Raw genomic sequence first — 56,806 nt, 5'->3', positions numbered from 1 at the left:
TGAAACTCCACCGGCCATTCCCGCCCAGCAGAGCGGAGCGATCGAGCCCGTTCCGGTCCGGCGTTCGGGGGCCGCTGCTGCCTTGGGGTCCGTGATACGCCGGCTCCGCCAGCCCCTCCCCGGCGCCCAGCCGCGGCTCCGTTTTGAAATGCCGCCCGAGTACTCCCAGCAGGACGAGGCCGGCGACGACGATTCCACGCTGACGCCGCCCCAGTTTGGCCAGCCCGGGCCGCGGATCTCGCCGCAGCACCCCCTCTACCTGGGGTTCATGGGCACCGTCGGCGTAGGACTGGCCCTGCTGGTCTACTGGATCGGCTCCAACACCACGCAGCTTCTGCTCTGGATCGTTGCGGCGCTTTTTATCGCCCTTGGCCTGGACCCCGTGGTGGGCTGGCTGGAGGGCAGGAAAATTCCCCGCCCGGCGGGCATCCTCGTTTCGGTGACAGTACTGGTCACCGCGGTGGTGGGCTTCTTCGCCACACTGATCCCCACGATCGTCGAGCAGGTGACGCAGCTCGTTGAACAGGCACCGGTGTGGGTGCGGGACTTTATCGACTCGGACTTCTTCCGCAGCGTGGATGGCCAGTTCGGCGTCCGCGACCGCATTGAGGATGAACTGAATAAGTTCGTCAACAACCCCGAGGCCATGGGCGGCATCTTCGGCGGAGTGGTGGGCTTCGGCTCCACCGTGGCCAACGGGCTGTTCGGCACACTGATCGTCCTGGTACTCAGCCTGTACTTCCTCGCGGCCCTGCCGGCGATGAAGAAATGGGGCTACCGGCTGGCACCCCGGTCGCGCCGTCCCAGGGTGGAGGCGCTGTCCGAGGAAATCACCCGGTCGGTGGGCAACTACGTGATCGGCCAGGCCTGCGTCGCGCTGCTGAATGCGACGTTCGCGTTTGTGGTGATGTCCATCCTTGGCATCCCGTTCGCCGTCCTGCTCGCCTTCGTGGTTGCGCTGCTCGCCTTTATTCCGCTGGTGGGCGGGATGATCGCGGCCATCGTCGTGCTCCTCGTGTCGCTGACGGAGGGATGGCAGACGGCCGCCATCTTTGCGATCTGCTACTTCGCGTACCTGCAGTTCGAGGCGTACTTCATCTCGCCGCGCATCATGCAGAAGGCCGTGGCTGTTCCCGGGGCGGTGGCCGTTATTTCCGTGATTGCCGGCGGCAGCCTGCTCGGCATCCTGGGCGCACTGATTGCCATTCCCACGGCCGCCGCCATCCTGCTGCTGCTCAAGGAAATCTATATCGTCCGCCAGGACAAGCACTAGGCAACAGCCTCAGGCGGCCGCAGTGGCCAGCGGGCCGTCCCATTCCTGCGGCAGTCCCTCCGGACCGGCTCCTGCCTCCGTTACCTCGTCCACGATTTCGTTGAGCACCCGGGCGGCGTACTTCTCGCCCACCCAAAGGTGCTTGGCGCCGTCGACCCCTACGACGCGTGCCTGCGGAACAATCCGGAACCGGTCCGCGGCGGCCTCCGGCCGCAGGTAATCGTCGTGTTCGGGAACCAGCACTGCGAGCGGCTTGCCGCTCTCGGCCCACACGCCGAGGTGGGCGTCCGTGGCCCGGTGCAGCGGCGGGGACAGCAGCACGGCGCCTTCCACGCTCGAGGCCACCGGCTCCACGGCGCCGTACATCAGCGCAAGCTCGGTGCCGAAGGACCAGCCCACCAGCCAGCGGTTGGGCAGCTGGCGGTCGACGGCGAAGCGGACTGCGGCCTCCACGTCGTACCGCTCGCCGATTCCCTCCTCGAAGGCCCCGTCGCTGGTCCCCCGGGGAGAAGTGGTTCCGCGCGTATTGAACCGCAGCACGGCCACGCCCGCCAGCGCCGGAAGCCGGTAGGACGCCTTCCGGTACACGTGCGAATCCATGAATCCGCCGTGCGTGGGCAGCGGGTGCAGGGTGATCAGGGTCGCGGTGATCTCTCCGGATTCGGGGAGCGCCAGCTCGCCCACCAGGGTATGGCCGTCCTCCGTGCGCAGTTCCACGTTCTCCCGCTTCGCGGGGAGGACGGTGGAGGCCCGGATGGCTGCGGGTCCGTCAGGCTGGGTGAATTCGTACGACGCCGGATCAAAAGTCATGCCTGCCAGCTTAGCGACTTTGCGCGGCCGGGATTTGTCCGCTGCCGGACTGCCGCCGCACGGCGCCTCAGCGGTAACGGTAGCTGCGCGACATCCAGCAGTTCGTGTGCCAGTGCCGGCGTTCGGCCAGGCCCGCGGCCGCCCCGAACAGGTGGTCGTCCTTCCACACCACAAGGTGCGCAATCCCGGGCAGGACGGCCGTGGAGCAGCCGGGGCATATGTACGTCTTTTCCGCGTTCTTGGCCGTCATGGTCCGGACCATCCATTCGCCGTCAGGCGCGGTTTCGCGGCGGGCTATGCCCGCCCGGGCCCGCTCCAGGTCGAGCTCAGGGACGTCGCCGTTTCCTTTCCTGCCTGCGGCTGTGCCCGGTTTTCCGGAAGCAGGGCGGCGGGGGCGGTTGGAACGCGGCATGCCTCCATTCTGCCCCAGCCCCGGTAGTGTGTACGGCGTGCGACTTGTGATAGCCCGATGCTCCGTTGATTATGTTGGCCGGCTCAAAGCCCATCTCCCCCTTGCCACCAGGCTCCTGCTGGTCAAGGCTGACGGGTCGGTGCTGGTCCACTCCGACGGCGGCTCCTACAAGCCGCTGAACTGGATGAGCCCGCCGGCCACCCTCCGCGTGTCCTCCCCGGACGATGTCGACCTCGAACTCGGGGTCACGGAACAGTGGACTGTCCAGTCCTCCAAGACCGATGACCGGCTCATCATCAACATCCACGAGCATCTCCACGAGTCCTCCCACGACCTTGGCGTGGACCCTGGCCTGATCAAGGACGGCGTCGAGGCGGATCTCCAGCGCCTGCTCGCGGACCAGATCGAAACACTGGGGTCCGGCTTCTCGCTGATCCGGCGGGAGTATTTCACCGCCATCGGCCCGGTCGACATCCTGGCCCGCGACGCCAGCGGGGCCACGGTGGCCATCGAGCTGAAGCGCCGCGGCGACATCGACGGCGTGGAACAGCTCACACGGTACCTCGAACTCCTGAACCGGGACCCCCTGCTGGCCCCGGTCCGGGGGATCTTCGCAGCACAGCAGATCAAGCCGCAGGCAAAGGTCCTGGCCAACGACCGCGGCATCGACTGCGTCACCCTGGATTACGACGCGATGCGCGGCGTGGACGACAGCGAATCCCGGCTTTTCTAGGCTGCCGGGCAGCACGATTGCGGCGGCACGGCCCTGACAAGGGCGTTAACGCTTCTTTTACCCAAAATTTATCGGATTGGCTGTCTGGACCGTTGACCTGAGGGTAGTGGCATGAAATTCTTATATGAGTCTTTGTGTAGGTGTTATTCATGCTCGCAAGACATGTTGCGAGCGCGAAGCTCCTGCAGGGCCGGTTCCCAGGAACTGGCAGTCCAGGATTCTTCTCGCGGAGTGACCAAGGCCAGCACGAGGTGTGCTGGACTTAAAAGTTCCATTATGAGGAGAAATAAATGGCACAGGGAACCGTCAAGTGGTTCAACGCTGAAAAGGGCTTCGGCTTCATCACCCCGGATGACTCCGATGGCGATGTCTTCGTTCACTACTCCGAGATCCAGACCGGTGGCTTCAAGACCCTCGACGAGAACCAGCGCGTTCAGTTCGAAATCGGTCAGGGCGCCAAGGGTCCCCAGGCTACCGGCGTCACGCTGGTCTAGTCCCTCGCCAGCCGGCCGCACCTGTGCGGCCCCTGCGAATTAATGATCCCCGGCATTATTGCCGGGGATCATTTTTTTGTGCCGGATATGCGAATTAGCCGGTATGGGCCCTTGGCGCATTCCTTCAGGAATTAACTGTCACTAATGATTTCGCTGCCGGAATGGCGACGTGTCAATTCACGAGTTCCCGCAAAAGCCGGGCACCCTGCCGCAGGGACAGCCCCGGGAGGTAGGCCCGGGTGAGCGCCCGGCCGATGGCGGGCAGTTGCAGGGGGTCCTGGTAGTAGAGGTACAGCGTGCGGTACTCCGGCTTGAACCGTGATTTGAAGGCGGCCAGTGAGCGGAAGCCGTAAACGGGTTCCAGTGCGTGGCCCACAACGTCCAGGATGCGCACCAGGTTTTCCGCCGGCACCGGTCCTTCCTGTCCGTCTTCAACGCCGTCCTCCTGTTCGTCCTCCGGGTGCCGTGCCAGCGGCGATCCGGACAGCGAGATAACCTCCACCGACTTCCTCAGTTCCAGCACCGCGGAGGCGATCAGGAATTCCATGACCCCGGGGAAACCCCCGGCACCCCGGCGCATGACGTCCAGTGTGCGGCTGACCAGCTTCCCGCCGTCGTACACGGGAAGCCAACTGGTCACACCGTGCACCGTGCCCTCCCCGTCGACGGCAAGGCAGCACAGCACCCCGTCATCCATCAGCTCATCCAGCCCGCCGAGGGTGAAGCCCATTTCGGGAACGGATTTTCCGGCCGCCCACTCCTCCGACACTTCACTGAGCTGGCCACGCAGTGCCTGCGGCAGGCCGTGATACGTTCCCCAGACGGCAGTGACTCCCATTTTGGCTGCACGGTTGAGCGCGGTCCGCACGTTCTGCCATTCCTTGCCGCGGAATTCCAGTTCCCGCACTGCCAGCCTCGTTTCCTGGGCGACCGCCACGCGATGGAAGCCCCGGTCCTGCAGGAGCGGCCACAGGCTGGAATCGCAGGAATAAAATGCCGGAATCAGGGCGTGCCGGCTGCAGTGCGCCAGAAATCCCTCGGCCACCCCGGCACGCGACACCGACTCCCCGAAAGGGCCTGCCAGCGTAAGCGCCACGCTTCCGTGCTGCTGGTAGGCCACGGCTCCGCGGAGGTCCGGACTGAACCAGTACATGTTCGGTTCCCACAGCGCCATCCAGGACAGGGAATCTCCGCCCTCATGCAGGAGGCGTCGCACAGCCGTCCGGTCAGACGCGCCCGCGTCGCTGCGGTGGTGGCGTCCGAGGAGGACAAACCAGACGCCCGCCAGGGCGATGACCCAAAATACAGGGCCGGAGAAGGCGAAGATGAAGGATTCGGCGCCGTTGCGGTCGGCGAAAACCCTGCGGTAGAGGTTTGGGATCGGGATGGGCAGGTACTGCCGTGACAGTTCCGCCAGCAGTCCCAACGGACCGCCGTCGCGCGTCAGGCCTCCCGCGACAAGCCAGGCCACGCTGTACGCGCCGGCCAGCAGCAGCCAGGCACCGCCCAGGACGAGGAGCAGTGTCCGGCGCGCGGCGGGCACCGTCTCCACCCTGAACTGCCTCCGGTTGAACCACAGCAAGGCCGTCAGCAGCAGCGGAACCGCCACAAGGGGCAGGATGTGCGCGAACCCGGACCCCATCGCCGCGGTGTGCGGCCGCGACGGATAGTGCGGGATCAGCGCGAACAGCGCCAAGTAGACCGCGGCCAGGGCCGTGACAGCCAGCTGGATTGCCAGCGTGATGCGGAGGGCGGCCTGCCGGCCGCGGCGCATGCCGTCGGCACAGATGAGCAGCAGGATCACCGGCACAACCGCCACTGCCAGTCCCAGCGGTCCGGCGAAACCCTGCCGGCCGGCCTCAAGGCAGGACGCCTCCACCGTGGCACCACAGTTGAATTCCAGCTGGCCCAGCGTGGGCAACGGATTCAGTACCACGTCGCGCAGCAACGCAAGCGGACCCGTCGGCGTCCTGGCGACGGCCGTGACGATGGGTCCGACCGCGAAAATGGCCACCATGAGGGCCAGCAGGTTTCGCGTTTCGCGGCCCGTGGACCGGTGCCGGTGGAGATTGCCGTGCTCGCCCTGGATCCACCAGCCGGCCAGGAGGCCAAGCAGTGCCCCCAGCAGGCCGATGACCGTCTCCGCATGGCCAACGTACAGGACAAGCATCAGTGACACCGAAAGGAGGGCGGTGCGCAGCCTCCGCTGCCACAGGACCGGCAGCCGGCCGCTGCCCGCGAGCCCGACAGCCAGCACGGCGGCATACGGGCCGATCAGGCCGTAGTCCACCATCAGGCCCAGCCAGCCGTCGCCTGCGTATGCGGCCACCTGCGTGATCAGGAGGAACAGTGTGACGGCACCGAACTGGCCGGCGGCAAAGAAGGCAGCGGCCTGCAGCGCCCCGAGTTTCCGCTCGGCCAGTCCCAGCAGCACGAGGATCATCAGTGACGCGGTCAGGTAGGCCAGCGGGTTGGTGGCGAAAAACATCGACGTAAACAGCGACCACCACATACCTGATTTCAGCCCCGGCCCGCTGACACTGGCGATGTCCAGCATGCTTTCCGGCGGCCCGGCGAGGTAACTTCCCGTGACGGCGCCGGTCAGGAGGAAGACCCCAAGGACCGCCAGCGTGAAGGGTATGGAGACGAGCCGCGCCTTGGTGCGCCGCCACGCCGGCCTGACTACGGTGGCCCAGGCGAGCGTGGCTGTGCGCACATCCTGTCCGGTCCTCACTGCTGGATTCCCCAGCGGGCAGCAAGGAATGCCAGCCCCTCCTCCATCCCGCGGGACGGTGTGTCCCACGAGTGGCCGGCATGCTGGACCTGCTTGGCTTCAACAGTGAAGCCCGCTTTCCTGGCTGCGTCGGCGAGGGTCGCCATGTATCCAACAAATTCGGGGTCCCGCTCCCCTGCCGCAAAGTACACGGCGTTGGAATCGAACCGCTGCTGGTTCATCCTGGACAGCGGGGTTTCACGTTCAAAGGCAGCGGTGTCGCCCGCGTACGCCGCGTCGATGGTTTTCTGCCGCTCCTTGGCAAGGGCCGGTTCAAGTTCGCTGGAGAAGGCCAGCACCGAACTGTAGATGTCCGGGTGCCGGGTTCCCATTTGCAGGGCGCACGTCGCACCGAAGGAAAATCCGCCGGCCGCCCATTGCGTGTGGCTGGGGTCCACATCGAGGGTCGCGCTGATCCACGCCGGCACGTCCACGGCCAGATAGGTGTCCGCCCGGGCTATCCGGCTGTCCAGGCACAGGGTGTTCGCTGACTGGGTTCCGTTGGGATCCGCCACCACAACAACGGGTGCAACGCCACCATGGCTGGACGCGAACTCATCCATGCGTGTCCGCAGGGCGCCGCCCGTGAGCCAATCAGAGGGACCGCCGGGCTGTCCCGAGAAAAGGACCAGGACCGGCAGTGCAGGACGGTTTGCGGCGAAATAGGCCGGCGGCAGGTAGATGTATGCCTCACGCGTTGACAGTTCGGAGGCCGGACCAGGGATGGTCGCCTTCCGCAGGGCCCCTTCGCCGGGCAACTGCCCCTGCGGGGTCCAGCCCTGGAGGGAAACCGGAGCGGGGCCGCCGGGCTGGCGCGTCAGTCCGGGCTCCAGCGCCTGGATTCTGGCCAGCGCAGTGCCCATGAGGTCGCTGACGGTCCGGTTGAGGCCAAAGTAGGCGTTGATCTGGACAGCCGAGAGCAGGAGCACCAGCAGGAAGGCGGTGATACCGGCGCTCCGCTGGCCCACAGTAGACCGCGGCAGGCGGATCAGTACGAGGATGAGGGCGGCGACGGCAGGGACTGACCACAGCAGCACGTCGTCCGGAAGGTCCTCCGGGAACGTCGAGAAGACGTCGATCAAGGCCCAGTGCACCATGCCGATGAGTGCAATGCTGCCCGCAACGGAGACCAGCACTGACAGCCACCACGGGCGTGGTCCGGGTGAGGCAGGGCGCCAGAGCAGGTACACGGCGGAGGCCGCCCCGAGTGCGCAGGCGGTCCAGAATACCGGTCCGTCCGTTAACCGGACATCAGCGAGGAAGTCCACGCCGGCTAGCGCCAGGTCCCCACACCGATGACCGGTCCGGCTTCAAGCCACGAGGACAGTCCGGTGTAGGCGTCGAACTTCATGGCCAGCCTGAGGTCCTGGCCCTCATAGCGCAGTTCCACGATGACGACGTCGGGCCGGACCTTAACGGCTTCTGCTTCCGTCGGCTTGCGGCGGCCCAGCAGTTCCAGGGAACTCCGTTTGAACTTGTGCTTGGGACGGACGCTCAGGGAGAGCAGCCGGAACCACTCAAGGTCGTTGTCCTGGTAACGACAAACCCCCATCTGCCAGCTGTTTCCAGCTACGCAAATGGAGGCGTCCACCGTGCCCAGGGCGCGCCGCAGATTGAAGCGGCGCACCCCGGAAAGGCACAGTGCAAATATCAGCAATCCAAAAGCGATTGCCATGGCGATGAACGGAAGACTCGGTGCGTCCATCAAGGTCGTGCTAGCGGATCCCAGCAGTAGCCGCGTCACCCAGCTGGGCGTTGTCAGCAACAATAACCACGCGGTTGTTGTCGACGGAGAAGAATCCGCCGTCAACTACTACGGCAATGCGGTCACCGGAAACCGGCTGGATCGCCAGTTCACCTTCGGCCAGGATCGCCAGCAGGGGCGAGTGGCCGGGCAGGATTCCGATCTCACCATCGCTGGTGCGGGCCTTGACCATCGTGGCCGCTCCGGACCAGATGAAGCGGTCCGCTGCGACAATCTCAACCTCAAGCTCAGCCATATTACTTGGTCTGTTCCTGGATCTTGGCCCACTGGCGCTCAACGTCATCGAGGCCGCCGACGTTGAAGAACGCCTGCTCTGCGATGTGGTCGAGGTCGCCGTCGCAGATGGCGGTGAAGCCTTCAACGGTGTCCTTGATGGAAACCGTGGAGCCCTCGACGCCGGTGAACTGCTTGGCGGTGTAGGTGTTCTGGGACAGGAACTGCTGGATACGGCGTGCACGCGACACGACGATCTTGTCCTCTTCCGAGAGTTCGTCAACGCCGAGGATGGCGATGATGTCCTGGAGTTCCTTGTTCTTCTGCAGGATCTGCTTCACGCGGACAGCCGTGTTGTAGTGATCCTTGCCGATGTACTGGGGGTCCAGGATTCGGGAGGTCGACGTCAGCGGGTCAACGGCCGGGTACAGACCACGGGAGGCGATTTCACGGGAAAGTTCCGTGGTCGCGTCGAGGTGTGCGAAGGTCGTGGCCGGAGCCGGGTCGGTGTAGTCATCTGCGGGAACGTAGATGGCCTGCATCGAGGTGATCGAGTGGCCCTTGGTGGACGTAATGCGCTCCTGGAGGAGGCCCATTTCATCTGCAAGGTTGGGCTGGTAGCCCACAGCCGAAGGCATGCGGCCGAGGAGGGTGGAGACCTCGGAACCTGCCTGCGTGAAGCGGAAGATGTTGTCGATGAAGAGCAGCACGTCCTGGTTCTGGACATCGCGGAAGTACTCCGCCATGGTCAGTGCGGACAGTGCCACGCGCAGACGCGTTCCAGGCGGCTCGTCCATCTGGCCGAATACAAGGGCGGTGTCCTTGAGGACGCCTGCCTCTTCCATTTCAACCCAGAGGTCGTTGCCTTCACGGGTACGCTCGCCGACACCGGCGAATACCGAAGTACCACCGAAGTTGCGGGCAACACGGGTGATCATTTCCTGGATCAGAACGGTCTTGCCCACGCCGGCGCCGCCGAAGAGGCCGATCTTTCCACCCTTGATGTACGGGGTGAGAAGGTCGATCACCTTGATGCCGGTCTCCAGCATCTCGGTGGAGCCTTCCAGCGTTGCGAAGGCCGGGGCCTTGCGGTGGATCGGCCAGCGTTCGCTGATGTTCAGTTCCGACTCAGCAACGTCCAGCGGCTGGCCGAGGACGTTGAAGATGTGGCCCTTGACGCCGTCGCCAACGGGCACGGAGATGGGGGCGCCGCTGTCCACCACTGACGTGCCGCGGACGAGTCCGTCGGTAGCCTGCAGGGAGATGGCGCGGACGAGGTTGTCACCCAGGTGCTGGGAAGTCTCGAACGTGATGGTCTTGGTGACACCGTTGAGGGTGATCTCCGTAGACAGGGCGTTGTAAATCGACGGGATTGCGTCAGCCGGGAATTCGACGTCGACAACCGGGCCAATAACACGTGCAATACGGCCGGTGGCACCGGACGTTGCGGCTACGTGTTCGGTAGCAGTGGCAGTCATCTCTCTCACTTCACTCAGTAGATGGCGTGGGGTTAAGTTTATCTGTTGTGGTGCAGGTCCCGCGGGAACCGAAAATGCCGAAGGCTAGGACGCGAGGGCGTCGGCGCCGGCAACGATTTCGGAAAGCTCCTGCGTGATCTCGGCCTGGCGGGCCGTGTTGCGCAGACGCGTGTACTTCTTGATCAGGTCCGTCGCGTTGTCGCCGGCGGACTTCATCGCCCGCTGGCGTGCAGCAAGCTCGGAAGCTGCTGCCTGCAACATGGCTGCGAAGATACGGGATTCGATGTAACGCGGCAGCAGGGCATCGAGGACCTGCTCCGTTTCCGGTTCGAACTCGTACAGCGGCAGGAGCTCCGATTCCGAAGCGGCCTGCTCTTCCACGACCTCGAGCGGGAGCAGGCGGATGACCGTCGGCTCCTGGGTGACCATGGACTTGAAGCGGGTGTAAACAACGTGGATTTCGTCCACGCCGCCCTCTTCGTAGGCCGTTGCGAAGTCAGTCAGCAGCGCTTCTCCGACTTCGCGCGCGGTGGCGAATTCAGGGGCGTCCGTGCCGCCGGTCCAGACCCGCGCGTACTCGCGGTTCCGGAAGTCGTAGTACGCCTGGCCCTTACGGCCGACGAGGTAGGTCTTGACTTCCTTGCCTTCAGCGTGGAGCAGCTCGTTGAGACCTTCCGCCTGCTTGAGCACACTCGCCGAGTAGGACCCTGCCAGGCCACGGTCCGAGGTAATTACCAGGACTGCGGCACGGCGGATCTGCTCCGGCTCAGTGGTCAGCGGGTGGTCGATTTCGCTTTGGCTGGCGACAGCAGAAACGGCGCGCGTGATGGCGTTCGCGTAAGGCAGTGAAGCTGCTACGCGCGCACGGGCCTTGCCGATGCGCGAGGTAGCGATCAGTTCCATCGCCTTGAAGATCTTGCGCATCGACGTGGTCGAGCTGATCTTCTGGCGGTAGACCCGGATCTGGGCTCCCATACTTATCCTTTCCTAAGATTCCGTAGACCGGGTGCGCCGGACCCATGGGGTCCGGCGCACCCGTCCAGCGGAACTAGCGCTTCTGCTTGACGATTTTTTCCTGGTCGACTTCGGCACCGGAGATAGCATCGTGCTCCTCGTGGCCGGCACCTACCAGGTGGTTGTCACCCTCGCCGAAGAAGCCCTTTTTGAAGTCCACGATCGCGGTCTTCAGTGCTTCTGCGGTGTCGTCGTCCAGCACGTTGGTCTGAGCCAGCGTGGTGAGGATCGAGGACTTGTGCTTGAGGTGCTCCAGGAACTCGGACTCGAAGCGGCTGATGTCTTCAACCGGAACGTCGTCGAGGTAGCCCTTGGTACCTGCCCAGATGGAGACAACCTGGTCCTCGACCGGGAACGGCGAGTACTGGCCCTGCTTGAGCAGTTCCATCAGGCGGGCACCACGGGTCAGCTGCTGGCGTGAAGCCGCATCCAGGTCCGAGGCGAACATGGCGAATGCCTGCATGTCGCGGTACTGGGCCAGGTCCAGCTTCAACGTACCGGAGACCTTCTTCATGGACTTGACCTGTGCGGCGCCACCAACGCGGGACACCGACACACCAACGTCAACAGCGGGACGCTGGTTGGCGTTGAAGAGGTCCGACTGGAGGAAGATCTGACCGTCGGTGATCGAGATCACGTTGGTCGGGATGTACGCGGAAACGTCGTTTGCCTTGGTCTCAACGATCGGCAGACCGGTCATCGAGCCGGCACCGAGTTCGTCGGAGAGCTTTGCACAACGCTCCAGCAGGCGGGAGTGCAAGTAGAAGACGTCGCCCGGGTAGGCTTCGCGTCCCGGCGGGCGGCGCAGCAGAAGCGACACTGCACGGTAGGCTTCGGCCTGCTTGGACAGGTCATCGAAGATCACCAGAACGTGCTTGCCGCCGTACATCCAGTGCTGGCCGATGGCCGAACCGGCGTAGGGAGCCAAGTACTTGAAGCCGGCGGGGTCGGACGCGGGAGAGGCCACGATGGTGGTGTACTCCAGTGCGCCGTGGTCCTCGAGGGTCTGCCGGACGGCTGCGATGGTGGAAGCCTTCTGGCCAACACCGACGTAGACGCAGCGGACCTGCTTGGTGACATCCCCGGAAGCCCAGTTGGCCTTCTGGTTGATGATGGTGTCAACGGCGATGGCCGTCTTGCCGGTCTGGCGGTCACCAATGATGAGCTGACGCTGGCCGCGGCCGATCGGGATCATGGCGTCGATGGCCTTGAGTCCGGTCTGCATCGGTTCGTGGACCGACTTGCGCTGGGTCACGCCGGGTGCCTGAAGTTCAAGCGCACGGGTGGTCTCAGCCTTGATCTCGCCGAGGTCATCGATCGGCTGGCCCAGCGGGTCAACAACGCGTCCGAGGAACGCGTCGCCCACCGGCACGGACAGGATCTCACCGGTACGGTGAACTTCCTGGCCTTCTTCGATGCCAGTGAAGTCACCGAGGATGATGACACCGATTTCGCGGACGTCAAGGTTCTGGGCGAGGCCCAGGGTGCCGTCCTCGAAGCGAAGCAGCTCGTTCGCCATGACCGAGGGAAGGCCCTCAACACGGGCGATGCCGTCACTTGCGGCGGTTACGCGGCCAACCTCTACGCGTTCTGCGTTTCCGGGTTCGTAGGACGCCGCGAACTCGTTCAACGCATTACGGACGTCGTCGGCGTTGATGGTCAATTCGGCCATCTGCAGTCCCTGCTCTCCTGTTTTCGTGATCATCGTTGCTCACGATGACCGGGGTTTCTATCAGTTAAGTTGTGCTTGTCCGGCTAGCCGGCCAGTTGGCGGTGAAGCTGGCCCAGACGGGAGACCACGGAAGCGTCAAGCACTTCGTCGCCCACCTGGACACGGATTCCACCGATCAGTGCAGGATCAACGCTGAGGTTGACCTTGAGCTCGCGACCATACAGGGCGTTGAGCCCTGCCTGGAGGCGGCTGAACTGCGTCTCCGTCAAAGGACGGGTGACGCTGACCGTTGCAATCCAGCGCTGCTGCCGCTTGGCCGCCAACTCGGCGAACCGGGCCACAAGCCTGGTCGGCTTGAGGCCGCGGGGCTGGGAGACTGCCTGGCCGATGAGGACTTTGGCTGCCTCGCTTGCGCCAGGAACCAGCCTCTCCGTGAGGGTGGTCTTTGCAGCACCGCTTGCCTGTGGTTCGGACAGAGCACGTTGTACCTCGTGGCTGGAGGCAACGGCCTGGTTGAAGGAGAACAGATCGTTCTCCAGCTCTTCCAGCCCAGAGATTCCGGAGGCAGAAACGGCCGACTTGTTTTCAGCGACGGCGATGACCACCGTAGCGGCAAGAGTCTCGAGTGCATCGCCGATATCTCGTGCCGATGCCCAGCGCAAACTGGCCAGTCCGCCCGCGATATCCGCAGCATCAGCGGAGACTTTCCCGCCAACCAGCTGCTTGACCAGCGCCGACTTTTCGTCACCGCTGCGGGACGGGTCAGTCAGGGCGCGGCGCAAGCCAGCCGAGCTGTCCACCGTTCCCAGGATTCCGAAGAGTTCCTTAGCCAGCTGCAGCGAGGCGGTGGGAAGCTTGGCTTCCAACGCTGTCAGTGCCGTGGCCAGCGATTCGCTCGATATACCTGCCATTACTGAGCTGCACCTGCGTTCTGGTTCTCCAGATCTGCCAGGAAGCGGTCAACAACGCGGGCCGAACGCTCGTCATCGGTGAGTGCTTCACCAACAATGCGTCCTGCCAGGGTGGTGGCCAGCGTGCCCACCTCGGAGCGCAGGGACACAACAGCGGCCTGGCGCTCCGATTCGATCTGCACGTGCGCCTGCGCGGTGATGCGGGCGGACTCTGCAGCCGCCTTTTCCTTCAGATCAGCGAGGATCTGAGCGCCTTCGGCACGGGCTTCCTCGCGGATGCGGTTGGCTTCGGCGCGGGCGTCGTTCAGCTGCTGCTTGTATTCCTCGAGTGCAGCGGAGGCCTCAGCCTGGGCCTTTTCAGCTTTGGCGATGCCACCTTCGATGGCCTCGGCACGCTCTGCGAAAGTCTTCTCGAACATCGGGACAATGAACTTGACCACGATGTACATGAGGACAGCAAAGCCGACGAGGACGACGCCCATTTCCCAGACATTGGGCATCAGAGGGCTGGTTGCGCCCTCTGTGGCGGCTGAGATGATCAGCTGATTCATAATTCACCCGTCCTTATCTACTCGGTTCTGGATGTTCGCTTGGTTCGTCAGACTTAGAGAACGAAAGCGAAGACCAGGCCGAGGATGGCGAGGGCTTCAGTCAGCGCGAGGCCGAGGAATGCGATCGGCTGCAGGACGCGCTGTGCTTCCGGCTGGCGTGCGACGCCGTTGATGTAGGCAGCGAACACGAGACCAACACCGATACCACCGCCGATTGCGGACAGACCGTAACCTACGAGGTTGAGATTGCCTTCCATTTTATTCCTTTCAAGATGCCATCTGTGTGGCAGGTTGTTTGGTTTGCTTCATCCCCGCAAGGGGAAGATTTTGGGAGCCTAGTGGCTGTCCGCGTGCAGAGCGCCTTCGATGTAGATGGCGGTCAGCAGGGTAAAGACGTACGCCTGGAGCGCCATGATCAGAGCTTCCAGCATGTACATGGCGATGGCGCCAGCCAGGACCAGGACCGAGGTGCCCTTCAGCAGCAGGTTTTCCTGCATAACGAGGTACTCGATGCCGGAGCCGGCAAGCATCACGATGAGGTGGCCGGCCAGCATGGTGGCGAACAGACGGAGGCTGTGCGTGACCGGGCGGACCAGGAAGTTGGAGATGATCTCGATCGGGACGACGATGGGCAGGATGTAGAACGGGACTCCGGACGGCACGGTGGCCAGCTTGAAGTACTTGATGCCGTTCTTCTTGATGCCGATGCCAATCCAGGTGAAGTAGACGATGCCCGCAAGGACATAGGCTCCACCGACGTGCGAGAAGCTCGGAAGCTGGATCACGGGGATTGCGCCGTAAATGTTGTTCACGAGGATAAAGAAGAAGAGGCTGAACAACAGCGGGACGTACTTCATAAAGTCTTTGCCGCCGATAATGTCCTTGGCGATGCTGTTACGCACAAAGCCGTAGGCCATTTCACCAGCGAACTGGAGCTTGCCGGGGACAAGCTGCTGCTTCCGTGCAGCTAGCAGAAAGAATGTGGCGATAATGACGACCGACAGGATTACCAGCAGCATCTGCTTGGAGAATCCGTCTGCCGCCCCCCACGGCAGGATTGCCGGCAGGTGCATTTCTTCAATTCCAGGAGGAGTGAACTCTCCTGAATCTTGGGCCGGGAGCGCAAGCGCGATCAACGCGTTTCCTCTCTGCAGTGTCCATCATTGGGCGTTGGTCGGGGATCCGCGGATTTGCGCTCCGCTGTTCCCCGTGTGAAATTATTTGGCATTAGTGTTTCCGTCCGCGGACGGACCGCTGTCTGCGCCGCTCTTACCGGCTGTGTTTCTGTGACTGGTAAGGCCATGCATGTGGGAAAGATAAAATCCTCCGACAGCTCCAAGCAGAGCGCCTGCGAGCACGATCCAGCGGGTTCCCCACAGATTATCCAGACCCCACCCTATCAAACTCCAGACGATGATTCCGCCAATTATGTAGCTGAAGACGGCCATTCCGGCGTTGTATCCGCCGTCGTTGTTTTCAGTGGACACGCCTGGTGCGGAACCGGTTACCCGGGGTTTGGAAGAGCCGCGGTTTCCTGCTCGCTTCCGATCAGACATCGCGCGGTTCCTTGGTCTCGGGGTCGTTGTAGATTTGCAGCCTGGCCTTGCTGAAGCCGTAGATCTCCGCCGCCTGCCAAAGCACGACGGCGGCGACGGCGCCGATCAGGAACCAACGGCCGTCCAGCCATTCCGGAGCCCCGATGAGGAACAGGACGATTGCGAACCCGACGACTTTGATGAAGTACGTCGCGACGAACATCCCGATGGCGCCCGAGGGATTGCTGCGTCCGACGAAGTGGCCCACCAGCAGGCTGATTCCGAAGAACAGCATCACCAGCAGTCCGCCAGAGGCGGCCGACAATGCGCCGTTCACGCCAACCATCAGAGCGGCGATGACGGAGCACAGGACCAGGCCGGCCCCGGCAGCCGCCGAACTAAGTGCCAGGAGGCGAAGCCACAGGGAATGGGTGGGACCGGAAACACCAACGGGTCCGTTGCCGGACGCGGGTCCGGAGTCGGCGTTGGAGGTCATATGATCCCAATCGTCGGTACCCGGCAAGCAGCCAGGAGGAGGGGTAGAGAGGCAGCTACAGCTGCCCCTAAATTCTACACGAGATAGAAATATTTCCGAACGGCGTTACGCGGCCGGTTCCGAGCTTCGTCGGCTCAGGTACGGCCACGCCGTCACCAGTCCCATCACCAGGGTTGCGAAGATGTCCGCGGACAGCACGATCTGCCAGGGGAACACAGCAAAAGCAAGGCCACCGAAGGACAGCACGCAGGTCCACAGGTACATGAGGACCACCACGGTCCGGTGGGAGTAGCCGATGTCCAGCAGTTTGTGGTGGAGATGCCCGCGGTCCGCGGACCAGGGCGAGCGCCCGCGTGCGGTGCGCCGGATGACGGCAAGGCCAAGGTCTAGCAGTGGCAGGAAGAGCACGGCGAAGGGAAGCAGGATCGGTATAACGGTGGAAATACCGTTTGCCCGGTCGTAGAGGCCGGAGGAGATCTGGCCGGTGGAGACGATACCGGCCGATGCCATCAGCAGTCCGATCAGCATGGCACCGGAGTCGCCCATGAAAATTTTGGAGGGGAACCAGTTGTGCGGCAGGAAGCCGATGCAGCTGCCCACGAGGACCGCCGTCAGCAGCGTGGCCAGGTCCGAGTAATCCAGGAGGACGGCGTTCCGGTGCACCCAGTACGCGGTGAAGAAGAACGCGGTGCCGCCGATGATGGCCACGCCCGCCGCCAACCCATCGAGGCCGTCGATGAAATTGAAGGCATTCATGGTGGTCACGATGAGTCCGGCCGTCAGGACCACCCGGAGCATTTCGTTCTCGAGGTAGATCGGCTCCGGAACCCACGGAACGATCGTCATCCGGACCCCCCAGATAGCCACTACGAAGGCAGCAGCGCTTTGTCCGATGAGCTTCACCCACCAGCGGATGTCCAGCAGGTCGTCCGCCACGCCTACCAGCACGATCACCACCGCACCCGCCAGGACGCCCCAGGGCGAGAAGTTGTTGCGGTAGATGTCCTTGACGAAGAAGGACTGGCTGGCGACGATCAGCGCCACCAGGACCCCAAGGAAGATGGCCACACCGCCCAGCCGGGATACCGGCGTCGAATGCATGTCGCGGCTGCGGATTGGCATGTGGAGCTCAAGCCGGTTGCCGACCACCCGGGCACCCCAGGTGGCCGCGTAGGACACGACGGCAGCCGTCAGGCCCATGAGCAGGTACATGATCATGCGTTGGCAGCCGTTTCGTCGGTGCCCGGCGCTGCCCGGGGTGTCGTCACAGTGCAGGGTAGCCGCCGGGGCTGCCGGGCCTTGATTGTTGGTGTCACTTGCCGGGGATCTGACTTTCGATAAATGAAACTTCTCCGTCGCCGGGCGCGCAGCAGGCAGTGCTTAGTGCCTTACAGGGCTGTATTACAGTGGACTCTAGTCAAGATACTAGCGCCAACGGCTCCATGGCTTCGCGCCACACTGGCGCATCGCGAGCGGGGAATCCCCTGAAGGCCATGCTGAAAGGAATTCCATGCCCCTCCGGGTTGCAGTCGCCGCCGTGACATTTGACCGTCACAAAGAGCTCTCCGTCCTGCTGGACTCCATCAACGCCCAGTCGGCCTCCGTGGACACCATCTGCCTGATCGACAGCGGCACCGTTCCGGCCCGTGAGGTCGCCGCGAAGCATTCCAACGTGGACTACGTGCGTTCGGAAGCGAACCTCGGCGGCGCCGGAGGCTTCGCCCTCGCAGCGCTCAAGGCCGTCGCCAGCGGTGCGGAGTGGATCTGGATGATGGACGACGACGCCGAGCCGGCGGACCCGGAATGCCTGGCCACACTGCTGCGCGAGGCTGAGGCCCGCGACCTCGAGGCCGTAGTCCCCCTCGTAGTGGCGCCGGGCCAGCCGGACCGGCTTTCCTTCTTCTTCCGGCTTGACGGAAAAGTCACGCATGACCGTGCGGAACTGGAAAAGGTCGGGTTCCTGCCCGACGACGGACACTTCTTTAACGGTGCGTTGATCCGGTCTGATGTCTTTTTCAAGGTGGGCCTGCCGGACATGCGCCTGTTCATCCGCGGCGACGAAGTGGACTTCACCATCCGGCTCCGCAAGGCGGGCATCAGGTTCGGCACTGTCACCACCACCGCCATCACGCACCCGCACGCCTTCTCCGAAACCAAGCACGTCTATGGCGCCGGCTGGCATGTCATTGTGCCGGAGTCGGCCTTCAAGCGGTACTACTACTATCGCAACCGCGGCTACCTGATCCGCCGGTACTTCCGGGTCAAGTCCTTCGTGGCCGACGTCGGCGGTTACGTCGGCTATTTCGCGCAGCGCCGTGACCTCAAGGGCTTCCTGGACTGGGCCAGGTCGTTCAGCACGGGGCTGCGGGCCAAGGGCTTCGCTCCCCTGGAGGACCAGAAGTTCTAGGCTGTCCGCTTGAGGCGGCGCCGGGCGAGGAGCCACAGCAGGACCCACGGCTCGCCGAAGACGCGGTAGGCCACCCGGCGCGGATGCAGGAGCAGGCGCCAGGCCCATTCCAGGCCCAACCGGCCCAGCCAGCGCGGCGCCAGCTTCTGGATTCCGGCCAGCTGCTCGATCGCTCCACCCACTGCGCAATAGATCGCCGGCGGAAGCGAATCGAGCCTGCGCTGCAGAACCGATTCCTGCAGGGGCATGCCCAGTCCAAGCAGTACCAGCTGGGGACGCTGCTCCGCGAGCCACTGCGCAGCGGCCGCTTCGACGTCGTCGTTCCAGCCTTCGCCGGGAAAGCCCGTGACGGTGGCGCCCGGGACAATTCCTTCCAGCCTCGCCACAGCCTTGGCGTTTGCTTCGGAACCGGCCCCCACCACGGCGATCCGTTCCAGCCCGGCCAGTTGCCCCAGGGCAGGAATCCAGTCCGTTGAGCCGAGCCGGTACTCCATGACGGGCCCGGCCGCCTGGCCGGTCCGGCTCCAGAGCCACAGCACAGGCGCCCCGTCCAGGAGCACCACGTCGCTGTCCTCATAGAGCCGGCGGAAGCCGGGATCGGAATGCGTCAGGGTGACGCTGTGAAGGTTATGGCCGACGACGGTCCGTGTGCTGCCGTCGTCGACGAACCCTTCAAGGACTCCGATCAGTTCGTCGACTTTCAGGGGCGTGGCGTCGACCCCCAGGACGGGGATGCGCTGGCGGAGCAGGGTCATCAAGGGCGCGGCTCCTGCCGGGACGGTTCATCCGTCGAAGCGTCAGTCACGGGTGTTTGAACCGGCGCAGCTTCAGCAACAGGCGCTTCGGTCACGGGAGTTTCATCCGTCGAAGCTTCGGTCACGTCCGCGTCGTCCGCAGGCTCTTCCGCAGGTTCCTCGGCCATCGGGATTTCCCCGAGCCCCAGCACTGCCGGTACGTGCTCCCGCAACTGCTGGAGCGAGACGGCGCCGTTCCGGACGACGCGGAGCAGTGGCCCGGTGGCATCAACAATCGTTGAGGGGACCCCTTCGGTGCCCTCCAGTGGCCGGAATCCGCCTTCAAGGTAGACCTCGACCGACTCGGCAAGCTGCTCGCGTGCCTCGGCTGCGGTCTGTGCGGCGGCGTGGCCGGTGCGGTTGGCCGACGAAACTGCCAGCGGGCCAGTCAGCGTGAGCAGTTCCTGGGCCACTTCGTCCGCGGGCATCCGCAGGGCAACGGTTCCCTTGGTGTCACCCAGGTCCCAGTCCAGGGACGGCTGGGCGTGCAGGATCAAGGTCAGTCCGCCGGGCCAGAATGCCTCGGCGAGTTTGCGGGCGTCCGCCGAAACATCGGTGGCGAGCCCGTCGAGGGCGTTGATCCGCGGGATGAGCACCGGCGGCGGCATGCTGCGGCCGCGCCCCTTGGAGACGAGCAGCATGGTGACGGCCTGCGGCGAAAAGGCGTCCGCGGCGATCCCGTAGACAGTGTCCGTGGGGAACACCACGCATTTCTGTTCGCTGATGGCGCGCTGGGCGTGTTCCAGCCCCAGGGCGCGCTGGTCCTCTGACGTGCAGTTGTAGGTTGTGGTCACTGGCTTATTCTTTCATCACTCGCGGTCAGGGCCGGAAAGCAGTGCACTGGTGGCGCGTTCCTTGCCGTTGAGGTCCAGGTGGGTGGTGATTCCGGTCCACACTCCGGTCCGGGACAGCATGGCTTTGATCCAGCCGGCCTGCACCTCGGCGTGTTCCATCACGAAGTAGCCGCCGGGAACCAGCAGCCGGGCTGCCGAGGCTGCCGCCGCCGTCGGGAGTTCCATGCCGTCTGCTCCCCCGCCGTACAACGCTTCCGGCGGATCGTGGAGCGCAACCTCGGGCTCGTTGGGGATGGCTTCGGCCGGGATGTACGGCGGGTTGGAAATCACGACGTCGAAGGTTCCGTTGAGCTCGGGCAGTGCGTCCCGGAGGTCCCCCAGGACGAGATTGACGCCGAGGGGCGCCAGGTTCTTTTCGGCCCAGGCGTGCGCGAAGGGGCTGTACTCCACGGCGTGCACCTCCGCGGCGGGAACCTCGTGTGCAATGGAGCCGGCAATTGCCCCGGAACCGGTGCCCAAATCCACAATCCGGGGGTATGCCATGCCTTTGACGTGGTCGATGACCAGTTGGACGACGGACTCTGTTTCGGGCCGCGGGATAAAGACACCGGGTCCGACGGCGAGCTCCAGGTAGCGGAAGTACGCCACTCCGGTGATGTGCTGCAGCGGGGTCCGCTGGGCCCGTTCGGCCACGAGGTCGGCGTAGCCTTCCGGCGCCGGGGAATTCCCCAGCATCAGCGCACGGAGCCGGCCCAGGCCGACGCCGAGCAGATGGTCGGCCAGCAGTTCCGCGTCAACGCGCGGGCTGGGCACACCGGCTTGCGCCAGGATGGCGGTCGCCTCCGTGACGGCTGCCGCGAGAGTCTGCTCCGAACCGGTCATCTGCTCAGGCGGCTATTCGCCGATGGCGTCCAGGCGGGCCTGTTCGTCCATCTCGATGGCGGACTGGATCACGGGCTCCAGGTCGCCGTTCATGACCTGGTCCAGGTTGTACGCCTTGTACCCGGTGCGGTGGTCCGCGATCCGGTTTTCCGGGTAGTTGTAGGTGCGGATGCGCTCCGAGCGGTCCATTGTGCGGATCTGGGACTTGCGCTGGGCCGAGTTCTCGGCGTCGATCTGCTCCTGCATGTGCGCGAGGATGCGGGCCCGCAGGACGCGCATGCCGGCTTCGCGGTTCTGCAGCTGTGACTTTTCGTTCTGCATGGCAACCACGATTCCCGTGGGGAGGTGGGTGATGCGGACGGCGGAGTCGGTGGTGTTCACGGACTGCCCGCCGGGACCGGAGGACCGGTAGACGTCGATCTTGAGGTCGTTCTGGTTGATTTCGAGCTCTTCGGGCTCGTCAACTTCCGGGAGGACAAGGACGCCGGCGGCAGAGGTGTGGATCCGGCCCTGCGATTCGGTGACGGGCACGCGCTGGACGCGGTGCACGCCGCCCTCGAACTTGAGCCGGGCGTAGACGCCCTCGGCGGGATCGTTCGAGTTGCCCTTGACGGCCATCTGGACGTCCTTGTAGCCGCCCAGGTCGGACTCCGTTGCGGAGATAAGTTCGGTCTTCCAGCCGCGGGACTCCGCGTACCGGGTGTACATCCGCAGGAGGTCGCCGGCGAACAGGGCAGCTTCGTCGCCGCCTTCGCCGCCCTTCACCTCAAGGATCACGTTGCGGGCATCGTCAGGGTCCCGGGGAATGAGCAGGCGCCGCAGTTTCGCAGAGGCCGTCTCCAAGGCAGCCTCAAGTTCAGGCACCTCGGCAGCAAATTCAGGGTCCTCCCCCGCCATCTCCTTGGCGGCAGCCAGGTCATCCTGGATGGCCTCCCACTTGTGATACGCCTCAACGATGCCGTTCAGCTGGGCAGACCGCCGCCCCAGCTTCCGGGCCAGCCGCTGGTCAGCATAAACAGCAGGATCACCAAGCTGCGCCTGGATAGCATCATGCTCATCAAGCAGGCCCTGTACGGACTCAAACATTTTCAAAACCTTTCGTTCTGCGCCCTATTTTAGTGGAGCGCAGTAATCCATTCCCAAAGCAGGCCGGGCGAGGGTGAGCCGGACACTTGCAGCGCGGATTTTCCGCCCCGGGAGTGGCATCGGGCCTGTCGAAGCGTGGCGGCTCAGGTCCGTCAGGACTGAGCCGCCACGCGAAGGGGCGGGGGCGGAAAATCCGCGCGGCACCAACCGCGCGAACTTCCCGACACCCCGCCCCGAAAACAGCTACTTGTCGTTATCCGACTTCGCACCAAGCGTCGTCTTCTGGACCTGCATGAGGAACTCGACGTTGCTCTGGGTCTCCCGGATCTTGTTGGTCAGCAGCTCAAGGCTCTGCTGCGTTTCGAGTCCGGAGAGGACGCGGCGCAGCTTCCACATGATCTTGACTTCCTCGGGGGAAAGCAGGTTCTCTTCACGCCGGGTACCGGACGCGTTGACGTCCACGGCCGGGAAGATGCGCTTGTCCGCCAGCTGGCGGGACAGGCGGAGCTCCATGTTGCCGGTGCCCTTGAACTCTTCGAAGATGACCTCGTCCATCTTGGAACCGGTCTCGACGAGCGCGGTTGCCAGGATGGTCAGCGAGCCGCCGTTTTCGATATTGCGGGCTGCACCGAAGAAGCGCTTCGGCGGGTACAGCGCCGCGGAGTCGACACCGCCGGACAGGATACGGCCGGAGGCCGGTGCTGCCAGGTTGTAGGCTCGGCCCAGGCGGGTCATGGAGTCCAGGAGGACCACCACGTCCATGCCCATTTCCACGAGGCGCTTGGCGCGTTCGATGGAGAGTTCGGCCACGGTGGTGTGGTCGTCAGCGGGACGGTCGAAGGTGGAGGCAATAACCTCGCCCTTGACGGTGCGCTGCATGTCCGTGACTTCTTCGGGGCGTTCGTCAACGAGCACCATCATGAGGTGGACCTCAGGATTGTTGGTGGTGATGGCGTTCGCGATGGACTGCAGGATGAGCGTCTTGCCGGCCTTCGGCGGGGAGACGATCAGGCCACGCTGGCCCTTGCCGATCGGGGCAACCAGGTCGATGACGCGGGGGCCGATCTTCTTGGGGTCGGTCTCGAGGCGCAGGCGCTCGGACGGGTACAGCGGAACCAGCTTGGCGAATTCGACGCGGTCCTTGAGCTCTTCGGGCGTCTTTCCGTTGACGGAGGTGACGCGGACGAGGGCGTTGAACTTCTGGCGGGCAGTCTGCTGGCTGCGGTCTTCGCCTTCACGCGGTGCACGGATGGCGCCCACCACGGCGTCACCCTTGCGCAGGTTGTACTTCTTGACCTGGGCGAGGGAGACGTAGACGTCGTTCGGGCCCGGCAGGTAGCCGGAGGTGCGGATGAACGCGTAGTTCTCCAGCACGTCCAGGATGCCGGCAACAGGCAGCAGGACGTCGTCCTCGGTGACCTCGACGTCGTCGACGTCCGGTCCCTGTGCACGGCCCCGACGGCGGTCGTTGCGGTCGCGGAAGCGGTCGTTGCGGGAGTTGTCCCGGCTGTCCCGGCTGTCCTGGCCGCCGGAGCGGTCGTTGCGGTCGTTCCGGTCCCGGCGGTTGCGGCGGTTCCGGCGGCTTCCGCCGTCGGCATCGTCGCCGTCGCGGGTGTTGTCCCGGGAGTCGTCACGGCGGGCGCCTTCACGCTGGCCGGCGTCGCGGCTTCCCGCGTTGTCCCGGCCGCCGTCTGTGGTTTCGCGGGGCGCGGTTTCGCGGACGGCGGTGTCGCGGGACACGGTTTCGCGGGCGCCGCGGGTGCGGCCGGCGTCACGGCGGTCGGCACGCTGGCCTTCACCGGAGTCCGTACCCTGCGCGTCGGAGCGCTGGGTTTCGGTGCGCTGGGTTTCGGTGCGGTCTGCCTGGCGCTGTTCGGCGACGGGCTGCTCGGCCGGTGCCTCAGCGGTTTCGGCGGCCTGGGGCGCCGAAGCTGCCGCTTCACCGCGACGGCGGTTGCGGGTACGCGGCTGGCGGCGTTCGCCGGCGCCTTCGGCTGCCTCGCCGGACTCGGCAGGCGCGGCGGCCGGAGCATCGGCGGGGGCTGCAACGGGGGCTTCGCCGGCTGCTTCCGCTGCGGGGGCGGCGGCTACAACGCCGTCGCTGACGGCCCGGCGGCTGCGGCCACGGCCACGTGCCCGGGTACCCTCGGCGGCCGGAGCTTCCGCGGTTTCGCTAGCGGCAGCCACCGGAGCGGCAGCAGCGGGAGCGGTGTGGTTTTCGGTCGCCTTCTCAGCAGCCTTGGCCGGGGCCTTGGTGGCTGGAGTGCCTGCGCGATGGGCGGAGATGGCCGTGACCAGGTCCCCCTTGCGCATCCGGGATCCGCCGGAAATACCCAGCTGGCTGGCAAGCGCCTGCAACTGGGCGAGCTTCAGGCCGGCGAGGCCGCTGCTCTTGGCGGGTGCGGCCGTTGACGATCCGGCAGCAGAAGATGATAGTTCCACAGCTGGAGACAGCTCAGTGGTTTCGGTCACGAAGGATCCTTCCCCCTCGACGGCGTCCAGACTGGGAGCTGGACGCGATGATTTGATCTGGGCTGCAGTTCAGATCTGCAGCCGTAAATTCGGCCTTGCCGGTTGGATTTCGGCCAGCAGGGCCGGATACTGATTCACCCACGCTCCGATTAATGGCGGAACGCTGGACTGACGGTTCAGGGGCAGACACTTCATGCTGCAGATTCCTGCGACAGACCAAGCAGGCGGCACCGGGAGATGTTGCGCAGTAGGAGATCAAAGAGCAACTGAGAGCAGCTGCAGATCAGATAGGCGGAATCACCGCCGGTGCAAGTCCACCTTAGCACCTTCAACGTCCACTGCCAGCTTCAGCACGCGCCAGCTGATGTCCGGCGTGTTCGACACTGTAAACGCGTCGATGAAGTCCAGGACCACGGCAGCGTCAGCCTCACCGTGGGCCAGCACCAGGACGGTGGGTCCTGCGCCTGAAACGACGGCCGCGTGCCCGGCTTTTCGCAGCGCACTGATCAGGGCCGCGCTGGGCCGCATGGCCTCCGCGCGGTAACTCTGGTGGAGGAAATCCTCGGTGCCGGCGAGCAGGAATTCAGGCTTCTGCGTCAGCGCGTGGATCAGCAGCGCAGCACGGCCGGAATTCATGGCTGCGGCGTGGTGGCCCACCGAGGCCGGGAGCAGGGCGCGGGCGGCTTCCGTGGAGAGCTCGTAGTCGGGCACCGCGACAATCGGGATCACGGACCCGTCCACGGTGGCACACGTGCTGCTGTACTGGTCACTGTCCTGCCAGGACAGCGCCAGTCCGCCGAAAATGGCGGGTGCGACGTTGTCCGGGTGGCCTTCAAGTTCACTCGTGAGCTGCAGGATCCAATCCCGCCCGCGCTGCCCGGCCTCCGGAACCATGGCATTGGCGGCGGAGACTGCAGCCACCACAGCCGAGGCCGACGACCCCAGGCCCCGGCCGTGCGGGTTGACATTCTCCGCGGTGACCTTCAGGCCGCCGTGGCGGTAGCCCAGGCGTTCGAAAGCCGCTTCCATGGCCCGGATGACCAGATGGCTGGCATCGCGCGGCAGTGTTTCGGCACCCTCGCCGCTGAGCTCGAACTGCAGTTCGTCGGTTTCGAGGCTCTCCACTGTCAGGGTGTCGTGCAGCGCCAGGGCCAGGCCAAGGCTGTCATATCCCGGACCAAGGTTGGCGCTGGTGGCCGGGACCCGGACGGTGACGCGTTGTCCGGCCTCGATAAGCGGCAGTCCAACAGTGGTGGGCGAGGTGGTTTCCACGGTTACTTTTCTTCCAGTCCCAATTCGGCCGCGACGGTCACAACGTCGTTGGAGACCTTGACCGGCTGCACTTCGCTGCCGTCTTCCGTGCGCAGGGCCCACTGGGGATCCTTGAGGCCGTGACCCGTGACGGTGATGACGATCGTCTTTCCGGCAGGGACCTCACCGGCAGCGTGCTTCTTGAGCAGGCCTGCGACGCCGGCTGCGGAGCCGGGCTCCACAAACACGCCTTCGCGGGCGGACAGCCAGCGGTGGGCATCCAGGATCTGTTCGTCGGTCACGGCGTCGATGAGCCCGCCGGATTCGTCGCGGGCGGCGATGGCACCGTCCCAGGAGGCGGGGTTGCCGATCCGGATGGCGGTGGCGATGGTGTCCGGTTCGGTGATGGGGTGGCCTGCCACGAACGGTGCAGCTCCGGCTGCCTGGAAGCCCCACATCACGGGCGTTTTGGTGGACACGGCAGGAAGGGTGCCGGCGGTCGCGGACTCGAACGGCGCGGAGTATTCCTTGTAGCCCTTCCAGTACGCGGTGATGTTGCCGGCGTTGCCGACGGGCAGGACGTGGATGTCCGGGGCGTCGCCCAGGGAGTCCACGACTTCGAAGGCGCCGGTCTTCTGGCCCTGGATGCGGGCAGGGTTGACGGAGTTGACCAGGAAGACCGGGTAGGACTCCCCCAGCTTCCGTGCGATGTCCAGGCAGTTGTCGAAGTTGCCGTCAACCTGCAGCAGCGTGGCGCCGTGCGCGATGGCCTGGCTGAGCTTGCCCATGGAGATCTTGCCCTCGGGGACCAGCACCGCGCACTTCAGGCCGGCAGCCGTGGCGTACGCTGCGGCGGAGGCGGAGGTGTTGCCGGTGGAAGCGCAGACGACGGCCTTGGCGCCGGACTCGACGGCGGCGGTCATGGCCATGGTCATGCCGCGGTCCTTGAAGGAACCGGTGGGGTTCATCCCCTCCACCTTCAGGTACACGGTGGAGCCGGTGAGTTCGGACAGCTTCTGCGCGTGGACCAGCGGGGTCCCGCCCTCGCCCAGGGTAATGACCCGGGTGGATTCCGTCACGGGCAGACGGTCAGCGTATTCGCGGATAACGCCGCGCCATTGGTGAGCCACTTAGACTCCTTCTACCCGCAGAACGGATGTAACTGAATTGATGACGTCCAGGCCCTTCACGGCCTCGACGGTGGCTGCAAGGGCAGCCTCTGATGCGCGGTGGGTGACGATCCGCAGTTCGGCCGATTCCACGTTGGACTCCGCGTCCCGGTGGATCGTCTGCCGCATGATTTCGATGGATACGCCGTGCTCCGCGAAGAGCTGGGCAATCCGGGCAAGGACACCGGGCTGGTCGGCGACGTCGAGCCCGATGTAGTAGCTGGTAGTGGCCGCGTCGATCGGCAGGGCCGGAACGTGTCCCGTGGTGGTCTCCGTACGGCCGGGGCCGCCCAGCACAAGGCGGCGGGCCGCCGAGACGAGGTCACCCAGCACGGCCGAAGCCGTCGGGGTGCCGCCGGCGCCCTGGCCGTAGAACATCAGTTCTCCGGCGTTTTCCGCTTCGATAAACACGGCGTTGAACGCGCCGCGGACGGCAGCCAGCGGGTGCTCGCGGGGAAGCAGCGTGGGGTGCACGCGCACGGAGACGCCTTCGCCGCCGTCGGAATCGGCGAGCTTTTCAGCGATGGCGAGCAGCTTGATGACGAAGCCCGCGTCCTTGGCCGCCGCGATGTCGGCCGCGCTGACGGACGTGATGCCCTCACAGTGGACGTTCTCCAGCGCAAACCGGGTGTGGAACGACAGCGAGGCGAGGATGGCTGCCTTGGCGGCGGCGTCATGGCCTTCGACGTCGGCGGTGGGGTCGGCTTCCGCGTAGCCGAGGCGCTGCGCTTCGGCGAGGGCGTCCGCAAACTGGGCGCCGGTGGAATCCATCTGGTCAAGGATGAAGTTGGTGGTGCCGTTGACGATGCCCAGGACGCGGGTGATCCGGTCGCCGGCGAGGCTGTCGCGGATGGGGCGCAGGATGGGGATGGCGCCGGCCACGGCCGCTTCGTAGGAAAGCTGCACGCCGGCTTTGTCCGCCTCTTCGTACAGGGTGGGGCCGTCCTGCGCGAGCAGTGCCTTGTTGCCGGTGACCACGCAGGCCCCGTTGCGGAGCGCCGAGAGGATCAGCGTGCGTGCAGGCTCGATGCCGCCCATCAGCTCGATCACGAGGTCGGCGTCCTTGACCAGGGTTTCGGCGTCGGTGGTGAACAGTTCCTGCGGAAGCTCAACGTCCCGCTTGGAATTGACGTTGCGTACGGCGATGCCGCTGAGCTGCAGGCGAGCACCGGTACGGGCGGCAAGGGCGTCGGCGTCCTCAATGAGAATCCGCGCAACCTGGGCCCCAACGTTGCCACAGCCCAGCAGGGCTACTTTCAGGGTTCGCAATTCAGTCATTCGGCACTCCCATGTCGCGGTTAAGCAGATCTTCTTCGGTTTCCCCGCGGACAATCAGCCGGGCAGATCCGTCGCGCACCGCGACAACGCCCGGCCGGGCCAGATAGTTGTAGTTGCTTGACAGGGCCCAGCAGTAGGCGCCGGTACCCGGTACAGCAAGCAGATCACCGGCTGCCACGTCCTCGGGCAGATATACATCTCTAACAACTATGTCGCCGCTCTCGCAATGTTTGCCCACTACGCGGGACAGCTGCGGGGACGCCGCCGACGTGCGGGAGGCAAGAATCGCCGAATAATCAGCGTCATAGAGCACCGGGCGGGCGTTATCGCTCATCCCGCCGTCCACTGACACATAGCGGCGCGGATACGTAACGTTCTCCTCACCGTCCTCCTCGGCCGGGGCGTCGACGCGGACGGTTTTCAGCGTGCCCACCTCGTACAGCGTGAAGGTGGTGCTGCCCACGATGGCGCGTCCCGGCTCGATGGAGATCCGGGGTGCCGTGATGCCCAGTTCCGCGCAGGTGGAACGCACGACGGCGGCCATCGCCGTTGCGATGTCGGCTGCGGGGCGGGGGGTGTCCACGGGGGTGTAGGCAATGCCGTAGCCGCCGCCGAGGTCCAGCTCGGGCAGTTCGATGGAGTATTTTTCCTGCACGGCCGCGAGGAACCGCAGGAGCTTCTCGGCGGCCAGCGCAAAACCGTCCGGCTCGAAGATCTGCGAGCCGATGTGGCAGTGCAGGCCCAGCAGGTCGATGCCGGGGTGTGCGGAGGCCGCAGCCACCGCCTCCTCAGCCGCGGAGAGGCCCGCCTTGTCGGTGGAGTCTCCCGCCATCGAGAGGCCGAATTTCTGGTCTTCGTGGGCTGTGGCAATGAACTCATGCGTGTGGGCGTGGACGCCGGGGGTGAGCCGGAGCATGACCTTTGCCTGCTCGCCGCGGCCGTGCGCGATGGCGCCGACGCGGACCAGTTCGTCGAGGCTGTCCACCACGATGCGCCCCAGTCCCATGTCCAGCGCCCGGTTGATTTCGGCGTCGGACTTGTTGTTGCCGTGCAGGGCTACCCGCTCACCGGCAATACCGGCGCGAGCGGCCACTGCCAGCTCGCCCCCGGAGGCGGTGTCCAGGCGCAGGCCTTCTTCCTCCACCCATTTAACGACGGTGGTGCAGAGGAAGGACTTGCCGGCGTAGTAGACGTCCACTCCCCCGCAAATGTCCTGGAAGGCGGCGTCGAAGGAGTCCTTGAACGCGCGCGCCCGGGCACGGAAGTCGGCTTCGTCCATCACAAAAAGCGGTGTTCCGAACTGCTCCTTCAGGGCGGCGACGTCGAGGCCGCCCACCGTGAGGACGCCGCCGTCGTTCCGCTGCACGCTGCCGGCCCACATGGGTTCGTGCAGGGCGTTGAGGTCCGCCGGCACCGTCAGCCAGTCTGGAGCGAGCGGGGACGCTGCATTTCCGGTCTGCACTGGCATGGGAATCACATCCGTTCCGGCGCGGAAACGCCAAGGAGGTCAAGGCCGTTGGCCAGTACCTGGCTGGTGGCGTCGTTGAGCCACAGCCGGGTGCGGTTGACGTCAGTCACCGGCTCGTCGCCCATGGGAGCGATCCGGCAGGCGTCGTACCAGCGGTGGTAGGCGCCGGCAATGACTTCGAGGTGGCGGGCCACACGGTGCGGCTCGCGCAGCTCCGCTGCCTTGGCCACGATGGAGGGGTAGCTGCCCAGGTAGGAAAGCAGTTCGTTTTCCGTGGCGTGGTCCAGCAGGGAAGCGTCGAACGCGGTCCGGTCCACCCCGGCGGCCACGGCGTTGCGGGCCGCGCCGCGGGTACGGGCGTGGGCGTACTGGACGTAGAAGACAGGGTTTTCGTTGCTGTGCTTCTTCAGCAGGTCCGGATCCAGGGTGAGCGGGGAATCCGCCGGGAAGCGGGCCAGGGAATACCGGACGGCATCCTTGCCCAGCCAGGAGATCAGGTCCTTGAGCTCGATGATGTTGCCGGCACGCTTGGACAGCTTGGCGCCGTTCACGGAAACGAGCTGGCCGATCAGGACCTCGATGTTCACCTCGGGGTCGTCGCCCGCGCAGGCCGCGATGGCCTTGAGCCGGTTGATGTAGCCGTGGTGGTCCGCGCCCAGGAGGTAGATCTTTTCGGTGAAGCCGCGGTCCTTCTTGGACAGGTAGTAGGCGGCGTCGGCGGCGAAGTAGGTGGGCTCGCCGTTGGCCCGGATCATCACGCGGTCCTTGTCGTCACCGAAGTCGGTGGTGCGCAGCCAGACGGCGCCGCCGTCGTCGAACACGTGGCCCTGCTCGCGAAGGCGGGCTACGGCACTTTCGATCGCGCCGGCGTCGTGCAGTTCCTGCTCCGAGAAGTAGACATCAAACGCCACGCCGAAGTCCGCGAGCGTGGTCTTGATGTCCTCCATCTGCGCCTTGTACGCGGCCGAGCGGATGACGGGGAGGGCCGCTACTTCGGTCAGCTCGCGGATGTCGGGGTGCTCGGTCAGTACGTCATGGCCGAGGTCCGCGATGTACTGGCCGGGGTAGCCGCCATCGGGCACGGGACGGCCGTGCAGCCGGGAGTAAACGGAGTTGGCGAAGACGTTCATCTGCGAGCCGGCGTCGTTGATGTAATACTCGGCGGTAACCTCGGCGCCGGAGGCGCGCAGGACGCGGGCGATCGCGTCGCCCAGGGCGGCCCAGCGCGTGTGGCCGATGTGCAGCGGTCCGGTGGGGTTGGCAGAGACAAATTCCATGTTGACCACGTGGCCGGCGAGCGCGGTGTTGGTGCCGTATTCCTTGCCGGCTTCAACGATGGCTTTTGCCAAGGCACCGGCCGCGGCGGCGTCCACGGTGATGTTCAGGAACCCGGGACCGGCGATGTCCACGGCCGAAACGCCGTTGATGGACTTCAGCCGGGCGCTGAGGACCGTGGCGAATTCGCGCGGGTTGGTGCCGGCCTGTTTGGACAGCTGGAGGGCGATGTTGGTGGCCCAGTCGCCGTGGTCCCGGTTCTTCGGTCGCTCCACGCGCACCTCATCAGGGACAGCTGATGCGGAAAGCGCGATTTCGCCAGCGGCGACGGCGTCTTTCAGGCAGGCGGATATGGCGAGGGAGAGTTCTTCGGGAGTCACCCCTCTAGCCTACCGGGGGCCGCCACGTGGACGAATTTGAGCGTTGGCTGTGACCGCTTCGCCGACCGGATTTAGGGGTTGATCCTGGCACAGCAGGTGCAAGGCTTAATCACAGGGTGAACCATTACGCTGAATCCGACGTTGAGAACACCGTAAGCACCCAGCCCACGAAACGAGACCCTTCATGAGACCGTCAGTCCGCAAGAGTGTTTTCGCCGGAATCGCCGGCCTTTCCCTCGCAGGAACGGTGGCCGGCTGCGCGCCGTCCGCTACCCAGACCACGCCGGCAGCAACCGGCAGCAGCTCCCCTGAAACATCGGCCGCGACACCGTCCGGCACGTCGTCAACGCTGGCCAGCAGCGGTTCCGTCTACCAGGACGGCACGTACAGCGCCGATGGCACCTACGTATCCCCCAACGGCACCGAAACTGTCGGCGTGGAACTGACCCTTGCCTCAGGCACGGTCACGGCAGTGAACATCACGCAGCATCCCTCCAACCCGAACACCCGGAAATTCCAGGGTGAATTTGCCGGCGGGATAGCAGCGCAGATCGTGGGAAAAAGCATCGACGAACTGAACGTCTCCAAGGTGGCAGGGTCCTCGCTGACCAGCGGCGGCTTCAACCAGGCAGTGGAAAAGATCAAGGCGGAGGCCCAGTAGGCCGTGCCGCAGCCGGACTGGGACGGGTTCAGTTTCGACGGGATCGGTACCCGTTGGGAAATCTCCACGCCCCGGCCGCTTGACGGCGTGCTCCGCGCACGGCTGCTGGCCGTGGTGGAAAGGTACGACGGCGACTGGTCCCGCTTCCGGTCCGATTCGACGGTCAGTGCCATGGCCCGGCAGCCCGGACGGTTCCGGCTTCCGGCGGAAGCCGCGGCCCTCGGTCGGCTGTACCGCAGGCTCTATGACATCACCGCCGGGGCCATGACCCCGCTGATCGGCGGCAGCCTGGAACGGTTGGGGTACGACGCCTCGTACTCCCTTCGGCCTGCAGGCTCGCCGGTTCCGGCGCCCCGCTGGGAGGATGCCCTGGACTGGGACGGCAACAAACTCACGTCTGCCGTCACGCTGGTCCTGGACATCGGCGCGGCCGGAAAGGGCCAGCTCGTGGATCTCCTAGCTGCCGAATTGCGCTCACATGGCGAGGACGACTTCCTGATCGATGCCAGCGGGGACTTGCTGCACTCCGGCCATGAACCCGTGAGCGTGGCTCTGGAACATCCGTACGATCCATCCAAGGCCATCGGCACGGTGTCGCTGGCGGGCGGCGCGTTGTGTGCCTCAGCCTCGAACCGCCGGGCATGGGGCGACGGCCTGCACCATGTGCTGGACGGGACCACCGGGCGCCCCGTCACAACGGCTGTGGCCACCTGGACCATGGCGGACAGCACCATGGTGGCCGACGCGCTGGCCACCGCCCTGTTCTTCGCACCGGGCGCTGTGCTCGAAGAGTCCTTCGACTTTTCCTGGCTGACGGTGTTTTCTGACGGAAGTGCCGCCTATTCGGCCGGATTTGAAGGGACACTGTTCACATGAGCCCCGTTGACGCACCCAGGACAGGCACAGCCGTTTCCCCCGCCGGCCGGCTGGACACCCTTCTCGGCAAGTACACGATGTACCGGCTCATCCTGCTGGTGCTGGCTGCCCTCGCCGCGTACAGCCTCCTGCTCAACGCCCTCGGCTGGCTGACCTTCGGCATCCCGCCGATGCTGGTCCACCTGGGCCTGTGCCTGGGGCTGACGTATGTCTCCAACCGGGGGCTGGCCGCGCTGTTCCACGTGCGTCCGCATTCGGAGTCTTCACTCATCACCGGCCTGCTCCTCTACTTCCTGTTCTGGCCCACTTTTGCGCCTATGGACATGGCAGGGGTGGCGCTGGCGTGCGTGCTGGCTTCGGCGTCCAAGTACGCGCTGGCATGGCGCGGCCGGCACATCTTCAATCCGGCAGCAGCGGGCGCGTTTGTCACCGGGCTGACCGGTTTGAACATTGCGACGTGGTGGGCGGCGACCCCGGCCATGCTGTGGCTGCTGGTGCCCGGCATCCTGCTGGTGCTGTACCGCACCCGCAAGTTTCTGATGGCGGCTGTGTTCCTGGTGGTTGCCACCACGGTCATCAGCACGGAACTGCTGCAGGCGGGGCTTTCCTTCGGCAGCGCGCTTTGGCAGGCCCTGGCGCAGCGCCCCCTCCTGTTTTTTGTGGGCTTTATGCTGACGGAGCCGCTGACGCTGCCGCCGCGCCGCTGGCAGCAGCTCGCGCTGGGCGCTGTGGTGGGCGTGGTGTTCGCGGTGCCATACAACTTCGGTTTTATCGCCAACTCCCCGGAACTGGCCCTGCTGCTCGGCAACCTGCTGGCGTTCCTGGTGGGCCAGCGGGGCGGGGTGAAGCTGCGCTTCACCGGATCCCGGCCCCTGACTCCGAGCACCACAGAGTTTGCTTTCGAGCCGTCACGGCCCGTGCGATTTGTTCCGGGACAGTTCATGGAGCTGGATCTTCCGCACGCCAAGTCGGACGGGAAGGGCCGACGCCGGACGTTCAGCCTGACCAGCACCCCCGGGTCGGCATCGGTGAAGTTCGGAGTCCGGACGGCTGAGCCGCTGTCGGCCGCCAAGAAGGTGCTGCTGGCCCTGAAGCCGGGCGATCAGGTGATGGCCACGTCCGTAGGAGGCGACTTCGTCCTGCCACGGGATCCGGCCAAGCCGTTGTTGCTCATGGCTGCCGGGATCGGCATCACGCCGTACCTGGCGCATCTGGCCTCGGGTGCAGCCCAGGACCGGGACGTGGTTCTCCTGCTGCTGGCCAGGAATGCTGAAGAGATTGCCTACGCCGATGAGCTCCGCATGTCCGGGGCCCGGATCATTGCCCGCCTCGCCGACGGTTCCGTCCCGCCGTCGTTCATCACGGCAGCCGGAACCGGCGTTGGCGGGACGGGTGCAGCGGGCGCTCGACTGGATGGTGCTTCGTTGCAGGCCCTCGTGCCCGACATCGCGGGTCGAACGGTCTATGTCTCCGGATCGCCATCCAGTGTGGCTTCGCTGCGCCGCGCTGCCAGGAAGGCAGGGGCACGCCGCGTGCATGTGGACTCGTTTTCCGGCTACTGAGGCGTGCCGTTTTTCATTGCGGGCCACCTTCCTGCTAAGCTCTAGGACGTCCCGCTGGCAACGGCAGGATCCCTGGATTGCCCTCGTAGCTCAGGGGATAGAGCGTCTGCCTCCGGAGCAGAAGGTCGTAGGTTCGAATCCTATCGAGGGCACATAAGAAACCCCCGCCGCTTGGAAAAGCGGCGGGGGTTTCTGCGTTCCCCTCCCCGGCGCGAACGAACACATGAGGCCCTTCGGCGCGAACGTACACATGAGGCCCCCCGGCGGCGCGAACGTACACATGAGGCCCTTGGGGTTCGGCTCTATCGGATTGACTGCACTCCGGGGCAGCCCTGGCCCTGGGGATTCTGGTTGCAGTCGTCGGCGTAGTTGCGGGTGATGGACCGCCAGACGCTGATGGTCTGCGGCGGAGCGCTGAACTGCCCCTGTCCGGGGATCGGCAGCGGCGGCCCACTGTTCACGGAATACGTCCCTTGAAATGAAGTGGTCAGCACGACCTGGAAATCGCCGGTTTGCGTGTACGCGTGGCTGGTCCGTGTCTTCTCACCCCAGCGTTCCTGCGGAAGCGGTCCACCCATGGACGGCTGCGGGCCGAAGACTGTGCCGTCCCCGTAGTTCCATGTGTACTGGACCGGTGTGGCGACAACGTGAACCTGTTGCCCGAACATCGTGACGTCGAACTGCTGCTCCGTGGCGTCGGCATAGAAGTTCGTTTCAGCTCCGCGCAGCGTGTGCGGGCTCGGCTGGGCCACTACCGCGCCCGCGTTGACCGGCAGACTTTCGAATTGCCGTTGGATTTCAGCCGCGATCCTCGGCAGAAGATCTTCGGGTTTCGCGTCGTATAAGCACGTCGGGCCGGAGTGAATGGACCAGACCGAACCGGGAACACCCTTAGGCATCGACAACCAGATGACTGGGATACCTTCTTCTTTGCCTTCGGGACCGTTCTTGCACTCAATTTGCCTCGCGAGACAGGGTGTGTCGAAGTCGCCGCCGCCCAGGTGGCACTGGAGTTCATATTTGTATACATTCGGGTCGGAAACCACCGCCCCTGGCTCGGGGCGAGAAAAGTCGCCGCTCGCAGGGTCTAAGACCCATGTGTCTATATCCGCGCTGTTTGAACCCCAGTGCCCCTTCACTGGAGGCGCCTTTTCGGCGGAGCTGGGCGGAGCGATGGGTCGGGTATGCGCCACCGCCGCCGAGCCGAACATAAATGTCGCGAAGAATAAGGACACGACGCCAAGACCAATGCGATACAGCGACTGGGCCATGGGATCAGCCAGCGATCGGCTCGATCGTGTTCACGAACCAGACGCCATCCTTAAACACGGCTAGCATGAGGCTACCGCTGTCCGCGGGCTTCGGGTCGGTACTGTCCAATGACCCGTCCGGGTTGTAGTACGACAGAGCCTCTTGGGACACCTGCACAGCGACTTGGTAGTTTCCATCCCCGGCGACTTTGAAATTAGTACTGACGGTGGGCGTTGTGACTTTCCCTCCACCCAACCATCGACCCCCTTCGTGCCATCCTCTTTGGACCTCTTTAGCGCGTTCGCACATCGTGCAACTAGGACTCGTAATTTCAGAAATCTGAGTTACGTCGCCAGTCTCATAGCCGTAGCTCAGGAGTTCAAACCAGTATCGGGCGAACGCCTCCAGCCCTTCCTTAGTCTCCGTTTTAGCGACCTCCGGCAGGACAGGGACTGGGACATTCTGCGCGGGGCCCGCCGCGTCAGCAGGCTTGTAGGCAGCGGTGGGCGTCGGCGTAGGCGAAGCGCTAGGGGACACCGACTCCGTAGCAGTTGATGCTGGCGATGTTGTGCCGCCGGTGTTGGGATCGCTGCCAGAGTTGCAGCCAGAAAGCGCCAGGGCAGCCGCCACGACCACTGCAATTGCGGTCATGCGTAAGGGCCGGGACGCAAACAAATTGTGCGATGTCATGGGCAGCTAATCCCCCGATAGTCTCTAGACGCCTCGCTCCAAACAATTCCTTAAGGGTAGTCCAGGTCACATTTCCGTGCTCAAAGTTATCCACAGCCACCCGCCATCGGTTCTATCACCGACGCAAAGCGATGGAAAGTCACAAAGCCAACCACAGGAGCCATCGATCGCAGTATCAATGGAAATCAGAACCAGCGATCGAGGCGCTATACAGCGTGAGTCGTTGCCCCAGAAAGCCAGGCGCAGGCACACGCGCATCGTGCCCATGGCACTTGATCCAATGCCCGCTCGATCGGCGTTCCTATCAAGTTCCGACGACCGCCAGGCGCTCCACCTCAGCCGTCAGCTACGGGGGTGTGGCGTTCCAGCCCTCGGTTGTTAGCCCGGCCGGAAGCCAGGGCGGTTCCCAATCCTGATGTTCGCTGGCGTACCGGCGGCCGGTGGGTGAGATCCAGCCGGGTGGTTCGACTTTGCTAGCTTCGGTTGGTGTCCACGCCGTGGAGTGTTTCAAACGGTGATGTTTGAGGCACGGCTGGCCAAGATTTGAGATACCGGTGGTACCGCCGTCGGCCCAGGCCAGGATGTGGTCCGCTTCGTTGTCCAGCGACTGGTTGCTGCAGCCCGGGAACGGGCACTTCGCATCCCGCATCCGCAGCCATTGCCTCAGTGCGGCGGAAATCCTGTAGCTAGTGCGTCCGATCTCCAGCGGTGCCCCGTCGCGCGGATCGGTCAGGACCCGGTGGAACGAGCTGGCGCCGGCTGCGACCAGCTGGCGCGCCATGGACGCCGGGATCGGCCCATACCCGTCGAGGTCGGCGGGTTCGTCGGTGAGGCCCATCAGCGCGAACACCGGAACTGTCAGCAGCACCTGCGCCGCCGGGGACGGAATATTCTCTGCGGCGCCGCTCGAGGCGCCACCCAGCAGCCAGGCCGCGACAGTGTCGGCACGGAGCTGCGTGAGCGTCCGGCCCTCGTTGGGGCCCTGTAATGCGCGGGCGGCGGCCGTGGTGCGGTCCCAGATCCCGGCGGCCTGATTCGCGGGCAGGTAGGCAGAGAGCCAGGTCATCCCGTCCCGGTCCGGCGCGTACTCCAGCCTCCGGTCCTTCGCACTCCTGGTATGGCGTTTTTCGATGCTCTCCGGGTGGTGGCGTTCCGCCGGGTCCGTGCCTTGTGCCGGAACCGCGACGGAACCAGCTCACCGGCCGGGCACCTGCTTGCTGCATTCTCCGCGTCCAGGTCCAGGAAATGCGCTTCCAACGCCGCCGTGCCCGACGGATCGAGGCTGTCCGTTTCGTCCACCATAACCCGTGCGTGCTGCCACGAAATGGTCCCGGCCTGCAGGGCTGACAGGGTCAGCGGCAGGTTACTGGTGAGCTCGTGGGAGACTTCCAACAGGGCCCCCGCAGCACGTTCGCTGACCGTCATGACGCACGCCACCTCCGCAACACGTGCCATTTCCTGGGCCTTGCGTTCCTGCGGCGGCGCGTCCGGGGAGGCCATGGCCCGTGTCGTGTCAGTGAACCCGGCGGCGGCGTGGACTACCAGGGCAGCGGCAGCGGCCTGCAGCTTGGAGGCCTCCGCGAGGGTATCCAGCCATGCATCCGCCTGATCCCGCAGCGGATCCGCATTCCCTTCACCGGCGGACGCCGCACCTGGCATCACGACAGCGAGCGCAGCAACCGAAGCCCTGACGGCCTCCAACGCGCCCACCGGTGTTGCCTTTTCCATACCCAAATCATCCCGCGAGGGTCAGACAAAAACGGCGAAGCAGACGGCCTATGTGGATAACCTCGGACCAACCCGGCGGTTCATCCCGGTCATTACCGTCCACCTGTATTTCCAGGCGTTTTGAGGCAAGGACCACAACTGTACGTTCGCGCCAGGGAGGTGTGGCTCCAGTACTTTGTCGGTGCCCCCTCGTAGGCTGTTTCAACCAACTCAAGGGGGTAGGCCATGCATACTTCAGCCACATTCTGTTCCATCATTCCGCCCTACATACTGCGCCGGCTGGCCCGCCAGGACGCACCGCAGTTTTCCGCCGCCGCCCGGGCAGCGAAAGAGGCCCTGAGCCATGTCCGGTCGGTCCAGGCGTCCCGTGCCCAGCCGTCCGCGGTCACTCCCCCGGGACTCCGGCAGGTCCGGCCGGGGCCACCCAACCGGAGCATCTACGACACAGCCGGGAGCGAGAACCTTCCCGGCCAGCTTGTCCGCAAAGAGGGCGAACCAGATTCGGGCGATGCTTCTGTGGATGAGGCCTATGACGGACTGGGCCACACCCACCGGCTCTACGCAGAAGTCTTCGGCCGGAATTCGATCGACGGATTGGGGCTTCCCCTGGACGCCACAGTTCATTTCGGACAGCTCTACGACAACGCGTTCTGGGACGGCAACCAGATGGTATTCGGCGACGGCGACGGCGAAGTCTTCGAGCGCTTCACCCGGTCACTCAGCGTTATCGGCCATGAACTGGCCCACGGCGTCACCCAGTACTCGGCGGGGCTGGCCTACCGCAACCAGGCCGGAGCCATCAACGAATCCATGTCGGACGTCTTTGGCGCGCTGGTGGAACAGTACGTGAAGCAGGAGTCCGCCAAGGAAGCCAGCTGGCTCATCGGCGAAGGACTCTTCACGGAGCAGGTGGAAGGTTCAGCCCTCCGTTCCATGAAAGCTCCCGGCACCGCGTACGACGACGACGTCCTCGGTAAGGACCCGCAGCCGGACTCCATGGACTCGTACGTGCGCTCAAGCGCCGACAACGGCGGTGTCCATATCAACTCCGGCATTCCCAACCGGGCGTTTTATCTCCTCGCGGAGGCCCTCGGAGGCAACGCCTGGGAGTCCCCCGGCCGGATCTGGTACGAGACGCTCACCGGCGGCTCACTGCCGCCCACAGCCACGTTCAGTGTTTTCGCGAGGGCGACGGCGGCATCCGCCGTCGAGCTGTTTGGCACCGGTTCCCCGGAGCATGACGCCGTGCGCCTGGCGTGGGAAACTGTGAAGGTCAAGCTTTAGTTGGATGCCTGGCCGCTGTCCACCCAGCGGCCAGGCTGCAGGAAAGCCCGGGACCCGGCCATGAAGATCAGCGTGGAGCGCAGCGGCGGCGTCGCCGCCTTGACTCGAGTATGGACGGTGCACGCCCAGACCGAGAGCGCCAAGAGCCAGTGGCAGCCCATTGTCGAAGCGTGCCCCTGGGACGCCGTGCCCAAGACCGTCAGGGCAGCAGCCGCGGAGGCGGCGGGGAACCAGGCTGACCGCTTTATCTACGCGATCCGGGCCGGCCAAAGGCGGGCGGCGCTGCCAGAGCAGGCCGTTACCGGCCCCTGGCGTGTTCTGGTGGACAGCGCCCGGGCCGCCTCCGAGGACGACCCGCGCCCGTAGAAACCGGCCGTCACTAGAGCGCCAGGCCCGGCCAGAGCGCCCGTCCCGACTAGCCCGCCGTCGCCAGCTGCCCCCGGAACGCACGGCGGTAGGACTGCGGGCTGGTATCCAGCACCTTGGCGAAATGGTGCCGAAGCAGCACCGGATGGCCAAATCCGGCCTCCCGGGCCACTTCGTCGATGTTGAGGTCTGTGGATTCGAGCAGTTCCTGGGCCCGGAGGACGCGCTGGGAATTGAGCCACGCGGCCGGGGTTGCCCCCGTCTCCGAACGGAAGCGGCGCGCGAACGTCCTGGCCGACATGTGCACGCGGGCGGCGAGCTCATTGACCGTGTGCTCGCGGTCCAGGTTCTGCACCATCCAGCGCAGGAGCGCCTCCATCGGCGCGGATCCGCAAGTGGGCATGGGCCGGTCGATGAACTGTGCCTGGCCGCCGTCGCGGTGCGGCGGCACCACCATGTCACGCGCAATGGTGGCCGCCACGTTCGCACCAAGCTCCACGCGCACCAGGTGGAGGCAGGCGTCAATCCCCGACGCCGTGCCTGCGCTGGTGATGATGTTCCCGTCCTGGACGTAGAGGACGTTTTCGTCCACCTGCACGTCCGGGTACCGGCTCGCGAGCTCATGCGAGTAGTGCCAGTGCGTGGTGCAGCGCCGGCCGTTGAGCAGGCCGGCGCGGGCCAGCGCAAATGCTCCGGAGCAAATGGACATCACCCAGGCACCCCGTGCGTCAGCGGCGCGCAGCGCCTCCATCACGGACTCGGGAACATCATTGTCCCGCCCGTACGGCGTCATGATCACCAGGTCTGCGTCCGCAGTAGCTTCAAGCCCCAAGGGGACGTTCATGGACAGGCCCGATTTGAGCCTGACGTCTCCAGGGCCAGGCGTGCAGACCCGGAAATCGAACGCCGGCACGTTGCCGCCGCGTTCAGATCTGTCGATGCCAAACACCTCACAAGCGGTGGCGAACTCGAAGATCGAGAAATTGGGAACCACGATGACTGCCACTGATTTCAGCATGCCTCCATTATGGCAGAAATTATAGCTTTTTGGGCATTTCTGCCACTGTTTGTTGAACCCGCACCGGAGCAACATTGAGGCATGGAAATCTTCGGAATCATCATCGCGGTACTGCTCCTCCTCGTCCTCGCCGCCACCGTCGCCGCGGTCCTGCGGGACGGCCTCGGCCACAACCCTCCTGTCAACTCCCACCAGGCCTGGTCCGCCCTGGACCTGCCCAGCACCAGCTACACCCTCCGCATCTTCTGAGCACCACCGACAACCCAGGACCGTCCACCCCGCAAGGACCCGGCTCGCAAAGCCGGGTCCTCTTATGTGGGGCGGTGGCCGGCGGTGTGACGGCGTTCGGCGACATTCGGGGGGCGCCGGTGCCGCGCGGCAGTTCCGCATGGAGAGTACGACGGCGTCATCCGCACCCGGGTGCCGGGCGTAACAGCGTCTCAACGGCCGGCGCGGCCCACAGTAGACTGGTTCGAGCCATGACCTTTCACATCTCCTACCCCGCTGAGCTGCCGGTTTCCGAGCGCCGCGAGGACCTGATGGCCGCCATCGCCGCCAACCAGGTGACCATCATTGCCGGCGAGACCGGCTCCGGTAAGACCACCCAGATCCCCAAGATGTGCCTGGAGCTTGGCCTGGGCGATAACGGCCTCATCGGGCATACACAGCCCCGGCGGCTTGCGGCGCGAACGGTGGCCGAGCGGATTGCGGAGGAACTCGGCGTCGAAATCGGCCAGGAGGTGGGCTTCCAGGTCCGGTTCACGGGTGAAGTCAGCCGTTCCACCAAGGTCAAGCTCATGACCGACGGCATCCTGCTGGCCGAAATCCAGCGCGACAAGCTGCTGCGCAAATACAACGCCATCATCATCGACGAGGCCCACGAGCGCAGCCTCAACATCGACTTCATCCTGGGCTACCTCAAGCGCATCCTGCCGCAGCGGCCGGACCTGAAAATCATCATCACCTCGGCCACGATCGATCCGGAGCGCTTCGCCAAGCACTTCGGCTCCGAGGATGAGCCCTCCCCCATCATCGAGGTCTCCGGCCGGACGTTCCCGGTGGAAATCCGGTACCGGCCGCTGTCCCAGCCTGCCGGCGGACCCGCCGACAGCGAAGATGCAGACGCCTCCGACGACGAACTCGAAGAGGACCGCGATCCGCTCGACGCCGTGTGCGACGCCGTCGACGAACTCGCCACCGAGGCTCCGGGCGACATCCTGGTCTTCTTCTCCGGCGAGCGCGAAATCCGCGACGCAGCGGAGGCGCTCAACGCCAGGATCCAGTCCAACCGGCGCCTGGCCGGCACCGAGGTCCTGCCGCTGTTCGCCAGGCTCAGCCTGCAGGAACAGCACAAGGTCTTCCACCCGGGCAGCAAGCGGCGCATTGTGCTGGCCACCAACGTGGCCGAGACGTCGCTGACCGTCCCCGGCATCAAGTACGTCATCGACACGGGCACCGCCCGCATCTCCCGGTACTCGCACCGCACCAAAGTCCAGCGGCTGCCGATCGAACGCGTCTCGCAGGCTTCCGCCAATCAGCGTTCCGGCCGCTGCGGCCGTGTCTCCGACGGCATCGCGATCCGGCTGTACTCGGAGGAGGACTACGAGTCGCGCCCGCAGTTCACGGATCCTGAGATCCTGCGCACCAACCTGGCCGCAGTCATCCTGCAGATGACGGCCATGGGCGTGGCCCGCGGGCCCAAGGACGTGGAGAACTTCCCGTTTGTGGAGCCGCCTGACTCACGCGCAATCAACGACGGCGTCACGCTCCTGCGCGAGCTTGGCGCCTTGAGTGCCGTCCGCCCAGGTGACGCGAAAAGCGGCGGCCTGACCGCCGTCGGGCAGCAGCTTGCCCAGTTGCCCGTCGATCCCCGGCTGGGCCGGATGATTGTCGAAGCCGGCAAACGCGGCTGCGTCCGCGAAGTGATGATCCTCGCAGCGGCGCTGACTATCCAGGACCCGCGCGAACGTCCGACTGACAAGCAGCAGCTTGCCGCAGAGAAGCACGCCCGCTTCCGCGACGAGAACTCGGACTTCACCGGCTTCCTGAACCTGTGGAACTACCTGCAGGAGAAGCAGCAGGAACTCTCGTCCACCCAGTTCCGCCGCCTGTGCCGCACCGAGTTCATCAACTACCTGCGGGTCAGGGAGTGGCAGGACCTGTTCGCCCAGCTCCGGCAGCTGGCGCGGCCGCTCGGCATCAGCCTGGACAACAAGCGCCTGGCCGACCCTGTAGGCAACCACGAGGGCATCCACATCAGCCTGCTGTCAGGCCTGCTCAGCCACATCGGCATCCTTGACGAGCGCAAGCGCGAGTACGCCGGCGCGCGAGGCAGCCGGTTCGCGATCTTCCCGGGCTCGGCGCTGTTCAAGAAGTCCCCCACGTTCGTGATGGCGGCGGAGCTCGTGGAGACCAGCCGCCTCTGGGCGCGGGTTGCCGCCAAGTTCGATCCTGTGTGGGCCGAGCAGGTGGCGCCCGACCTCGTCAAACGCACCTACAGCGAACCGCACTGGTCCACGAAAATGGGCGCGGTGATGGCGTACGAGAAGGTGACGCTGTACGGCGTGCCCATCATCCCGCAGCGCCGGGTCAACTACAGCCGTGTGGATCCGGTACTGGCCCGCGAGCTTTTCATCCGGCATGCCCTGGTGGAAGGCGACTGGAAAACGCACCACAAGTTCTTCCACCGCAACCGCGCCCTCCTCCTGGAGGTCGAGGAACTTGAAGCGCGGATGCGCCGCCGCGACCTGCTGGTGGACGACGAGACACTGTTCGAGTTCTACGACGCCCGGATCGGCGCCGATGTGGTCTCCGAGCGGCACTTCGACAAGTGGTGGAAGGACGCGCGGCAGAAGAATCCGGACCTCCTGGACTACGACAAGTCATTGCTGCTCAATGACGACGCCGATGACCTGGACGAGGCCGCGTATCCCAAGACGCTGCTGCACAAGGGCTTTGAGCTGCCGCTCAGCTACGAGTTCCACCCGGTGGCCCCCGGCTCGCCGCCCAACCCGTCCGACGGCGTCACTGCCGAAGTGCCCGTGCTCTTCCTCAACCAGCTCGACGATGCCGCGTTCCGCTGGCTGATTCCCGGCCAGCGCGCCGAACTGGTGGCAGCGCTCATCAAGTCCCTGCCCAAGCAGGTCCGGAAGAATTTTGTTCCGGCCCCGGACGTGGCCAGGCAGGCCGTGGCGGCGCTGGAATCCGACTTCGACCCTGCCAGCGACGAGCTGGAAGCATCGCTGGAACTGGCCCTGCGCCGGATCCGCGGCCACGTCATCCCGCCCGGGTCCTGGAACTGGGACGCCGTGCCCTCCCATCTGCGCGTGAGCTTCAAGGTGGTGGACAGCAAAGGCAAGGTGCTGGACGAGGGCAAGGATCTGGCCGCCCTGCAGGAACGGCTCGCTCCGGCGACGCGCCGGGCCATCGCGGAATCCCTGGGCGCAACACCCGGCACCACTGCACTGAAGTCGGCTGGCAAAGCTCCCGGCAAGGGCTCCGGAACCTCCGTTGCGACGCCGGATACAGGAAACGCCAACGGCGCAACCCCGGGCTTCCGGGAGCAAAGCGGCCTCACGGCCTGGACCTTCGGCACCGTGCAGCGGCAGGTGAGCAACCCCGTCAAGGGCCACACCGTGACTGGCTACCCTGCGCTGGTGGATGAAGGGGGCTCGGTCGCGTTGCGGGTCTTCCAGACCTCCCCGGAACAGCTGGAGGCCATGCGCGGCGGCGTGATCCGGCTCCTGGCCCTGCGGGTTCCTGCACCGGACCGCTACGTGCTGGAGCACCTCAACAACACCGAAAAACTGACCTTCAGCCAGAACCCGCACGGTTCAGTGTCCGCCCTCATCGCCGACTGTGCGCTTGCCGCCGTGGACAAACTGACCCCGGCCGAACTCCCCTGGGACCAGGCGTCCTTCGATGCCCTCTACGAACAGGTCCGCGCCGAACTCATCGACACTGTGTTCAGCGTGACGGCTGTGGTGGAGCGCATCCTGGCCAGCACGCGGCGCATCGAGAAGCAGCTGAAGGGCACTACCAGCCTTGCCCTGATCAGCGCCCTGAACGACATCAAAAGCCAGCTCGAGCAGCTGGTCTTCCCGGGCTTTGTGGCCCGCACCGGCTACGCCCAGCTCAGCCAGCTGCCGCGCTACCTGGCCGCCATCGAAAAACGGCTGGAGCGGCTGCCGGGCAACGTCCAGCGCGATGCCCTCAGCATGGCCGCCGTCCAGCGCCTTGAGGACGATTACGACGATGCCGTGTCGGCCCTGATGCCGGGCCGGCGCGCGGGTGCGGAGCTGGCCCAGGTGCGCTGGATGATCGAGGAGCTCAGGGTGAGCCTCTTCGCGGTCGAGCTCGGGACCGCGTACTCCGTGTCCGAAAAGCGCATCCGCGCCGTGCTCAACAAGGCACTCGCACCGGTGTAGGCACCGGTGCGAGTGCCGGCCTAGGCGCTTTCCGGCACGAACTGCGCGTAACCGGCGCTCCGCAGCCCCTCGCGCAGCTTTTCGGCGTTGGCGTCCAGCACGGCAGGGTCGGGGTGCTGTTCGGCCGAGGCGAAATCGAAGTCGGCCATGCTCCTGGACGGCCACACGTGGACGTGGAGGTGGTTGATTTCGTAGCCGGCCACAATCAGCCCTGCCCGCTCGGCCGGGAAGACCTCGAGCTGGACGGCACCGATCCTGCGCGCCACCTCCATGACCTTGGCGAGCGTCTCCGGCCGCGCATCGGTCCAGCGGTCCACTTCCTCGGTGGGGACCACGAGGGTGTGGCCGTCGGCCAGGGGCCCGGTGGTGAGGAACGCGGCGACGTCCGGCTCGCGCCACACAAAGCGTCCCGGGATCTCGCCGTTCAGGATCTTGGTGAACAGGGTGCTCATGCGTCTGCCTCCTCGGCCGCAGCCTGCAGGGTGCTGGTGTCCAGCACAAACCGGTATTTAACGTCGCCTGCCACCATGCGGTCGTAGGCCTCATTCAGCTGGTCAGCCCGCACCAGTTCGATGTCGGCGACCACATTGTGGGCAGCACAGAAATCAAGCATCTCCTGGGTCTCGGCAATTCCGCCGATGAGCGAACCGGTGTAGCTGATCCGCCGCCGGATCAGGGCGCCCGGATTCACCGGGGGCATGGCCTCCGACGGAAGCCCCAGCTGGTAGAGCGCCCCGTCCCGGCGAAGCGTGCGGAAGAACGGGTTCAGGTCGTGCGGAGCAGCCACGGTGTCGATAATGGCGTCGATGCTGCGGTCGGCGGCTTCCATGGCCTCAGCGTCGCGGGACAGAACCACCTCGTCGGCGCCCAGCTCGAGCGCGGCGGGGACCTTTGACTCGGAGGTCGTGAACACCACCACCCGCGCGCCCATGGCTTTGGCCAGTTTTACCGCCATGTGCCCCAGGCCGCCGAGGCCCACAACGCCTACGGTGTCGCCTTCCTTGACGCCGAAATGGCGGAGCGGCGAGAACGTGGTGACGCCGGCGCACAACAGAGGCGCCACGGCTGCGGGGTCCAGGTTTTCCGGCACCCGGAGCACGTACCTGCGGTCCACCACCACCGACGTCGAGTAGCCGCCCTGGGTGATTGCTCCCCCGTTGCGCTGATCCTTCGCCCCGTAGGTCCCGGTCAGGCCGTTTTCGCAGTACTGTTCCTGGCCGTCCAGGCAGCTGCGGCATTCCCGGCAGGAATCGACCATGCAGCCCACACCCACCAGGTCTCCCGGCGCAAAATCATCCACAGCCGACCCGACGGCGCTGACCCTGCCGACGATCTCGTGCCCGGGAACCAGGGGGTAGTGCTGGGTGCCCCATTCGCCGCGGGTGGCATGGACGTCCGAGTGGCAAAGCCCGCAGAATTCGATGGCAATCTCGACGTCGTCCGCCTTGGGTGCCCGCCGGGCTACGGTCAGCGGCACCAGACCGCTGTGTCCGGACGTTGCGCCGTAGGCGGCCGCCAGCCGGTCACTTCCAAGGGCGGCGGCGGCTGGCGGGAGGGGGCGGGCAAGGGGCGGCGGTACGGGTCGTCCAGGGGTCATACTGCGACGCTACCCCCGCGCTGCCGGATATTTCCACTTGGCGGCGTTTCCACCCGGCAGGCTCAGCCGGGCTGGCCGCCCATCACAACAGGCAGTCCGGGTTTGTTGGACCATTCGGAGAACGAGCCGGGATAGAGCGCCGCCCGGATGCCGGCGATCTCCAACGCCGCGACTTCGTGGGCGGCCGTGACACCGGAACCGCAGTAGACCGCCACAGGGATGTCTCCGGACACTCCCATCCCCTCGAAACGGCGCCGCAGTTCAGCGGCTGGCAGGAACCGCCCCGATTCGTCAACGTTCTCCGTTGTCGGGGCGCTGACGGCGCCGGGGATGTGGCCTGCGCGCGGGTCCACGGGCTCGAATTCGCCGCGGTACCTTTCGCCGGCACGCGCGTCGAGGAGGATTCCGGTGCCAGCCCAGCTGCCGGCAGCTGCCGCCTCGATGGCGGGCATTGCCCCCTCGCGAAGGGAGACATCACCCGGGACTGCCTCGACGTTGCCGCCCTGCACCGGCAGTCCGGCGGCTCGCCAGGCGGCGAGGCCGCCGTCGAGCAGGTAGACCTCCGGGAAGCCGGCGTTGCGCAGCATCCACCAGAGCCGGGCCGCTGCCATGTTCCCGCTATCATCGTAGGCAACCACGACGTCGCCCGCGTTGATCCCCCACCCCCGCGCGGATGCCTGGAACTGGTCAAGGGGCGGCAACGGGTGCCTGCCTCGCTCCGGCGCGGCGGGGGCAGCCAGTTCCGAAGCCAGTTCAACGAAGACGGCACCCGGCAGGTGTGCCTCGAGGTAGTGTTCCCGGCCGTGTGGATCGCCCAGTTTCCACCGGACGTCCAGCAGTACGGTGCGCTGGCCGGCCCTGACCCGGGCGTCCAGTGCGGCCACGTCCATGAGAGGTCCCATGAGGCTCCTAGTGGTTGGTTTGGATCGGGTTTCTGATCTTTTACTCTAGCTCCGGCCAGGACATCGGCGCGGGTAGGCTGGTCCGGTGAAGAACGCGCGCGCGGACAGGGCCTGGGCTGACCGGGCCATCAGGAAAATCACCGCTGAAAACAACCGGTCCGCTGATACGCATCTGTACTCGGTGCCGCTCCCGGAACACTGGGGCGTCCAGCTCTACCTCAAGGACGAGTCAACCCACCGCTCGGGCAGTCTCAAACACCGGCTGGCCCGGTCTCTGTTCCTCTTCGGCCTGGTTAACGGCTGGATCCGGGAGGACACCACCATCGTGGAGGCGTCCAGCGGCAGCACCGCCGTCTCCGAGGCCTATTTCGCGCAACTGTTGGGCCTGCCCTTCGTGGCGGTGATGGCACGGACCACCAGCCCGGAAAAGATCGCCCTGATCGAACAGTTCGGCGGCTCGTGCCTGCTGGTGGACCATGCCTCCGAGGTTTACGCGGCCGCGGAGGAGGTGGCCACTACAAGCAACGGGCACTACATGGACCAGTTCACCTACGCGGAGCGGGCCACCGACTGGCGGGGCAACAACAACATCGCCGAGTCCATCTTCGACCAGCTGGCCATGGAGGAGCATCCGGTCCCGCGCTGGATCGTGGTTGGCGCCGGGACGGGCGGAACGAGCGCCACGATCGGCCGCTACCTCCGGTACCACTCCCATGACACCGCCCTGGCAGTGGTCGACCCGGAAAATTCAGCGTTCTACCCCGGCTGGCGGGACGGTGTACCGGAATTCACCACCGGGATGCCGTCCCGGATCGAAGGCATCGGGCGGCCGCGGATGGAGCCCAGCTTTGTGCCGTCCGTCATCGACCGCATGATCCAGGTTCCCGACGCCGCCTCCGTCGCCGCCATGCGGCATCTTCGGGAGCTGACGCACCTGCACGCGGGTCCGTCCACCGGCACCAACCTGTGGGGCGTCTGGCAGCTGGTCGCGGAGATGGTCGCCGAAGGCCGGCGCGGCAGCATTGTGTCGCTGATGTGCGACGGCGGCGACCGCTATGCGGGCAACTACTACAACCCTGCGTGGCTGGCCGGCCAGGGGCTTGACCCCGAGCCGCACCAGGCAGTCATCAGCCGGTTCTTCGATACCGGCGTCTGGCCGGATTAACCGCCGGGTATCAGACGTCCACCGTCTCGCGGGACGCCAGGTGGGTGAATTCGGTGCCGTACTTGGCCCCGATCCGAATTACATGCGATTCCACGATCTTCAGGCCCATCTCGTTGAGCAGCCCGTCATGGATCTGGACGGCCCGCGGTGCCCGGACGCCGATGACGAAGTCCACCACTTCGCTGGCCTTGTTCCACGGTGCGTGGATGGGAACCAGCAGGGTCTTCACGCTGATGCCGTCCGGAACGATGAAGGAGTCGCCCGGGTGATAGACGTTTTCGTTGATGAGGTAGCCGATGTTTGCCACCACGGGAACCTGGGGATGGATCAGGGCATGCTGGCCACCGAAGCTGCGGACGCCGAACCCTGCCGCGTCGAAGGACGACCCTGGTTCAACCGTGTGGATCCGTTCCGCTGCCTGAGGCGCTTCCTCGCGCAGGTGGCCCGCCACCCCCGCGGGTGCGAACACAGCCAGATCACCGTCACCCCGCAGGGCATTGACCATGGCGGCAACGTCGATGTGGTCGCCGTGCTCGTGCGTGATCAGCACGGCCTGCGCGCCGTCCAGGGCTTCCTTCGTTTCGGAGAACGTGCCGGGGTCAAGGACCAGCACACGCCCGTCTTCTTCGAGCCGGACGCAGGCGTGGGTGTATTTAGTCAGCTTCATAGCGCCAGCCTAGGGTCCGGTCTGTGGAGGTGTCCACGCAACTGCTGCCAGCCAGGGTCCGGCTGGTAATCTGGATCTTTGCCACCATCCCTCAGGGAAGCGAGTCCATCCATGCCGTTAGGCACCAAGGCTGACGAATCCACACCGTCAACCCCCGCGCCGGGTCCAGGCACCGGAGCGGTCAAGGAGCAGCGCGTCACCAAGCAGCGCCTGGCCGTGAGTGCTGCCCTGGATGAACTGGATGACTTCGTCAGCACGCAGGAGCTCTACCGCATCCTGCAGAACCAGGGTGTGTCCGTCTCCCTCGCCACGGCGTACCGGATCCTGCAGTCCCTCGCCGATGAGGGGCTGGTGGACGTGCTCCGCAACGGCGAGGGCGAGGCCGTCTACCGCCGCTGCGCGGTGACCGGCCACCATCACCACCTCCTGTGCCGTAATTGCGGGAAGGCAGTTGAGGTCGAGGCTCCGGCAGTGGAAACCTGGGCTGCCAGGACGGCCAAGGAACATGGGTACACCGAGGTGGCGCACACCGTGGAAATCTTTGGCCTGTGCCCCGACTGCACGGCACGCAAGGCGGCCGGCCTGCTCTGACGCGGCCCGCCGTCGAACGCTGGCCGGAGCGTGCGCGGGCCGGTCAGGCCGCGTGCAGCAACCTGCCGTTGAGCCCGTGTTTGGCGCGGACCGTGCCGATGACACGGCACACCACGTAGATCAGGAATGACAGCGTGGTGACGTAGGGGCTGATCGGAATGCGGCCGCCGAGGGCCAGCAGGATGCCGCCTACTGTCGCAACCATTGCAAATGCCACGCTCAGCACCACCACAGCGACCGGTGAGGACGTTACCCGAAGGGCGGCTGCCGCGGGCGTAATGAGCAGGGCCAGGACCAGCAGGGCACCCACCACCTGGATGGACAGCGCCACGCTGACGCCCAGCAGGACCATAAACACCAGGGCCAGCGTGCGCACCGGAACCCCGCGGGCTTCCGCGAGTTCGGGGTCGACGCTGGCAAAGTTCAGCGGCCGCCAAATGATCACCAAAGCCACCATGACAACCACGGCTGTACCGGCGAGGGCCTGCAGCTGGACGGTGTCAACGGAAACGATCTGGCCCGTCAGCAGGCCGAACTTGTTGGCGGCCCGCCCTTCGTAAAGGGACAGGAACAGGATGCCCAGCCCCAGTCCGAACGGCATGATCACGCCGATGATCGAATTCTTGTCCCTGGCCCGCACACCCATCAGCCCGAGGAGCAGCGCGGCCGCCACCGACCCGATGAGCGACCCGAAGACGATATCCGCGCCGATGAGCAGCGCGAAGGCCGCCCCGGCGAAGGAAAGTTCGGAGATGCCGTGAACCGCGAAGGCGAGGTCGCGCTTCATCACGAACGTCCCCACGAGCCCGCCCAGCAGTCCCAGGACAGCGCCGGCCCAGATGGAGTTCTGCACCAGGACCAGGAGTTCGCCGTAGTTTTCGAAGCTGAAAATCGACCCGATGATGCTGTCGGCGTCCATCACGCCACCTCGCCGGCGGTTGCGTGGACATCGGCATGGTGGTGCGTGGTGGCGTCCGGGAGCCCGACGACGACGATGCGCCCGTTCGCGTGGATGACTTCCACGTGGCTGCCGTACAGGTCGGAAAGGACTTCGGTGGTCATGACTTCCTGCGGTGTTCCGACGCGGAACCGGCCACCGGCGAGGTACAGCACGCGGTCCACGTAGTCGATGATCGGATTGATCTCGTGGGTAACAAAGACCACGGCGCTGTTCTGTTCGCGGCACTGCTTGTTAATCAGGGCACTGACGGCCTGCTGGTGGTGGAGGTCAAGGGACAGCAGGGGTTCGTCGCACAGCAGGACTGTCGGGTCCGTCGCCAATGCCTGGGCGACGCGGAGGCGCTGCTGTTCACCGCCGGAGAGCTGCCCCACCGGAACCTTGGCGTAGTCGGTGGCGCCGACGAGTTCCAGGAGCTGATCGATCCTGCGGTTTGCCCTGCCGGCCCCCAGCCGCATGCCCCAGCGGTGGCCGTCGACGCCAAGGCCCACCAGGTCCCGGGCCCGCATCGGCGTGTCCGGGGCAAACGACTTCTGCTGCGGGATGTAGCCGATCATCCGGCTCCCCCGTTCCACCGGATGGGCTCCGAGGCTGGCGGTACCGGAGTGCAGCTGCTGGAGGCCGAGCAGCACCTTCAGGAAGCTGGTTTTGCCGCTTCCGTTGGGGCCCAGCACGGCAAAGAATTCACCGGGCCGGATGTCCAGGTCGAGATCCTCCCAGAGCGCCCTCTTACCGAACTGCAGGGACGCCCCGCGGAGGCTCACAACCGGTTTCAACTACTTTTTCTCCAAAACTTTGCTGATGTTCTCCACATTGTCCGTCATCCACTGCAGGTACGTCTTGCCCTCCGGCAGTGTTTCGCTGAAGTCGACCACCGGGACGCCCGCTGTTTCCGCTGCTTTTTTCAGCGCCTCGGTCTGGGCGCCTTCAGTCTGCAGGTTGTAGGCCAGGAAGCCCAGGTCCTTGGAACCGGCAAGGTCGGTTGCCGCCTTCAGCACGGCGGGCGGCACGTCCGTGCCTTCCTCGATCGCAGCAGTGTAGTCCGCAGGCGTTTTGTTCTCCAGCCCGGCCGCCTCAAGCAGGTACAGCGGAACGGGCTCGGTCACCGCAACGGGAGTTCCGGCCCCCGCTGCCGACATGGCTGCCAGCTTACCGTTGAGTCCCTCCAGGGCGGACTTGAACGTGGCGGCGTTGGCCTCGAACGTGGCCGCTGAACCCGGCTCCGCTTCGCCGAACTTGGCAGCGAGTTCATCTGCGAGATTTCCCATCGCTGACAGGCTGTACCAGACGTGTTCGTTGAAGTCACCGTGTTCGTGGGTATGTCCGTGGTCGTCGGCCGGTGCGCTGGCTGCCCCTGTGGAGGACGCCGAGGCTTCCTCCTCCGGCGCCAGTCCCGATATTTCCACGGCACTGACAATCCTGCTGTGCGGGATATTGCTGTCGTCAGCCATTGTGTGGATGAACCCGTCGTACCCGCCGCCGTTCTCAATCACCACTTCGGCCTTGGACACCAGGAGCCGGTCCTGGGCCGTGGCTTCATAGGAATGCGGGTCCTGGCTCGTCTTGTTGATGATCGCGGTGACGTTGACCTTCTCGCCGCCGACGGCCTTGGCGATGTCGCCGTAGACGTTCGTTGAGGCAACAACATTGATTCCGTCAGCCGAGGAGGTCGTGCCCGAGGGCGCACCCTCCGCGGAACAGCCGGACAGCAGCAAGCCGAGTCCAGCGAGGGCGGCCAGGGATGTACGGACGGCAGGACGGCGCACGGAAACCTCAGATCATTTCAGGAATGGAAGCAAAGCAACTCCGGAAAGTCTATCCCTAAATGGGAATGATTCCTATTTAGATAACTCCCTGGACCGTCCGCGGGACGGATCAGCCACCGTTGGGCTGGCCGAGCCGCCGGATGCCGGTGGCCTGCGTTGCATCCCGGATTTCACCGACCAGCTGCTCGATCACGTCCTCCAGGAACAGCACGCCCTGCGTCTGGCCGTCCGGGCCGATGACCCGGGCGAGGTGCGACCCGGTGCGCTGCATGACGGACATCGCCTTTTCGATCTCGTCCCCCAGGGCAAGGTTGGCCAACGAACGGATCCGGCTTTCGGCGATGGGATGCTGATAGTCCGTATCCGGGATGGACAACACGTCCTTCACGTGAAGATAGCCGTAGAGCATGTCGTCATCATCCAGCATCGGGAACCGGGAAAATCCGGTTCTGCTGACTGCCTTCTCGAAGTCCACAGGCGTCGTGGCAGCCTTCAGCATGACCAGCTTGTCCAGCGGCACCATAATGTCGGAGGCCGTGTGTTCGGAAAATTCCAGCGCACCGGTGATCAGCCCGGCGTCGTCGTCCACCAGCCCGTGGCGGGTGGACTCCTGGACGATCGACTGGACCTCCTCAAGGGTGAAGGAAGAGTTCACCTCGTCCTTGGGCTCGATCCGAAGGAGCTTGAGGATGTGGTTGGCCGACCAGTTCAGGGCCACGATCACAGGCCTGACCAGGCGGGCAACGAACATAAGCGGCGGAGCCAGGAAGAGTGCAGCCTTGTCAGCCACGGATACCGAGATGTTCTTCGGCACCATCTCACCGAAGGTTACATGGAGGAAGGTCACCACCATCAGGGCAACGGCAAACGCCGCCACATCCGCAATTTCCATTGGCAGTCCGACGGTTTCCAGCGGAGCAGCCAGCAGGTGGTGGATGGCCGGCTCGGCGACCAGCAGGATCAGCAGCGAACAGACTGTGATCCCGAGCTGGGCGCACGCCAGCATCAGCGAAACGTTCTCCATGGCCCGGAGGGTGGTCTGTGCCCGCTTCGAACCGGCGTCGGCCAGCGGTTCAATCTGGCTGCGCCTGGCCGACATCACCGCGAACTCGGCAGCGACAAAAAACGCGTTGCCCAGCAGCAGGACGATCAGCCAGAAAATTCCGGCCCAGTCACTCATCGTTCGGTCCTGTCATCCGGGGCAGATTCAGCGTCTGCGTCAGGCGCGGCCGGGCGGAAACAGATCCTGTCGATCCTGCGCCCATCCATGCGGGTCACGCTGAGGGTGCCGCCGCCCACCGCAACGGTATCTCCGACGGCGGCGATGCGGCCCAGTTCGCTCATGACGTAGCCGCCCACCGTCTCGTAGGCCGCCTCGTCGGGAACAGTCAGGCCTGGAATCTGCTCCGACAGTTCATCCGGACGCAGGAGCCCTGGGAAGTACCAGTCCCCCGACGCGCTCTGGAGAAGTCCGGGCCGGACTTTGTCGTGTTCGTCCGCCACCTCGCCCACGATTTCCTCGACCAGGTCTTCGAGGGTTGCAATGCCCGCGGTACCGCCGTACTCATCGAGCACAACGGCGAGCTGGAGGTTTCCCTCGCGCAGTTCCGCCAGGAGGGCATCGAGGTGGATGGTTTCCGGGACCCTGAGGACGTCGGTCATGATGGCGCCGGCTTCCAGGTTGGGCCGGCGGTCCGAGGGAACCGCCACCGCTTTCTTGACATGGACGAGGCCCCTGATGTCATCGGCCGATTCGCCGATGACCGGGAACCTCGAGTATCCCGTGCGCCGGGCGGCGTCCACGATGTCCGAAACGGGCTGGTCGGCATCGATGGTTTCCACGCGGATCCGTGGTGTCATCACGTCCGCCGCGGTCCGGGCCGAGAAGTTCAGTGTCCGCGCCACGAAGTTGGCGGTGCCGGCGTCGAGCGTTCCCATGGCAGCGGAACGCCGCACGAGGGATGCGAGCTCGGCGGGGGTCCGGGCGCCGGAAATCTCTTCCTTGGCTTCAAGGCCGAAAACGTTGAGCACCTTATTGGAGAAACCGTTGAGGACCACGATGGCCGGTTTGAAGATGGCCGTGAACATCAGCTGCGGCCTGGCGAGGGCGCGTCCAACACGGAAGGACAGGGCGATTGCCATGTTCTTGGGCACCAGTTCGCCGAGCAGCATGGACAGCAGGGTGGCCAGCACCATCGCGATGACCAGGGAGACGGACGCGGCCGCCGTTGCGGGAATGCCGACGGCGGTCAGGGGCCCCTCGAGGAGTTTGCCGACGGATGGTTCCATGACGTAACCGGTCAGGAGGGTGGTCAGCGTGATGCCAAGCTGGCAGCTGGAGAGCTGGGTTGAAAGGGACTTCAGGCACTTGAGCAGCGGAACGGCACGGGTGTCACCGTTGTCGATCGCGCGCTGGACAGTGGCCTGGTCAAGGGCAATAAGGGAAAATTCGACGGCGACGAAGAAGCCGGTGCCGGCGATCAGCAGGAGTCCTGCCGCGAGGAGCAACCATTCCATTCAGCATCCCGCCCGGTGATGCTGGGGCGGATTGGTGGCGCAGTTCACTGTTGCAGGACGGGTCCGGGGCCGACTGCCCGGCGGAGGATGGTCCGCCGAAGCGGACGCTGTTTCCTTGAAGGCTCCGGACGCGTGGAGCGAGGGAGTGTGATGGGCGCGTGTTCGGGGTTTGCCGGCTCGGCGGGTCGGCTGCGCGGTGCTGTACTTCGTGCTCCGCTGACAGCCCCCAGGCCGGCACCTAGATTTACTGTCCATAAGAATTTCAGTCTACAGGAGCGGATCCCTGCCTCCGGAGGGGCTCACGGCCATGGGCATCCTCCAGCCTCCGGCGGGGGCCACCGCCGCCATATTTGGCATTCTGCGCGTCACTTCATGATTTGGGTCACCCTTATTGGCAGTTAATACAGAATGCTCATTAGACTGGCAAAGGTCTGGGTTCAGAGGACGCAGAGACTGGTTCGGATGTTGTGCTGAGGCACCGTGGCGGCCAGAGAGAAATCAAACTCATGGAAGAGGCGTATTTCAAGTGCCAGAGCAGCCTAGCCACCGTCTACCAGAGGAATTTGGCGGAAACGAGTGGCTCGTTGACGAACTGTACGAGCAGTATCAGCAGGACAAAAACGCGGTGGATGCCAAGTGGTGGCCCCTGTTCGAATCCTTCGACTCGGGCAGCGGTTCTTCCTCCAACGGAAATTCAGCCCTCGCGGTTGCCCATCCCGCAACCCGCGAAATGCCCGTCGTAGCCCAGTCCCAGGCCACCGCAGCTCCGGCAACGTCGCCGGCAGCGCAGCCGGCCGCACCTGCCGCCGCCGCACCGGCCCCCGCCGCTCCCCCGGCACCGGCGCCGGTTAAGAAGGCACCGGCCACCGTGGCGCGCGACGGCGCGAAGAAGACCGAGCCCGGCACCGGATCCCAGCCGATCCCCGCCCAGCTCCCCAAGAACGTCAAGGCACCCACGGCGCCTGAGGAAGACGTCATCTCCGTCCTTCGTGGCCCGGCCAAAGCCATCGCCACGAACATGGTGACCAGCCTCGAGGTTCCCACCGCCACCAGCGTCCGCGCGATCCCGGCCAAGCTGCTGATCGACAACCGCGTGGTCATCAACTCCAACCTGGCGCGTGCCCGCGGCGGCAAGGTCTCCTTCACGCACCTGATCGGCTACGCCGTCATCCGGGCCCTGTCCCAGTTCCCGTCCATGAACGTGTACTACGACGAGGTGGACGGCAAACCCGTCGCCGTCCAGCCGGCCCACGTGAACTTCGGCATCGCCATCGACATGCCCAAGCCCGACGGAACCCGCCTGCTGATGGTTCCCAACATTAAGAAGGCGGAGACCCTCAACTTCTCCGAGTTCTGGCACACGTATGAGGACCTCATCAAGCGTGCCCGCAACG

Annotated in this window: 52 protein-coding genes, 1 tRNA gene and 1 pseudogene (1 of these 54 running past the window's edge); 15 read left to right on the top strand and 39 right to left on the bottom strand. The window is 65.2% G+C overall.

Annotated elements, in window-relative coordinates; translation table 11 throughout:
• The first annotated feature begins 16 nt into the window (after window positions 1-16).
• Entirely contained in the window at window positions 17-1,273 is a 1,257-nt protein-coding gene (locus tag J2X42_RS02650; RefSeq protein WP_396134011.1) for an AI-2E family transporter, read from the top strand.
• A 9-nt stretch (window positions 1,274-1,282) separates the two neighbouring features.
• On the opposite strand, the gene J2X42_RS02645 is transcribed toward J2X42_RS02650, so the two are convergent.
• On the bottom strand, window positions 1,283-2,083 hold the full coding sequence (locus J2X42_RS02645; protein ID WP_310161860.1) for an alpha/beta hydrolase: 801 nt from the start codon (window positions 2,081-2,083) through the stop codon (window positions 1,283-1,285).
• 67 nt (window positions 2,084-2,150) lie between these two features.
• Window positions 2,151-2,495, bottom strand: coding sequence for an ATP/GTP-binding protein (locus tag J2X42_RS02640; protein ID WP_310161854.1), 345 nt, complete (start codon window positions 2,493-2,495; stop codon window positions 2,151-2,153).
• A gap of 37 nt (window positions 2,496-2,532) precedes the next feature.
• Here J2X42_RS02640 and nucS point away from each other — a divergent pair, with 37 nt between their 5' ends.
• Complete coding sequence (nucS, locus tag J2X42_RS02635) at window positions 2,533-3,228, top strand: endonuclease NucS (protein WP_310161852.1); 696 nt, start codon at window positions 2,533-2,535, stop codon at window positions 3,226-3,228.
• 290 nt (window positions 3,229-3,518) lie between these two features.
• A complete protein-coding gene (locus J2X42_RS02630; RefSeq protein WP_011692441.1) occupies window positions 3,519-3,722 on the top strand; it encodes a cold-shock protein in 204 nt (67 codons plus the stop codon).
• Window positions 3,723-3,894: 172 nt separating this feature from the next.
• Here the strand turns inward: J2X42_RS02630 and J2X42_RS02625 are convergent, their stop codons facing one another.
• From J2X42_RS02625 to J2X42_RS02560, 14 genes are all read right to left on the bottom strand, one after another.
• On the bottom strand, window positions 3,895-6,438 hold the full coding sequence (locus J2X42_RS02625) for a DUF2156 domain-containing protein (RefSeq protein ID WP_310161851.1): 2,544 nt from the start codon (window positions 6,436-6,438) through the stop codon (window positions 3,895-3,897).
• 14 nt (window positions 6,439-6,452) lie between these two features.
• Window positions 6,453-7,763 carry an alpha/beta hydrolase-fold protein gene (locus J2X42_RS02620; RefSeq protein ID WP_310161848.1) on the bottom strand — a complete coding sequence of 437 codons (1,311 nt, stop codon included), beginning with the start codon at window positions 7,761-7,763 and terminating at the stop codon, window positions 6,453-6,455.
• Window positions 7,764-7,768: 5 nt separating this feature from the next.
• Window positions 7,769-8,200 carry a DUF2550 domain-containing protein gene (locus J2X42_RS02615; RefSeq protein WP_310161846.1) on the bottom strand — a complete coding sequence of 144 codons (432 nt, stop codon included), beginning with the start codon at window positions 8,198-8,200 and terminating at the stop codon, window positions 7,769-7,771.
• A 10-nt stretch (window positions 8,201-8,210) separates the two neighbouring features.
• Window positions 8,211-8,495 carry a F0F1 ATP synthase subunit epsilon gene (locus tag J2X42_RS02610; RefSeq protein ID WP_131131695.1) on the bottom strand — a complete coding sequence of 95 codons (285 nt, stop codon included), beginning with the start codon at window positions 8,493-8,495 and terminating at the stop codon, window positions 8,211-8,213.
• A gap of 1 nt (window position 8,496) precedes the next feature.
• Window positions 8,497-9,951 carry a F0F1 ATP synthase subunit beta gene (gene atpD, locus J2X42_RS02605; RefSeq protein WP_310161842.1) on the bottom strand — a complete coding sequence of 485 codons (1,455 nt, stop codon included), beginning with the start codon at window positions 9,949-9,951 and terminating at the stop codon, window positions 8,497-8,499.
• An 84-nt stretch (window positions 9,952-10,035) separates the two neighbouring features.
• Window positions 10,036-10,926 carry a F0F1 ATP synthase subunit gamma gene (locus tag J2X42_RS02600; protein WP_131131693.1) on the bottom strand — a complete coding sequence of 297 codons (891 nt, stop codon included), beginning with the start codon at window positions 10,924-10,926 and terminating at the stop codon, window positions 10,036-10,038.
• A gap of 73 nt (window positions 10,927-10,999) precedes the next feature.
• Window positions 11,000-12,637, bottom strand: a complete 1,638-nt coding sequence (gene atpA, locus J2X42_RS02595) for a F0F1 ATP synthase subunit alpha (protein ID WP_131131902.1) — start codon at window positions 12,635-12,637, stop codon at window positions 11,000-11,002.
• Window positions 12,638-12,720: 83 nt separating this feature from the next.
• Window positions 12,721-13,548 carry a F0F1 ATP synthase subunit delta gene (locus J2X42_RS02590; RefSeq protein ID WP_310161838.1) on the bottom strand — a complete coding sequence of 276 codons (828 nt, stop codon included), beginning with the start codon at window positions 13,546-13,548 and terminating at the stop codon, window positions 12,721-12,723.
• Window positions 13,548-14,099 carry a F0F1 ATP synthase subunit B gene (locus J2X42_RS02585; RefSeq protein WP_131131689.1) on the bottom strand — a complete coding sequence of 184 codons (552 nt, stop codon included), beginning with the start codon at window positions 14,097-14,099 and terminating at the stop codon, window positions 13,548-13,550. The genes J2X42_RS02590 and J2X42_RS02585 overlap by 1 nt, the downstream gene beginning before the upstream one ends.
• Window positions 14,100-14,152: 53 nt before the next feature.
• A complete protein-coding gene (gene atpE / locus J2X42_RS02580; RefSeq protein WP_009356484.1) occupies window positions 14,153-14,356 on the bottom strand; it encodes an ATP synthase F0 subunit C in 204 nt (67 codons plus the stop codon).
• A 78-nt stretch (window positions 14,357-14,434) separates the two neighbouring features.
• Window positions 14,435-15,235, bottom strand: a complete 801-nt coding sequence (gene atpB / locus J2X42_RS02575; RefSeq protein ID WP_310161836.1) for a F0F1 ATP synthase subunit A — start codon at window positions 15,233-15,235, stop codon at window positions 14,435-14,437.
• Between the two features lie 81 nt (window positions 15,236-15,316).
• Window positions 15,317-15,655, bottom strand: coding sequence for a hypothetical protein (locus J2X42_RS02570; protein ID WP_310161835.1), 339 nt, complete (start codon window positions 15,653-15,655; stop codon window positions 15,317-15,319).
• Window positions 15,648-16,130: a hypothetical protein gene (locus J2X42_RS02565; RefSeq protein WP_310161833.1), complete on the bottom strand. Its 483-nt coding sequence runs from the start codon at window positions 16,128-16,130 to the stop codon at window positions 15,648-15,650. The genes J2X42_RS02570 and J2X42_RS02565 overlap by 8 nt, the downstream gene beginning before the upstream one ends.
• A 105-nt stretch (window positions 16,131-16,235) precedes the next feature.
• Window positions 16,236-17,348 (bottom strand): MraY family glycosyltransferase, encoded by a 1,113-nt coding sequence (locus J2X42_RS02560; RefSeq protein WP_310161831.1) that lies wholly within the window; start codon window positions 17,346-17,348, stop codon window positions 16,236-16,238.
• Window positions 17,349-17,640: 292 nt separating this feature from the next.
• Here J2X42_RS02560 and J2X42_RS02555 point away from each other — a divergent pair, with 292 nt between their 5' ends.
• Entirely contained in the window at window positions 17,641-18,537 is an 897-nt protein-coding gene (locus J2X42_RS02555) for a glycosyltransferase (RefSeq protein WP_310161829.1), read from the top strand.
• Here the strand turns inward: J2X42_RS02555 and J2X42_RS02550 are convergent.
• The 10 genes from J2X42_RS02550 to argS form a co-directional block, all read right to left on the bottom strand.
• Complete coding sequence (locus J2X42_RS02550) at window positions 18,534-19,292, bottom strand: WecB/TagA/CpsF family glycosyltransferase (RefSeq protein ID WP_310161828.1); 759 nt, start codon at window positions 19,290-19,292, stop codon at window positions 18,534-18,536. The genes J2X42_RS02555 and J2X42_RS02550 overlap by 4 nt on opposite strands.
• Window positions 19,292-20,125, bottom strand: coding sequence for an L-threonylcarbamoyladenylate synthase (locus J2X42_RS02545; RefSeq protein ID WP_310161827.1), 834 nt, complete (start codon window positions 20,123-20,125; stop codon window positions 19,292-19,294). Before J2X42_RS02545 ends, J2X42_RS02550 begins: the two co-directional genes overlap by 1 nt.
• A gap of 15 nt (window positions 20,126-20,140) precedes the next feature.
• Window positions 20,141-21,007 (bottom strand): peptide chain release factor N(5)-glutamine methyltransferase, encoded by an 867-nt coding sequence (gene prmC / locus J2X42_RS02540; RefSeq protein WP_310161826.1) that lies wholly within the window; start codon window positions 21,005-21,007, stop codon window positions 20,141-20,143.
• A 12-nt stretch (window positions 21,008-21,019) separates the two neighbouring features.
• Window positions 21,020-22,093 carry a peptide chain release factor 1 gene (prfA, locus tag J2X42_RS02535; protein WP_310161824.1) on the bottom strand — a complete coding sequence of 358 codons (1,074 nt, stop codon included), beginning with the start codon at window positions 22,091-22,093 and terminating at the stop codon, window positions 21,020-21,022.
• 243 nt (window positions 22,094-22,336) lie between these two features.
• Window positions 22,337-24,565: a transcription termination factor Rho gene (gene rho, locus J2X42_RS02530; protein ID WP_310161822.1), complete on the bottom strand. Its 2,229-nt coding sequence runs from the start codon at window positions 24,563-24,565 to the stop codon at window positions 22,337-22,339.
• A 297-nt stretch (window positions 24,566-24,862) separates the two neighbouring features.
• Window positions 24,863-25,837, bottom strand: a complete 975-nt coding sequence (gene thrB / locus J2X42_RS02525; protein WP_310161821.1) for a homoserine kinase — start codon at window positions 25,835-25,837, stop codon at window positions 24,863-24,865.
• Window positions 25,838-25,839: 2 nt separating this feature from the next.
• On the bottom strand, window positions 25,840-26,946 hold the full coding sequence (gene thrC, locus J2X42_RS02520; protein ID WP_131131667.1) for a threonine synthase: 1,107 nt from the start codon (window positions 26,944-26,946) through the stop codon (window positions 25,840-25,842).
• A complete protein-coding gene (locus tag J2X42_RS02515) occupies window positions 26,947-28,263 on the bottom strand; it encodes a homoserine dehydrogenase (protein ID WP_310161820.1) in 1,317 nt (438 codons plus the stop codon).
• The gene (gene lysA, locus J2X42_RS02510; RefSeq protein ID WP_310161818.1) at window positions 28,256-29,731 is read right to left on the bottom strand and encodes a diaminopimelate decarboxylase; all 1,476 of its coding nucleotides are present in this window, start codon (window positions 29,729-29,731) and stop codon (window positions 28,256-28,258) included. Before lysA ends, J2X42_RS02515 begins: the two co-directional genes overlap by 8 nt.
• Window positions 29,732-29,736: 5 nt before the next feature.
• Complete coding sequence (argS, locus tag J2X42_RS02505) at window positions 29,737-31,386, bottom strand: arginine--tRNA ligase (protein ID WP_310161815.1); 1,650 nt, start codon at window positions 31,384-31,386, stop codon at window positions 29,737-29,739.
• Window positions 31,387-31,570: 184 nt separating this feature from the next.
• Between argS and J2X42_RS02500 the strand changes: the two genes are divergently transcribed.
• The 4 genes from J2X42_RS02500 (at window position 31,571) to J2X42_RS02485 (ending at window position 34,637) form a co-directional block, all read left to right on the top strand.
• Window positions 31,571-32,047, top strand: a complete 477-nt coding sequence (locus J2X42_RS02500; protein WP_310161812.1) for a hypothetical protein — start codon at window positions 31,571-31,573, stop codon at window positions 32,045-32,047.
• A gap of 3 nt (window positions 32,048-32,050) precedes the next feature.
• Window positions 32,051-32,923, top strand: a complete 873-nt coding sequence (locus tag J2X42_RS02495; protein ID WP_310161809.1) for an FAD:protein FMN transferase — start codon at window positions 32,051-32,053, stop codon at window positions 32,921-32,923.
• A complete protein-coding gene (locus J2X42_RS02490; protein ID WP_310161808.1) occupies window positions 32,920-34,485 on the top strand; it encodes an oxidoreductase in 1,566 nt (521 codons plus the stop codon). The genes J2X42_RS02495 and J2X42_RS02490 overlap by 4 nt, the downstream gene beginning before the upstream one ends.
• Window positions 34,486-34,564: 79 nt before the next feature.
• Window positions 34,565-34,637 (top strand) — tRNA-Arg (locus J2X42_RS02485).
• A 150-nt stretch (window positions 34,638-34,787) separates the two neighbouring features.
• On the opposite strand, the gene J2X42_RS02480 is transcribed toward J2X42_RS02485, so the two are convergent.
• The 3 genes and pseudogenes from J2X42_RS02480 to J2X42_RS02475 form a co-directional block, all read right to left on the bottom strand.
• Window positions 34,788-35,756: a hypothetical protein gene (locus tag J2X42_RS02480; RefSeq protein ID WP_310161805.1), complete on the bottom strand. Its 969-nt coding sequence runs from the start codon at window positions 35,754-35,756 to the stop codon at window positions 34,788-34,790.
• 4 nt (window positions 35,757-35,760) lie between these two features.
• Window positions 35,761-36,387 (bottom strand): DUF6318 family protein, encoded by a 627-nt coding sequence (locus J2X42_RS23350; protein WP_396134005.1) that lies wholly within the window; start codon window positions 36,385-36,387, stop codon window positions 35,761-35,763.
• 418 nt (window positions 36,388-36,805) lie between these two features.
• Window positions 36,806-38,154 (bottom strand): annotated as a pseudogene (locus J2X42_RS02475) (DUF222 domain-containing protein); the annotation flags it as partial.
• A 225-nt stretch (window positions 38,155-38,379) separates the two neighbouring features.
• On the opposite strand from J2X42_RS02475, the gene J2X42_RS02470 reads away from it, so the two are divergent.
• Both J2X42_RS02470 and J2X42_RS02465 read left to right on the top strand, forming a co-directional pair.
• The gene (locus tag J2X42_RS02470) at window positions 38,380-39,438 is read left to right on the top strand and encodes a M4 family metallopeptidase (RefSeq protein ID WP_310161804.1); all 1,059 of its coding nucleotides are present in this window, start codon (window positions 38,380-38,382) and stop codon (window positions 39,436-39,438) included.
• Between the two features lie 60 nt (window positions 39,439-39,498).
• Complete coding sequence (locus J2X42_RS02465; RefSeq protein ID WP_310162169.1) at window positions 39,499-39,804, top strand: protealysin inhibitor emfourin; 306 nt, start codon at window positions 39,499-39,501, stop codon at window positions 39,802-39,804.
• 49 nt (window positions 39,805-39,853) lie between these two features.
• Here J2X42_RS02465 and J2X42_RS02460 read toward each other — a convergent pair whose 3' ends face one another.
• On the bottom strand, window positions 39,854-40,822 hold the full coding sequence (locus tag J2X42_RS02460) for a helix-turn-helix domain-containing protein (protein WP_310161801.1): 969 nt from the start codon (window positions 40,820-40,822) through the stop codon (window positions 39,854-39,856).
• A gap of 81 nt (window positions 40,823-40,903) precedes the next feature.
• On the opposite strand from J2X42_RS02460, the gene J2X42_RS02455 reads away from it, so the two are divergent.
• Together J2X42_RS02455 and hrpA are read left to right on the top strand one after the other, a co-directional pair.
• Window positions 40,904-41,071: a hypothetical protein gene (locus tag J2X42_RS02455; RefSeq protein ID WP_310161799.1), complete on the top strand. Its 168-nt coding sequence runs from the start codon at window positions 40,904-40,906 to the stop codon at window positions 41,069-41,071.
• A 230-nt stretch (window positions 41,072-41,301) separates the two neighbouring features.
• Window positions 41,302-45,249, top strand: a complete 3,948-nt coding sequence (gene hrpA / locus J2X42_RS02450; protein ID WP_310161797.1) for an ATP-dependent RNA helicase HrpA — start codon at window positions 41,302-41,304, stop codon at window positions 45,247-45,249.
• Between the two features lie 20 nt (window positions 45,250-45,269).
• Here the strand turns inward: hrpA and J2X42_RS02445 are convergent, their stop codons facing one another.
• The 3 genes from J2X42_RS02445 to J2X42_RS02435 form a co-directional block, all read right to left on the bottom strand.
• Window positions 45,270-45,701, bottom strand: coding sequence for an HIT family protein (locus J2X42_RS02445; protein WP_310161795.1), 432 nt, complete (start codon window positions 45,699-45,701; stop codon window positions 45,270-45,272).
• The gene (locus J2X42_RS02440; protein WP_310161793.1) at window positions 45,698-46,846 is read right to left on the bottom strand and encodes an NAD(P)-dependent alcohol dehydrogenase; all 1,149 of its coding nucleotides are present in this window, start codon (window positions 46,844-46,846) and stop codon (window positions 45,698-45,700) included. The genes J2X42_RS02445 and J2X42_RS02440 overlap by 4 nt, the downstream gene beginning before the upstream one ends.
• A 62-nt stretch (window positions 46,847-46,908) precedes the next feature.
• The gene (locus J2X42_RS02435) at window positions 46,909-47,748 is read right to left on the bottom strand and encodes a sulfurtransferase (RefSeq protein WP_310161792.1); all 840 of its coding nucleotides are present in this window, start codon (window positions 47,746-47,748) and stop codon (window positions 46,909-46,911) included.
• Between the two features lie 85 nt (window positions 47,749-47,833).
• On the opposite strand from J2X42_RS02435, the gene J2X42_RS02430 reads away from it, so the two are divergent.
• Window positions 47,834-48,913 (top strand): PLP-dependent cysteine synthase family protein, encoded by a 1,080-nt coding sequence (locus J2X42_RS02430; RefSeq protein ID WP_310161790.1) that lies wholly within the window; start codon window positions 47,834-47,836, stop codon window positions 48,911-48,913.
• 10 nt (window positions 48,914-48,923) lie between these two features.
• Here J2X42_RS02430 and J2X42_RS02425 read toward each other — a convergent pair whose 3' ends face one another.
• Complete coding sequence (locus tag J2X42_RS02425; protein WP_310161788.1) at window positions 48,924-49,580, bottom strand: MBL fold metallo-hydrolase; 657 nt, start codon at window positions 49,578-49,580, stop codon at window positions 48,924-48,926.
• A gap of 111 nt (window positions 49,581-49,691) precedes the next feature.
• On the opposite strand from J2X42_RS02425, the gene J2X42_RS02420 reads away from it, so the two are divergent.
• Window positions 49,692-50,171 (top strand): Fur family transcriptional regulator, encoded by a 480-nt coding sequence (locus J2X42_RS02420; protein ID WP_310161786.1) that lies wholly within the window; start codon window positions 49,692-49,694, stop codon window positions 50,169-50,171.
• A 43-nt stretch (window positions 50,172-50,214) separates the two neighbouring features.
• Here the strand turns inward: J2X42_RS02420 and J2X42_RS02415 are convergent, their stop codons facing one another.
• The 5 genes from J2X42_RS02415 to J2X42_RS02395 all read right to left on the bottom strand — a co-directional run bounded on the left by J2X42_RS02415 (window position 50,215) and on the right by J2X42_RS02395 (window position 55,412).
• Window positions 50,215-51,090 (bottom strand): metal ABC transporter permease, encoded by an 876-nt coding sequence (locus J2X42_RS02415; RefSeq protein WP_310161783.1) that lies wholly within the window; start codon window positions 51,088-51,090, stop codon window positions 50,215-50,217.
• Window positions 51,090-51,905 (bottom strand): metal ABC transporter ATP-binding protein, encoded by an 816-nt coding sequence (locus tag J2X42_RS02410; RefSeq protein ID WP_310161782.1) that lies wholly within the window; start codon window positions 51,903-51,905, stop codon window positions 51,090-51,092. The genes J2X42_RS02415 and J2X42_RS02410 overlap by 1 nt, the downstream gene beginning before the upstream one ends.
• Window positions 51,906-52,895, bottom strand: a complete 990-nt coding sequence (locus tag J2X42_RS02405; protein WP_310161780.1) for a metal ABC transporter solute-binding protein, Zn/Mn family — start codon at window positions 52,893-52,895, stop codon at window positions 51,906-51,908.
• 109 nt (window positions 52,896-53,004) lie between these two features.
• Window positions 53,005-54,075 carry a hemolysin family protein gene (locus tag J2X42_RS02400; RefSeq protein ID WP_131131633.1) on the bottom strand — a complete coding sequence of 357 codons (1,071 nt, stop codon included), beginning with the start codon at window positions 54,073-54,075 and terminating at the stop codon, window positions 53,005-53,007.
• Window positions 54,072-55,412, bottom strand: a complete 1,341-nt coding sequence (locus J2X42_RS02395) for a hemolysin family protein (RefSeq protein WP_310161778.1) — start codon at window positions 55,410-55,412, stop codon at window positions 54,072-54,074. Before J2X42_RS02395 ends, J2X42_RS02400 begins: the two co-directional genes overlap by 4 nt.
• Before the next feature lie 526 nt (window positions 55,413-55,938).
• On the opposite strand from J2X42_RS02395, the gene J2X42_RS02390 reads away from it, so the two are divergent.
• Window positions 55,939-56,806: the 5' portion of a multifunctional oxoglutarate decarboxylase/oxoglutarate dehydrogenase thiamine pyrophosphate-binding subunit/dihydrolipoyllysine-residue succinyltransferase subunit gene (locus J2X42_RS02390; RefSeq protein ID WP_310161776.1), read on the top strand. It continues 2,948 nt past the right edge of the window; the window shows 868 of its 3,816 coding nt (coding positions 1-868); its start codon is at window positions 55,939-55,941; its stop codon lies beyond the right edge, outside the window.

Origin of the sequence: Arthrobacter sp. BE255, from assembly GCF_031457335.1 — a bacterium.
Taxonomy (GTDB): Bacteria; Actinomycetota; Actinomycetes; order Actinomycetales; family Micrococcaceae; genus Arthrobacter.
This window is presented reverse-complemented; position numbering and strand designations above follow the sequence as displayed.

Bases quoted from the DNA above. Each gene is read 5' to 3' on its own strand.
- J2X42_RS02645 (WP_310161860.1), bottom strand. From the start codon at position 2,083: ATGACTTTTGATCCGGCGTCGTACGAATTCACCCAGCCTGACGGACCC.
- J2X42_RS02640 (WP_310161854.1), bottom strand. From the start codon at position 2,495: ATGCCGCGTTCCAACCGCCCCCGCCGCCCTGCTTCCGGAAAACCGGGC.
- J2X42_RS02630 (WP_011692441.1), top strand. From the start codon at position 3,519: ATGGCACAGGGAACCGTCAAGTGGTTCAACGCTGAAAAGGGCTTCGGC.
- J2X42_RS02615 (WP_310161846.1), bottom strand. From the start codon at position 8,200: ATGGACGCACCGAGTCTTCCGTTCATCGCCATGGCAATCGCTTTTGGA.
- J2X42_RS02610 (WP_131131695.1), bottom strand. From the start codon at position 8,495: ATGGCTGAGCTTGAGGTTGAGATTGTCGCAGCGGACCGCTTCATCTGG.
- atpD (WP_310161842.1), bottom strand. From the start codon at position 9,951: ATGACTGCCACTGCTACCGAACACGTAGCCGCAACGTCCGGTGCCACC.
- J2X42_RS02600 (WP_131131693.1), bottom strand. From the start codon at position 10,926: ATGGGAGCCCAGATCCGGGTCTACCGCCAGAAGATCAGCTCGACCACG.
- atpA (WP_131131902.1), bottom strand. From the start codon at position 12,637: ATGGCCGAATTGACCATCAACGCCGACGACGTCCGTAATGCGTTGAAC.
- J2X42_RS02590 (WP_310161838.1), bottom strand. From the start codon at position 13,548: ATGGCAGGTATATCGAGCGAATCGCTGGCCACGGCACTGACAGCGTTG.
- J2X42_RS02585 (WP_131131689.1), bottom strand. From the start codon at position 14,099: ATGAATCAGCTGATCATCTCAGCCGCCACAGAGGGCGCAACCAGCCCT.
- atpE (WP_009356484.1), bottom strand. From the start codon at position 14,356: ATGGAAGGCAATCTCAACCTCGTAGGTTACGGTCTGTCCGCAATCGGC.
- J2X42_RS02570 (WP_310161835.1), bottom strand. From the start codon at position 15,655: ATGTCTGATCGGAAGCGAGCAGGAAACCGCGGCTCTTCCAAACCCCGG.
- J2X42_RS02565 (WP_310161833.1), bottom strand. From the start codon at position 16,130: ATGACCTCCAACGCCGACTCCGGACCCGCGTCCGGCAACGGACCCGTT.
- J2X42_RS02560 (WP_310161831.1), bottom strand. From the start codon at position 17,348: ATGATCATGTACCTGCTCATGGGCCTGACGGCTGCCGTCGTGTCCTAC.
- J2X42_RS02555 (WP_310161829.1), top strand. From the start codon at position 17,641: ATGCCCCTCCGGGTTGCAGTCGCCGCCGTGACATTTGACCGTCACAAA.
- J2X42_RS02550 (WP_310161828.1), bottom strand. From the start codon at position 19,292: ATGACCCTGCTCCGCCAGCGCATCCCCGTCCTGGGGGTCGACGCCACG.
- prmC (WP_310161826.1), bottom strand. From the start codon at position 21,007: ATGACCGGTTCGGAGCAGACTCTCGCGGCAGCCGTCACGGAGGCGACC.
- prfA (WP_310161824.1), bottom strand. From the start codon at position 22,093: ATGTTTGAGTCCGTACAGGGCCTGCTTGATGAGCATGATGCTATCCAG.
- J2X42_RS02515 (WP_310161820.1), bottom strand. From the start codon at position 28,263: ATGACTGAATTGCGAACCCTGAAAGTAGCCCTGCTGGGCTGTGGCAAC.
- lysA (WP_310161818.1), bottom strand. From the start codon at position 29,731: ATGCCAGTGCAGACCGGAAATGCAGCGTCCCCGCTCGCTCCAGACTGG.
- J2X42_RS02500 (WP_310161812.1), top strand. From the start codon at position 31,571: ATGAGACCGTCAGTCCGCAAGAGTGTTTTCGCCGGAATCGCCGGCCTT.
- J2X42_RS02490 (WP_310161808.1), top strand. From the start codon at position 32,920: ATGAGCCCCGTTGACGCACCCAGGACAGGCACAGCCGTTTCCCCCGCC.
- J2X42_RS02480 (WP_310161805.1), bottom strand. From the start codon at position 35,756: ATGGCCCAGTCGCTGTATCGCATTGGTCTTGGCGTCGTGTCCTTATTC.
- J2X42_RS23350 (WP_396134005.1), bottom strand. From the start codon at position 36,387: ATGACCGCAATTGCAGTGGTCGTGGCGGCTGCCCTGGCGCTTTCTGGC.
- J2X42_RS02470 (WP_310161804.1), top strand. From the start codon at position 38,380: ATGCATACTTCAGCCACATTCTGTTCCATCATTCCGCCCTACATACTG.
- J2X42_RS02465 (WP_310162169.1), top strand. From the start codon at position 39,499: ATGAAGATCAGCGTGGAGCGCAGCGGCGGCGTCGCCGCCTTGACTCGA.
- J2X42_RS02460 (WP_310161801.1), bottom strand. From the start codon at position 40,822: ATGCTGAAATCAGTGGCAGTCATCGTGGTTCCCAATTTCTCGATCTTC.
- J2X42_RS02455 (WP_310161799.1), top strand. From the start codon at position 40,904: ATGGAAATCTTCGGAATCATCATCGCGGTACTGCTCCTCCTCGTCCTC.
- hrpA (WP_310161797.1), top strand. From the start codon at position 41,302: ATGACCTTTCACATCTCCTACCCCGCTGAGCTGCCGGTTTCCGAGCGC.
- J2X42_RS02445 (WP_310161795.1), bottom strand. From the start codon at position 45,701: ATGAGCACCCTGTTCACCAAGATCCTGAACGGCGAGATCCCGGGACGC.
- J2X42_RS02440 (WP_310161793.1), bottom strand. From the start codon at position 46,846: ATGACCCCTGGACGACCCGTACCGCCGCCCCTTGCCCGCCCCCTCCCG.
- J2X42_RS02435 (WP_310161792.1), bottom strand. From the start codon at position 47,748: ATGGGACCTCTCATGGACGTGGCCGCACTGGACGCCCGGGTCAGGGCC.
- J2X42_RS02425 (WP_310161788.1), bottom strand. From the start codon at position 49,580: ATGAAGCTGACTAAATACACCCACGCCTGCGTCCGGCTCGAAGAAGAC.
- J2X42_RS02420 (WP_310161786.1), top strand. From the start codon at position 49,692: ATGCCGTTAGGCACCAAGGCTGACGAATCCACACCGTCAACCCCCGCG.
- J2X42_RS02415 (WP_310161783.1), bottom strand. From the start codon at position 51,090: ATGGACGCCGACAGCATCATCGGGTCGATTTTCAGCTTCGAAAACTAC.
- J2X42_RS02400 (WP_131131633.1), bottom strand. From the start codon at position 54,075: ATGAGTGACTGGGCCGGAATTTTCTGGCTGATCGTCCTGCTGCTGGGC.
- J2X42_RS02395 (WP_310161778.1), bottom strand. From the start codon at position 55,412: ATGGAATGGTTGCTCCTCGCGGCAGGACTCCTGCTGATCGCCGGCACC.